50 protein-coding genes (1 of these 50 cut by a window edge) are annotated in these 57,283 nt (G+C 65.7%); 25 read left to right on the forward strand and 25 right to left on the reverse strand.

The features are described 5' to 3' along the window. Both IG178_RS10405 and IG178_RS10410 read right to left on the reverse strand, forming a co-directional pair. On the reverse strand, positions 1–758 hold a 758-nt coding region (locus tag IG178_RS10405; protein ID WP_193212480.1), incomplete at its 3' end, for a fumarate hydratase. Between the two features lie 64 nt (positions 759–822). Then, entirely contained in the window at positions 823–1,599 is a 777-nt protein-coding gene (locus tag IG178_RS10410) for an MYXO-CTERM sorting domain-containing protein (RefSeq protein WP_193212481.1), read from the reverse strand. 214 nt (positions 1,600–1,813) lie between these two features. Between IG178_RS10410 and IG178_RS10415 the strand changes: the two genes are divergently transcribed. Beyond that, positions 1,814–3,265, forward strand: a complete 1,452-nt coding sequence (locus IG178_RS10415) for a type IV pilus twitching motility protein PilT (protein WP_343225961.1) — start codon at positions 1,814–1,816, stop codon at positions 3,263–3,265. Positions 3,266–3,283: 18 nt separating this feature from the next. Here IG178_RS10415 and IG178_RS10420 read toward each other — a convergent pair whose 3' ends face one another. Next, a complete protein-coding gene (locus IG178_RS10420; protein ID WP_343225962.1) occupies positions 3,284–3,709 on the reverse strand; it encodes a DUF5069 domain-containing protein in 426 nt (141 codons plus the stop codon). A gap of 94 nt (positions 3,710–3,803) precedes the next feature. Here IG178_RS10420 and IG178_RS10425 point away from each other — a divergent pair, with 94 nt between their 5' ends. Continuing rightward, positions 3,804–4,751 carry an N-acetylmuramoyl-L-alanine amidase-like domain-containing protein gene (locus tag IG178_RS10425; RefSeq protein WP_193212484.1) on the forward strand — a complete coding sequence of 316 codons (948 nt, stop codon included), beginning with the start codon at positions 3,804–3,806 and terminating at the stop codon, positions 4,749–4,751. A gap of 63 nt (positions 4,752–4,814) precedes the next feature. Here the strand turns inward: IG178_RS10425 and IG178_RS10430 are convergent, their stop codons facing one another. Together IG178_RS10430 and IG178_RS10435 are read right to left on the reverse strand one after the other, a co-directional pair. Beyond that, a complete protein-coding gene (locus tag IG178_RS10430; RefSeq protein WP_193212546.1) occupies positions 4,815–5,804 on the reverse strand; it encodes an SPFH domain-containing protein in 990 nt (329 codons plus the stop codon). A gap of 24 nt (positions 5,805–5,828) precedes the next feature. Continuing rightward, positions 5,829–6,275, reverse strand: a complete 447-nt coding sequence (locus IG178_RS10435; RefSeq protein ID WP_193212485.1) for an NfeD family protein — start codon at positions 6,273–6,275, stop codon at positions 5,829–5,831. Between the two features lie 148 nt (positions 6,276–6,423). Between IG178_RS10435 and IG178_RS10440 the strand changes: the two genes are divergently transcribed. The 3 genes from IG178_RS10440 (at position 6,424) to IG178_RS10450 (ending at position 9,159) form a co-directional block, all read left to right on the forward strand. Further along, on the forward strand, positions 6,424–7,974 hold the full coding sequence (locus tag IG178_RS10440) for a thiamine pyrophosphate-binding protein (protein WP_193212486.1): 1,551 nt from the start codon (positions 6,424–6,426) through the stop codon (positions 7,972–7,974). 184 nt (positions 7,975–8,158) lie between these two features. Then, the gene (locus tag IG178_RS10445) at positions 8,159–8,413 is read left to right on the forward strand and encodes a hypothetical protein (RefSeq protein WP_193212487.1); all 255 of its coding nucleotides are present in this window, start codon (positions 8,159–8,161) and stop codon (positions 8,411–8,413) included. Positions 8,414–8,631: 218 nt separating this feature from the next. Beyond that, entirely contained in the window at positions 8,632–9,159 is a 528-nt protein-coding gene (locus IG178_RS10450; protein ID WP_193212488.1) for a hypothetical protein, read from the forward strand. Between the two features lie 40 nt (positions 9,160–9,199). Here the strand turns inward: IG178_RS10450 and IG178_RS10455 are convergent, their stop codons facing one another. The 3 genes from IG178_RS10455 to IG178_RS10465 all read right to left on the reverse strand — a co-directional run bounded on the left by IG178_RS10455 (position 9,200) and on the right by IG178_RS10465 (position 19,347). Continuing rightward, a complete protein-coding gene (locus IG178_RS10455; RefSeq protein WP_193212489.1) occupies positions 9,200–10,150 on the reverse strand; it encodes a calcium/sodium antiporter in 951 nt (316 codons plus the stop codon). 72 nt (positions 10,151–10,222) lie between these two features. Further along, positions 10,223–10,591 carry a hypothetical protein gene (locus tag IG178_RS10460; RefSeq protein ID WP_193212490.1) on the reverse strand — a complete coding sequence of 123 codons (369 nt, stop codon included), beginning with the start codon at positions 10,589–10,591 and terminating at the stop codon, positions 10,223–10,225. A 41-nt stretch (positions 10,592–10,632) separates the two neighbouring features. After that, positions 10,633–19,347: a Calx-beta domain-containing protein gene (locus IG178_RS10465; protein WP_193212491.1), complete on the reverse strand. Its 8,715-nt coding sequence runs from the start codon at positions 19,345–19,347 to the stop codon at positions 10,633–10,635. A 145-nt stretch (positions 19,348–19,492) separates the two neighbouring features. Between IG178_RS10465 and IG178_RS10470 the strand changes: the two genes are divergently transcribed. From IG178_RS10470 to IG178_RS10510, 9 genes are all read left to right on the forward strand, one after another. Continuing rightward, positions 19,493–20,200, forward strand: a complete 708-nt coding sequence (locus IG178_RS10470) for an alpha/beta fold hydrolase (protein ID WP_193212492.1) — start codon at positions 19,493–19,495, stop codon at positions 20,198–20,200. A gap of 18 nt (positions 20,201–20,218) precedes the next feature. Then, positions 20,219–21,034, forward strand: coding sequence for a 1,4-dihydroxy-2-naphthoyl-CoA synthase (menB, locus tag IG178_RS10475; RefSeq protein ID WP_193212493.1), 816 nt, complete (start codon positions 20,219–20,221; stop codon positions 21,032–21,034). A 110-nt stretch (positions 21,035–21,144) separates the two neighbouring features. After that, positions 21,145–22,308 (forward strand): autotransporter outer membrane beta-barrel domain-containing protein, encoded by a 1,164-nt coding sequence (locus IG178_RS10480; RefSeq protein ID WP_193212494.1) that lies wholly within the window; start codon positions 21,145–21,147, stop codon positions 22,306–22,308. Positions 22,309–22,403: 95 nt separating this feature from the next. Then, positions 22,404–23,279, forward strand: a complete 876-nt coding sequence (gene menA, locus IG178_RS10485) for a 1,4-dihydroxy-2-naphthoate octaprenyltransferase (protein WP_193212495.1) — start codon at positions 22,404–22,406, stop codon at positions 23,277–23,279. A 39-nt stretch (positions 23,280–23,318) separates the two neighbouring features. Further along, positions 23,319–24,281 carry an enolase-like domain-containing protein gene (locus tag IG178_RS10490; protein ID WP_193212496.1) on the forward strand — a complete coding sequence of 321 codons (963 nt, stop codon included), beginning with the start codon at positions 23,319–23,321 and terminating at the stop codon, positions 24,279–24,281. Next, on the forward strand, positions 24,263–25,369 hold the full coding sequence (locus IG178_RS10495; protein ID WP_193212497.1) for an AMP-binding protein: 1,107 nt from the start codon (positions 24,263–24,265) through the stop codon (positions 25,367–25,369). Before IG178_RS10490 ends, IG178_RS10495 begins: the two co-directional genes overlap by 19 nt. 154 nt (positions 25,370–25,523) lie before the next feature. Continuing rightward, on the forward strand, positions 25,524–27,062 hold the full coding sequence (locus IG178_RS10500; RefSeq protein WP_193212498.1) for a PhoH family protein: 1,539 nt from the start codon (positions 25,524–25,526) through the stop codon (positions 27,060–27,062). 73 nt (positions 27,063–27,135) lie between these two features. Continuing rightward, positions 27,136–27,717 carry an RbsD/FucU domain-containing protein gene (locus IG178_RS10505; RefSeq protein WP_193212499.1) on the forward strand — a complete coding sequence of 194 codons (582 nt, stop codon included), beginning with the start codon at positions 27,136–27,138 and terminating at the stop codon, positions 27,715–27,717. Between the two features lie 18 nt (positions 27,718–27,735). Continuing rightward, complete coding sequence (locus IG178_RS10510) at positions 27,736–28,020, forward strand: ribonuclease III domain-containing protein (RefSeq protein ID WP_193212500.1); 285 nt, start codon at positions 27,736–27,738, stop codon at positions 28,018–28,020. A 7-nt stretch (positions 28,021–28,027) separates the two neighbouring features. Here the strand turns inward: IG178_RS10510 and modB are convergent, their stop codons facing one another. Continuing rightward, a complete protein-coding gene (gene modB / locus IG178_RS10515; RefSeq protein ID WP_193212501.1) occupies positions 28,028–28,696 on the reverse strand; it encodes a molybdate ABC transporter permease subunit in 669 nt (222 codons plus the stop codon). Then, positions 28,693–29,433, reverse strand: coding sequence for a molybdate ABC transporter substrate-binding protein (modA, locus tag IG178_RS10520; RefSeq protein ID WP_193212502.1), 741 nt, complete (start codon positions 29,431–29,433; stop codon positions 28,693–28,695). Before modA ends, modB begins: the two co-directional genes overlap by 4 nt. Before the next feature lie 87 nt (positions 29,434–29,520). Here modA and IG178_RS10525 point away from each other — a divergent pair, with 87 nt between their 5' ends. Both IG178_RS10525 and IG178_RS10530 read left to right on the forward strand, forming a co-directional pair. Next, positions 29,521–30,582: a thiamine pyrophosphate-dependent dehydrogenase E1 component subunit alpha gene (locus IG178_RS10525; protein ID WP_343225963.1), complete on the forward strand. Its 1,062-nt coding sequence runs from the start codon at positions 29,521–29,523 to the stop codon at positions 30,580–30,582. 156 nt (positions 30,583–30,738) lie between these two features. Beyond that, the gene (locus IG178_RS10530; RefSeq protein ID WP_193212504.1) at positions 30,739–31,365 is read left to right on the forward strand and encodes a hypothetical protein; all 627 of its coding nucleotides are present in this window, start codon (positions 30,739–30,741) and stop codon (positions 31,363–31,365) included. Between the two features lie 80 nt (positions 31,366–31,445). Here the strand turns inward: IG178_RS10530 and trxA are convergent, their stop codons facing one another. Continuing rightward, a complete protein-coding gene (gene trxA, locus IG178_RS10535; RefSeq protein ID WP_193212505.1) occupies positions 31,446–31,766 on the reverse strand; it encodes a thioredoxin in 321 nt (106 codons plus the stop codon). Positions 31,767–31,969: 203 nt separating this feature from the next. Beyond that, positions 31,970–32,545, reverse strand: a complete 576-nt coding sequence (locus tag IG178_RS26020; protein ID WP_193212506.1) for a hypothetical protein — start codon at positions 32,543–32,545, stop codon at positions 31,970–31,972. Between the two features lie 244 nt (positions 32,546–32,789). On the opposite strand from IG178_RS26020, the gene IG178_RS10545 reads away from it, so the two are divergent. The 4 genes from IG178_RS10545 (at position 32,790) to IG178_RS10560 (ending at position 39,726) form a co-directional block, all read left to right on the forward strand. Further along, positions 32,790–34,148, forward strand: coding sequence for an alkaline phosphatase PhoX (locus tag IG178_RS10545; protein ID WP_193212507.1), 1,359 nt, complete (start codon positions 32,790–32,792; stop codon positions 34,146–34,148). Positions 34,149–34,179: 31 nt separating this feature from the next. Then, entirely contained in the window at positions 34,180–35,223 is a 1,044-nt protein-coding gene (locus IG178_RS10550) for a 3-deoxy-7-phosphoheptulonate synthase (RefSeq protein WP_193212508.1), read from the forward strand. A 224-nt stretch (positions 35,224–35,447) separates the two neighbouring features. Continuing rightward, on the forward strand, positions 35,448–36,965 hold the full coding sequence (proS, locus tag IG178_RS10555; RefSeq protein WP_193212509.1) for a proline--tRNA ligase: 1,518 nt from the start codon (positions 35,448–35,450) through the stop codon (positions 36,963–36,965). Positions 36,966–37,236: 271 nt separating this feature from the next. Continuing rightward, a complete protein-coding gene (locus IG178_RS10560) occupies positions 37,237–39,726 on the forward strand; it encodes a PQQ-dependent sugar dehydrogenase (RefSeq protein WP_193212510.1) in 2,490 nt (829 codons plus the stop codon). 39 nt (positions 39,727–39,765) lie between these two features. Here the strand turns inward: IG178_RS10560 and IG178_RS10565 are convergent, their stop codons facing one another. Further along, positions 39,766–40,332, reverse strand: coding sequence for a hypothetical protein (locus tag IG178_RS10565; RefSeq protein WP_193212511.1), 567 nt, complete (start codon positions 40,330–40,332; stop codon positions 39,766–39,768). 252 nt (positions 40,333–40,584) lie between these two features. On the opposite strand from IG178_RS10565, the gene IG178_RS10570 reads away from it, so the two are divergent. Beyond that, positions 40,585–41,427, forward strand: coding sequence for a transglutaminase-like domain-containing protein (locus IG178_RS10570; protein WP_193212512.1), 843 nt, complete (start codon positions 40,585–40,587; stop codon positions 41,425–41,427). Beyond that, positions 41,424–42,293, forward strand: coding sequence for a transglutaminase family protein (locus IG178_RS10575; RefSeq protein ID WP_193212513.1), 870 nt, complete (start codon positions 41,424–41,426; stop codon positions 42,291–42,293). The genes IG178_RS10570 and IG178_RS10575 overlap by 4 nt, the downstream gene beginning before the upstream one ends. 115 nt (positions 42,294–42,408) lie before the next feature. Here IG178_RS10575 and IG178_RS10580 read toward each other — a convergent pair whose 3' ends face one another. The 6 genes from IG178_RS10580 to IG178_RS10605 form a co-directional block, all read right to left on the reverse strand. Further along, entirely contained in the window at positions 42,409–43,122 is a 714-nt protein-coding gene (locus IG178_RS10580; protein WP_193212514.1) for a hypothetical protein, read from the reverse strand. A gap of 145 nt (positions 43,123–43,267) precedes the next feature. After that, on the reverse strand, positions 43,268–43,912 hold the full coding sequence (locus IG178_RS10585; protein ID WP_193212515.1) for a transposase: 645 nt from the start codon (positions 43,910–43,912) through the stop codon (positions 43,268–43,270). A 189-nt stretch (positions 43,913–44,101) separates the two neighbouring features. Next, complete coding sequence (gene pheT / locus IG178_RS10590; protein WP_193212516.1) at positions 44,102–46,477, reverse strand: phenylalanine--tRNA ligase subunit beta; 2,376 nt, start codon at positions 46,475–46,477, stop codon at positions 44,102–44,104. A gap of 53 nt (positions 46,478–46,530) precedes the next feature. Beyond that, positions 46,531–46,926 carry a four helix bundle protein gene (locus IG178_RS10595; protein WP_193212517.1) on the reverse strand — a complete coding sequence of 132 codons (396 nt, stop codon included), beginning with the start codon at positions 46,924–46,926 and terminating at the stop codon, positions 46,531–46,533. Between the two features lie 40 nt (positions 46,927–46,966). Further along, complete coding sequence (pheS, locus tag IG178_RS10600) at positions 46,967–47,983, reverse strand: phenylalanine--tRNA ligase subunit alpha (RefSeq protein WP_193212518.1); 1,017 nt, start codon at positions 47,981–47,983, stop codon at positions 46,967–46,969. A gap of 62 nt (positions 47,984–48,045) precedes the next feature. After that, positions 48,046–49,029, reverse strand: coding sequence for a nitric oxide synthase oxygenase (locus IG178_RS10605; RefSeq protein WP_193212519.1), 984 nt, complete (start codon positions 49,027–49,029; stop codon positions 48,046–48,048). Between the two features lie 79 nt (positions 49,030–49,108). On the opposite strand from IG178_RS10605, the gene purU reads away from it, so the two are divergent. Then, positions 49,109–50,002, forward strand: a complete 894-nt coding sequence (purU, locus tag IG178_RS10610) for a formyltetrahydrofolate deformylase (RefSeq protein ID WP_193212520.1) — start codon at positions 49,109–49,111, stop codon at positions 50,000–50,002. A gap of 25 nt (positions 50,003–50,027) precedes the next feature. On the opposite strand, the gene IG178_RS10615 is transcribed toward purU, so the two are convergent. After that, a complete protein-coding gene (locus IG178_RS10615; protein WP_193212521.1) occupies positions 50,028–50,672 on the reverse strand; it encodes a PEP-CTERM sorting domain-containing protein in 645 nt (214 codons plus the stop codon). Between the two features lie 226 nt (positions 50,673–50,898). On the opposite strand from IG178_RS10615, the gene IG178_RS10620 reads away from it, so the two are divergent. Then, complete coding sequence (locus IG178_RS10620; protein WP_193212522.1) at positions 50,899–51,771, forward strand: hypothetical protein; 873 nt, start codon at positions 50,899–50,901, stop codon at positions 51,769–51,771. Between the two features lie 62 nt (positions 51,772–51,833). Here the strand turns inward: IG178_RS10620 and rplT are convergent, their stop codons facing one another. Both rplT and rpmI read right to left on the reverse strand, forming a co-directional pair. Next, positions 51,834–52,205, reverse strand: a complete 372-nt coding sequence (gene rplT, locus IG178_RS10625; protein WP_193212523.1) for a 50S ribosomal protein L20 — start codon at positions 52,203–52,205, stop codon at positions 51,834–51,836. A 140-nt stretch (positions 52,206–52,345) separates the two neighbouring features. Then, positions 52,346–52,555: a 50S ribosomal protein L35 gene (rpmI, locus tag IG178_RS10630; RefSeq protein ID WP_193212524.1), complete on the reverse strand. Its 210-nt coding sequence runs from the start codon at positions 52,553–52,555 to the stop codon at positions 52,346–52,348. Positions 52,556–52,760: 205 nt separating this feature from the next. Here rpmI and IG178_RS10635 point away from each other — a divergent pair, with 205 nt between their 5' ends. After that, positions 52,761–53,519 (forward strand): GYF domain-containing protein, encoded by a 759-nt coding sequence (locus IG178_RS10635; protein WP_193212525.1) that lies wholly within the window; start codon positions 52,761–52,763, stop codon positions 53,517–53,519. Between the two features lie 6 nt (positions 53,520–53,525). Here the strand turns inward: IG178_RS10635 and IG178_RS10640 are convergent, their stop codons facing one another. The 3 genes from IG178_RS10640 to IG178_RS10650 all read right to left on the reverse strand — a co-directional run. Beyond that, entirely contained in the window at positions 53,526–55,106 is a 1,581-nt protein-coding gene (locus IG178_RS10640) for a hypothetical protein (protein WP_193212526.1), read from the reverse strand. After that, a complete protein-coding gene (locus IG178_RS10645; RefSeq protein ID WP_193212527.1) occupies positions 55,103–56,971 on the reverse strand; it encodes a hypothetical protein in 1,869 nt (622 codons plus the stop codon). Before IG178_RS10645 ends, IG178_RS10640 begins: the two co-directional genes overlap by 4 nt. Before the next feature lie 62 nt (positions 56,972–57,033). Next, on the reverse strand, positions 57,034–57,283 hold the 3' portion of the coding sequence (locus IG178_RS10650; RefSeq protein WP_193212528.1) for an ABC transporter ATP-binding protein. The gene runs 1,496 nt beyond the window's last position; the window shows 250 of its 1,746 coding nt (coding positions 1,497–1,746); its start codon lies beyond the right edge, outside the window; it ends in the stop codon at positions 57,034–57,036.

The following is a 57,283-nucleotide window of genomic DNA, read 5'->3' on the forward strand; positions in this document are numbered from 1 at the left end:
GCATCGTAGTAGCGGGTGGAGGCCATCTTGACCGTCTTGAGGCAGGTCTCCGCCGAGGTGCCGCCGATGACGATGGCGAGGTGGTAAGGCGGGCACGCGGCGGTGCCCAGCGATCGCATTTTCTCGATGCAGAACTCCTTGAGGCGCTTCGGATTCAGCAGGGCCTTGGTCTCCTGGTAGAGGAAAGTCTTGTTGGCGGACCCGCCGCCCTTGGAGACGAACAGGAACTTGTAGGCGTCGCCTTCGGTGGCGTAGAGGTCGATCTGGGCGGGAAGATTGGTCTTGGTGTTCGCCTCCTCGTACATCGTGAGCGGGGCGGTCTGGGAGTAGCGCAGGTTCTCCTCCTGATAGGTCTTGTGGATGCCCTCCGACAGCCGTTCGGCATCGTCGCAGCCCGTCCAAACCTGCTGGCCCTTTTTCCCGATCACCGTCGCCGTGCCGGTGTCCTGGCAGGCGGGGAGGATGCCCTTGGCCGCGATTTCGGCATTCTTCAGCAGCATCAGGGCGACCATGCGGTCGTTCTCCGTGGCTTCGGGATCGTCCAGAATCGCCGCGACCTGGGCAAGGTGGCTGGGGCGGAGGGTGAAATTGATCGCCTTCATCGCCTCGTTGGCGAGCAGCGTGAGCGCTTCCGGCGCCACCTTGAGAACCGGCGATCCCTCGAATTCCGCGACCGTGACATGGTCGGTGGTCAGGCATTCGTACTCGGTGGTGTCGGGGCCGAGCGGAAAGGGATCCTGGTAGACGAATTCGGACATGGCCGGCAGCTTAGGGGCCGCTCGCGGGTCGTCCAGTCCGGGGCGCGGGCAAATTGCCGTGAAATCAGAAGCGCCGGCGGCGGAAAAGGGCCGCGAATCCGAGGACGCCGAGCAGCGCCGCCGAGGGTTCGGGGATCGTCATCCAGAGCCGGTCCTGTTCTCCGTCGGGGGCATTGGCGAAGTAGTAGACGACGCGGCCCTGGTCGGTCCAGGTGCTGGTGCCGATGTTGGCGAGGAACTGCTCCGCGTAGGCGGCTCCAAGGGCCGCTCTCGTGTCCGGCACGGCATCCACGTCGATGCGGAAACTCCCGTCGGTGGAACCGTTGTCGTCGATCGAGAGGTCGGCGGTTTGCTCGTGAATGAGCTCCCACAGGGCAATCTGCATCCCGGCAGCGTAGCCTTGCAGCTCATCATACTCGCTGGCGTAGATCGCGTTGTAGGCCCAGTCGCCGCCGTTCAGGACGATGTAGTCGTCGAGCAGCGCGTTGAATGCCGGCAAGGCATGGGAGAAAAGGGCCCGCATTTCCGCCTGCCGGGAAGAGCCGAGACCCCCGAGGCCGGGACTGACCAGGAAGCTTGCGTCGTCATTGTTGCCGGTGAAGAAATCGGCGCAGAAATCGTAGACGTAAGTCGATCCGAAGCCATTGACCGTCTGGAGGTTGAATCCGGCCAGTTGCGGTTGGAGGGTCGGCCCGGGGCCGTGGAGAAAAGGAATGTCGGTCGCGTAGAAAGCGTTCTCAAGGAGCCGGTCGCCGGGGGTGATTGACTGGCCGTGCAGGGTCGGCGTGACAGCGACCAGGACCAGGAGCCGTGGCGCGACTTTCCAGAGGGTTCGCTTCATCGTTCGGTGGGGTGCGATGCCACCGGTTCGACCGGCGACATCAAAGATGATGCGTTGATTGTTAATAACTCTAAGAAGTTCATCAAGACGCAATTTCCGGGGCAGAATGCCGCGTCCAGGCACCGGAAGCGGACGCCCGATGCAAGTTCCGGAGACGAACCGGCGCTTGGCCGGCATTTGCAGGACAGCTCGGCAGCGACTCGGCAAAATGGCAGTGATCGACACATTCCTGAAACTCATGCTGGAGAAGCGAGCCGAGCGCCTGGTGCTGGTGTCCGATCAGATCCCCTGTCTGTTCAAAGCGGAAGATGCGATCGAGCTGTCCATGCCGGCGCTGCGGCTGGACATGTTGCAGCGGATTGCCCTCGAAATGACCGGAGAGAGCGGCCGGGAAGCGGTTTCGGATACTCCCCGTGAAGGCGTTTTCAGGGCCGCGGACGGGACGGAGTTTTCCTATCTACTCGATGCGGGTGGCGGGGCCTTTCGGATCGAAGTCCATGCCGGTGGGGCAGGGCGCGATGCGCGCGAAGAACTTGCCGACGATCCCTTGGCCCGGGCCGTCGCGGAATTCACCGGACCGTCCGTCGAGGTGGAAGCGACACCGCCGGCTGAAAACCGGGGCTTGATGGCTTTGATCGATCTCGTTCTCGAGCCGGACGTTTCGGACATTTTCCTTTCGTCGGGGAAAGCACCGCGGGTGCGCAGGAACGGGGTGATCCGTTCCGTGGAATCGGCTTTCACCGACCCGGAGCAGATCCTGCAACTGGTGCCCAAGGGCCTGCCCCGGGAAGATCTGGAAAAGAAGGGCAGCGCGGATTTCGCGGGGAGATGGGAATTGTCCGGAGGAAGCCGGCGTTTCCGGATCAACGTGTTCCGTCACATGGGCGGCTTGGCCGCGGCGATCCGGCCGATCCGGACCCGCATCCCTTCGCTGGCGCAGCTCTCGCTGCCGGCGGATCTACTGGAACTGGCATCCTTTCCCAGCGGCCTGGTGCTGGTTACCGGAGCATCGGGATCGGGAAAATCGACGACACTGGCCGCGCTGGTCGATCACATCAACCGCTCGCGTCCGGCCCATGTGATCACCATCGAGGATCCGGTGGAGTTCGAACACCGGGAGGACCGCTGCCTGATCCACCAGCGCGAGGTGGGAACCAACGTGGAGAGTTTCAGTGCCGGCCTGCACGCCGCCCTGCGGGAGAATCCGGACGTCATCCTGCTCGGCGAACTGCGCGATCTGGCGACGATTTCCGCGGCGCTGACAGCCGCGGAGACCGGCCATCTGGTGCTCGGCACGCTCCATTCGGGCAGCGCGACCTCCGCGGTGAGCCGGATCATCGACGTTTTCCCCGGCCATCAGCAGCCGAACATCCGGGTCCAGCTGGCCTCGTCGTTGCGCGCCGTCGTTTCGCAGCGCCTGGTGCCGGCCCGCTCAAAGAAGCTGGTTCCCGCCATCGAGAAGCTGCTCGTGACCCCGGCCGTCGCCAACGGCATCCGGGAAGGGCACGACCACTACATGCGCAATGCGATGCTGACGGGGGGCGAAGACGGCATGATCACGCTGGAGCGCTCGCTGGCGGGACTGCTCCGCGACCGCATCATCGATCGCGAGACGGCGATGCGGTTTGCCTGGGACCAGAAGGCCCTGCTTCATCTGATCGAATGATCCCGCGCCGGCGGAAGGCTAGAGCCTGCCCTCGTCGGCCTCGATGTAGTCCATGAAAGTCTGGACATCGGCGCGGTCCTGGAAGCCGGACTCGGCCTTGCGCTGGGCGAGGCGCCCGGCGAGGTCGTCGCGGAATCCTCGGGTGCGCATGTAGGCGTTCCACCAGGCGGATTCGTGGGCGGGCCGGGCGGTGCCGTTCCCGCGGGCCCAGGCCAGCGCTTCGCTGTCCGAGGCCCCGGAACGGACCCGCGAGGCGAGTTCCTGGTAATCGATGCCGAGGTACTGGCAGGTCCAAAGGTCCATGCCGGCACCCAGATTGGCGTGATAGCCCGGATCGAGCTTGCCGGCGGCGTGGAGCCGGATCTTGTGGCACAGCCGCGGAAAGTAGATCAGGCCGTCGATTTCGTCCTGCGGGCTGCGGGGGTGTTCGGTGGAAGAGCTCACGGCGGAGACCATGAACGGCACGTGGAGGCGGGCAAGGCGGGACTGGCACGCGAAAGCCCCTTTGCTTTCCGGCAACGGCGGGTAGGATGCCGGAATGAAATTTCCGATCCTCGTTGCCCTCGCCGTGGCAACCCTGTTGCCGGCTTGCGGCCAGCACACGGTCGCCGCCCCGAGCCAGGCGCGGCTGCCGATGTCGACCGTCTTCAAGGGCGAAAAGAAATTCCACGCGATGGTCGCGCAGGCGGAGCAGGAGAACTGGCGCCAGCTGCCGCTGGGACCGCGGACCATCCGCGCGGCCCGTGCGATGGTGGGCACCCCGTATGTGAATTACACCCTGGAGGTCGATGACCGCATCGAATCGCCGGTGGTCAATCTCAACGCGATGGACTGCTGGACCTACTACGAGAACGCCTTGGCGTTCGCCCGGATGCTCCGCTACAAGCCGGGACCGTACAAGCCGGAGGACATGTTGCACATGGTGGAGATCGAACGCTACCGCGACGGTCGCTGCACCGGCGGCTACCTCAGCCGGATGCACCAGCTGGAGGAAGTCTTCTGGGACAACCAGCGCCGCGGTCTGGCCACGAACATCACGCCGAAGCTCCCGGGGGCCCAGCGCTTGAAGCGCGAGATCCGTGAAATGACCGTCCAGTGGAAGAGCTACCGTTACCTGCGCAACAATCCCGGACTATTGCCGGAAATGGGCCGGATCGAGGCGCGGGTGTCGAAACTGCCGGTCTACCACATTCCGAAGAACAAGGTCCGCGGGGTCGAGCAGTACCTCCAGGACGGCGATGTCTGTGCGATCACCGCGAACTGGAAAGACAGTTACACGTCTCACGTCGGGCTGATCGTGAAGCTGAAGGGCCGGGCCTATTTCACCCACGCCACCTCGGATCGCGACAAGGGTCGCATGACCATCATCGACCGCCCGATCACCGACTATCTCACCGGTGGCTCGAAGCATGCCGGGATCATCGTCCTGCGCCCGAAGGATCTGCCTCCGTCGAAATACTGGCAGCGTCCGGTAGCCGGCCGCTGAACGCAAAAAAGGAGGGCACGTTGCCGTGCCCTCCCGGGGAATGGGGTCGCGTGTCGCGGCGGCTTAGCGCAACGGCGGCGGGGTGTTCGGGCCCAGTTGGCGGCCGGTGTCGAGGATCTTGGCCAGACCGGCGACGGCACCGCCTATGTCGCTCAGGTTGTGCGGCAGGATCACCGTGTTGGTTTCTTTCGCGAGGTTGCCGAACTGTTCGACGTACTGCTCGGCGATCCGCAGGTTGACCGCTTCCTTGCCACCGGGTTGGCCGATCGCCGAGGCGATCCGGGTGATGCCTTCGGCAGTCGCGTTGGCCAGAAGTTCGATCTCGCGGGCCTTGCCCTCCGCTTCGTTGATCTGGCTGAGCTTTTTCGCCTCGGACTGCTTGATGACCTCCTGCTTCTGGCCTTCGGCGACGTTGATCTGAGCTTCGCGCTGGCCTTCCGAAAGGGCGATCTGGGCGCGGCGTTCGCGCTCGGCCCGCATTTGCTTTTCGAGGGCATCCTGAACCGACTGCGGCGGCTTGATGTTGGCGATCTCGTAGCGGGTGATCTTCAAACCCCAGGGTTCGGAGGCCTTGTCGAGCGCGGCGATGACCGATGCGTTGATGGTGTCGCGTTCCTCGAAGGTGCGGTCGAGCTCGAGCTTGCCGATCTCAGAACGGAGGGTGGTCTGGGCGAGCTGCGAGGCCGCGTAGTAGTAGTTCTCGATCCCGTAGGACGCCGCTTTCGCGTCGAGCACCTGCATGTAGAGCAGGCCGTCGATCTCGATCGCGATGTTGTCCTTGGTGATGCAGAACTGCGGCGGGACATCCATCGCCACTTCCTTGAGCGAGTGCTTGTAGGCGACGCGGTCGATGAAGGGGATCAGGATGTGGAAGCCGGCTTCGAGCGTCTTGCGGTACTTGCCGAGCCGCTCGACCACGTGGGCCTGGCGCTGGGGCACGATGCGGGCGGTTTTGATCAGGGCGACGACGATGAGCAGGACGATGGCGATCGTCAGGACGACGCCGAATCCGGGGCCGTCGCCGCTGGCGGCGAGGAGGGGGCTTGCGGGCATGGTATTCATGGTTGGGGAAGGAGTTCAGGTGCGCGGGCGGACATGAAAGGTAAGTCCTTCGCGGCGTTCGATCACCGCGATGGCGCCGGCGGGGATAGGAACCTCGCTACGGGCTTTCCAGTTGGCCCCCTTGATCTCGACCATGCCGTCGGCTCCCTGGCCCGGCAGTTCGGTGATCACGCGGGCCTCGCGGCCGGTGAAATCGTCATCGCATTCCGCGGCCAGTGCCTCGGAGTCGCCGACGAACCACTTCTTCACGTAGCGTCGCAGGCCGAAGAGGAAGATCAACGAGCTGACCGCGAACACCGCGGTTTGGGAACCGATCCCGGTGGTCAGTCCGGCCCAGGTGGTGATGGCGGTGAGGATGGCCCCGACCCCGAAAAACACGATGATCACCCCCGGCGCAACGAACTCCGCGAGGACGAGGATGACTCCTGCAATGAGCCAGATGGTTTTCGCGTCGAGATCCATGGTGATGTGGGGTTTCGGGCAGACCTTCTAACACGGGCCCGGCGGGTCCCGAATTACAATCTACGGGCAAAGATGGACAGAGTAGCGGGAGCGTGACCCGGTGAAATCGGGACTTCCGGCGGCAGGGTTCCTTGCTCAGCTTCGCGCCGTGACCACCTGGCAAACCGCTTGTTCCATCATTGACGCCTGCTGCCGCCGCGGGATCCGCGAATTCGTCGTCTGCGCCGGGGCCCGCAATGCCGCCCTGGTCGAGGTGCTGGCCCGCGCGGAAGCCGCCGGTGTCGCCCGGGTGTGGCGGCATTTCGAGGAACGCAGCGCCGGATTCTTCGCACTCGGCCGGACCATGGCGACCGGAGAACCCTGCGCGGTGGTCACCACTAGCGGCACCGCGGTGGCGGAACTGTTGCCGGCGGTGATCGAGGCCTTTTATCAGGGGCGGCCGCTGCTGGCCCTCACAGCCGACCGCCCGGAACGCTTCCGGGGAACCGGGGCACCGCAGGCGATCTCACAGCCGGGCATCTTCGGCGAGCACGCGGGGGCCGGCGACATCGCCGGATGGGACCGGCGCTCGCCGTGGCATTGGAACGTCGAGCTGGAGGAGGATTTCGAGCCGGAGGAGTGGGCGCCGCCGGAGGATCTGGATGCCGATCCGGTCCGGCTGCCGAATTTCTCGGTCGCCACCCTGGCCACCTGGCTGCGCGAGGATCTCTACCGGGGGCTGGTGGTGATGATCGGCGACCTCGAGCCCGAAGACCAGGAAGCCGTCTACCATTTCTGCCTCGACCTCGGCGCGCCGGTGGCCGCGGAGGCGACCAGCGGCCTGCGCGAGGCGCTTGCCGGGATGAGCTTGCCGGATCCCGACCGGATGCTGCGCGAGCACCCGCCGGGTAAGGTCCTCCGACTCGGTGGCGTTCCCAGCGGCCGTTTCTGGCGCGACCTCGAGGACCTTCCCGAAACCGAGGTCTTCAACATCACGCGGACCGGCTTTCCCGGACTCGCCCGGTCCTGCGAAACCATCGTCTCGCCGGTCGGCCGCGCCATCAAGGGACTGGGCGACGTGGAGAAGGCCGGCGACGCGCTGGACTACTTCCGTCGTACTTCGCGGCGCGACGGCGAGATCGAGGATCTCCTGGAGGCTTATCCCGACAGCGAGCCGGGGTTGCTGAGGGTGTTGTCGGCCTATGCCTCGACCGGCTCCTCGCTCTACCTCGGCAACAGCCTGCCGATCCGCGAATGGAACCTTTTCGCCCAGCGCGACAAGCCGCTGACGGATATCCGCGCCAACCGCGGGGCGAACGGGATCGACGGCCAGCTTTCGACCTGGCTCGGCTGGACCGCCGACGTGGAGGATTCGTGGTGCCTGGTGGGCGACCTGACCGCGCTCTACGACCTCGCCGCGCCAGCCTGGTTGGGCCAGATCGAGCGCAAGGGCCGGGTCCTGGTGGTGATCAACAACGGCGGCGGCCAGATTTTTTCCCGCCTGCCGCGGCTGGATGCCATGAGCGACCGCGCGAAAGAACTGATGCTCAACCCTCACGAAGTGCGCCTCGACGGCTGGGCCGCGATGTGGGGGATGAAATACCTGCGGATCGAAAACGACGCCGGCTTTGACGACCTCGAACCGGGCGAGGTGCCGCTGCTGGTCGAGGTGATCCCGGATGCCGGCGAGACGGAGGCGTTCTGGAAGGCGTGGAAGTAGCGCGACTTTTCAAGTTGCGCAAGCGAGCGGCCCGCCAGCGGGATCGGAATGTTGCCTGCGGTTCAGGCTGTCCACCGCCGCAACTTGAAAAGTCGCGCCACTTCCAGGAGCCCGCCCATGTGCATCCCTCCCGTTAGCAACCGCGCGCAAGGGACTCCTTGTGGGAGCGCCGAATTCATTCGGCTTGGACAGACGGCTCGTGGCCCCGCCGGTGCTCGCCTGGCCCGCCGCCGCCAGGATCGGCCAGCTCCGCGCCGAAATGATCTCCCCGACCGGCACCCCGAGCGCTGCCAAGGACCGCACCGATGAGGAACAGCACGACGTCCAGCTCCTGATGCCCGAAGTGCATGCCGCCATCAAAGATCTCTGTGACACCATCGAGTTCGACCTCCGCCACGAACCCACCGCCCCCGGCCTGCGCCGCCGCGCCCGCGAATAGGGCGTCCACTACGCCATGCGCCCCGGCGAAGCTCCCGATCCCGAGGAACCCGTCCCGCCGGCGAACTGAGCTCCTGCCGAAGCCCCATCCTCCAATCCCTGCCGTTCCCGCCCGGAAATCCGGATTGCCCGAAAGGCAGCCCCGAATCAGGGTGGGGGTAGATCATACTCAATATTTGATCAGGCGTGCGCACGTTCACGAAGCCGTTGGTAGGTCTCATGCTCGCCCTGTTCGCGGGGGTTGGGTGTTCTTCATTTTCAAACACCCCGCTTCAGACCGCAGAGGAGACGAGGTACAATGACGCTGGGGACATGAACACCGTTCGGAACGACGTGCAGGTTCTCCTGCGCGCGGCTCTGGCGAGGAACTCTGCCCGAACCACCGCGCTTACGCATCCAAAGGTGATGGAAGTTGCGGGTAGCGCCGAGTACTTCAGGGCCGCGTTGGAGCAGTCGTTTGAGATGTTCTCAGATCAGAATGTCACGATCACCTCGTACGGAATCTCTGGACCTATTTCGCTCTATCGGACCAAAGGCAATCGCTACGCGGTGGTTCCCACTGACATGGAGCTGTCGGTTTCAGGTCGGAGAGTCAAGAGCACCGGGCATCAAATCGGCCACTACGTGGAAGGGCTCGGTTGGCGATACGTCAGCGGCGACGAGCTCGGAGGCAGTAAAGTCCGCACGTTCTTTCCCGATTTCCCGAAGGGCGCCGAGATACCTGAGCCCGGGACGTATCCGCTCTGATCGGGATTTTCTCCCCAGGTTGATGGCGAGCGGAATTTGCTCATCCTTTCGGCCAGAGGACGAAGAGGTAGCCCCCGTAGGTGGCGGCGAGCAGCAGGCCCTCGGCACGGTTGAGCCGCTTGCCGGTGGCAAGCAGCGGGACCAGCAGGGCGGTCACGCCGATCATCATTCCGAGGTCGATCTTGCTCATCGCGGAGGTCTCGACCGGGTGGATCACCGCGCTGCCGCCGAGCACAAACAGGAGGTTGAAGAGGTTGGAGCCGAGGACGTTGCCCAACGCGATGTCCGACTGGCGGCGGAAGGCGGCTACCACCGAGGTGGCGAGCTCGGGCATCGAGGTCCCGGCGGCGATGATGGTCAGGCCGATGACCGCCTCGGAAACACCGAGCGAGCTGGCAACGGTGACGGCGTTGTCCACCAGCAGTTTCGAGCCGAGAACAAGCACGCCGAGGCCGGCGAGGATCTTGAGGATATCACCCGGTAGGCTGCCGGTGGGTTTGACCTCGGGAGTGTCGGCAGCGATCTCGACGCCGGAGTTTTCATCGCGGCGGGCGGCGCGGATGGTCCAGATGGTGAAGGCGACCGCGGCGAGCACGAAGATACATCCCTCGATCCGCGAGACCTGGCCGTCGATGAAGCTCAGCGGAACGAGCAGGGTGACGCCGAGAAGCAAAGGCGCGTCCCAGCGCAGGACCTGGAGGTGGGTCCGGATCGGATAGACCGCCGCCGCGAGACCGAGGATGACGGCAATGTTGAAAATATTGGATCCGACGACATTGCCGATGGCGATGTCCGGTTGACCGGCGAAGGCGGCTTTGAGGGATACGATCAGTTCCGGCATCGAGGTGCCGTAGGCGACCACGGTGAGGCCGACGACCAATGGTGAGAGCCCGAGTTTGAGGGCCATCGCGGCACCCCCGCGGACGAGGAGTTCCGCCCCGATGAAGAGGACGACGAAGCTGGCCAGGATCAGCAGGGACGCGGTGAGCATGGAGCGGAAGTCCAGCGCATTTCCCGGTCGGGCGGCGAGTGAGATTTCGTCCGGTGTTTCCGATTGCCGGAATCACGGTTCGCCCTGATAGGGAAGCGGCGCGTCGTCGGGAAGAGGGTCGTCGGTGCCGGGCAATGGAAGGTATTCGGGTTCCGCCGGGACCAGATTGTCGTCGTCGGGCTTGGCGGCGTCTTTCTGCACGGCGGGCTGCTCCTTCGCTTTCTTTTCCGCCTCCTTGCGGGCTTTCTCCTGCGCCTTCTTCTTTTCCGCTTCCGCTTTCTCTTCAGGTGTCTTTTTGAACGGCTTGGCGGCGGAGTCGTAGGTCATCTTGCCGACCTCCGCGGTGCCTTCCACCACCTGGCCCGCGACCTTGAAAGGCAGCTGGATCAAGCCGCAGGAGGAAAGAAGGGGCGGGAACAGGAGAAACGCGGGGCAACGCATGGCCCGGAGCGTAGGGCTCCGGACCGCGGGCAGCCAGCCGATTAGCGGGTGACCTTCATCCGCCAGAACATGGCCGGAGCGTCCTCGATGGCAGGCAGCAGGTAGTAGCGGCGGGTTTCGGTCAGGCCGTAGTCGATCCGCGGTCCGATCTCGGTGGCGGAGGCGTCGCCGCTGAAGGTGAGGTCTTGCGAGGCCTCGAGATCGACGGTGGTGCCGAGGGTGTCCTTCGGTGTCTCGATCTCGATCACGCGGTAGGTCTTGGCGGGATCGAGCGAGAGCGAGGCCCCCGTCTCGACGCTGCCGGTCGCGAGCGGCGCGGGTGTCGAGTTCTCGCTGCCGGGATCGGTGCCGAAGAGGAACTCGACGAGGTTGGCGAAGCCGTCGAGGTCGGCGTCGTCGTCTTCGCCGCGGAGGTTCGCGGGCAGGCTGGCGACGAAGGTTTCGAAGGGATCGGCGGAACCGGTGCCGAGGCCGTTGAGAACGGCGATGCGCGGAACATCCTCACCCCGGAAGGTGGTGAAGTTGCCGACGATCCAGACGCGGCCCGCGGCGTCGGTGCGGATGCGGGTTGGCGCGCCGTTGAAGCCGTCTCCGGGATCGAAGGATTCAATCATGGTGCCATCCGCCTCGAAGGCCGCGATGCGGTTGCGGGTGAAGCTGGTGACGCCGCTGTAGATGCTGGTGAAATTGCCGCCGAGATAGATGCGGCCGTTTCCAAGGGTGCTGATGGCGCTCGGGCTGGAGACGCCGAGGTAGGTGCCGGGGCCACCCCAGCCGCTGACGATGGCACCGGAGGTCTCGATCTTTTGGATCGCGTAGCTGGCGAGCGACAACACGGTGCCGTCGGGCTGCGGGCTGACGCGATCCGAGCTCAGGTTGCTGGTGTAGCTGAAGCCGGCGGCGATGGCGCCGGTGGCGGTGACACGGACGATGCGTTGCTGGCCGCCGTAGCTGTTCGCGTGGCTGAGCCAGAAAGTGCCGTCGCCGGCCGGGGCGATGTCATTGACGGTGGTGCTGGCCAGCGAGGTGAAGCCGGTGTCGATGGATCCGTTGGAATTCAGCATCGCGACGTAGGCGGTGCCGGCGGCGGAATCGACCGTGCTGAACTGGCCGCCGATCAGGACCTTGCCGTCGGCGAGGGGAAGGATGCACTTGACCGTGGAATTCGGACCGGTGCCGGGGGCGGCGAAACCCGTGTCGAGCGAGAGGTCGCTGTTGAGGCGGGCGATGCGGTTGCGCGTGACGGTCCCGCCGGTGGTGCTGAGCGAGGTGAAGGAACCCCCGACATACACTTTCCCGTCCGGAGCCAGGGCGAGGATTTCAACGGTTCCGCTGCCGTTGACCTGCGGGACGTTGGCGTCGAGCGATCCGTCGGCGTTGAACTTGGCGAGGTAGCGGCGGCTGGCGCTGCCGGTGGTGTGGGAGACCGAGGTGAAACTGCCGCCGATCAGGTAGCTCCCGTCGGCGAAGGGAATCACGTCGTTGATCGTCGTGTTCACGCTGACGGGCAGCACGATCGAGCGGTCGCGCGCGGCGGGGAGTTTCTCGACGAGCAGGGCGACCGGAGTGCTGTCGATGAAGCCGAGCGGGTTGGTGACGCGCACCGCGATGCTGCCGCTGTCGGCGACGGCGAGATCGGAAAGCACCAGCTCGTTGGTGGTCGCGCCGCTGATCCCGGGTCCGTCGGTCAGCGGGGCGCCGCCGCGATACCACTGGTAGCCCAGCGTTTCGACGCCGCGGGCGACGACCCGGAAGGTGGCGGCAAGACCGGTTTCGGTGGTCACCGCCGAGGGGGCGGTAAGGATTTCCGGGGCACCGAGGACGACCAGGCCGGCGGCGGCGGAGGTCAGGGTGGTGGCGTCGCCGTAGTGGGTGAGAACGACGTCGTAGGACGCCTCGTCGGCATCCCCGGCGTCGGCGACCGTGAGGGTGGCGCTGTTCGCTCCCGAGATGTCGCCGCCGTTGGCGAGCGCGACGCCGTTCTTCCGCCACTGGTAGCCGATGGTGTCGGTGGCGGTGGCGACCACGCTGAACTGGGCGGTGGCGCCGGGGTTCACGACCTGGGCGACCGGTTGGATGGCGATGCCGAGGGAAACCGGCGTGCCGTTCAGGCGGGCGTAGCGGCCCCGCTGGAGCGAGCGGTAGTTGTTGAAGTTCCCGCCGATGTGGAGCGCGCCGAGGGCGTCCTGGGCGAGGGTGAGGATTTCACCGTCGGCCCCCGCGCCCTGGGCGAAGGACGCGTCGAAGGAACCGTTCGGCATGAGGCGGCCGATGCGGTTGGTGCTGACGCTGGCCAGGGTGGTGAAATTGCCGCCGATCACGATCCGGCCGTCGCGCTGGACGACGATCGAGCGGATGGTCTGGTTGGCGCTGGCGTTCCAGGAGGAGTCGGTCGAGCCATCGGCCAGGAAGCGCTGGAGGCGACCCGAAGTGCCGCCGGCGAGCCATTTTCCGTCGGGCAGCGCGGCGATGCTGTAGACGGTGGTGCCGAAGGGCATGGTGGAGACGAAGCCGGTGTCGTGGCTGCCGTTGGAGTTCAGGCGGACGATGCCGACCTGGGTGGTGGCGGAAACGGGGTTGGCGACGCTCATCGTGCCGCCGACGAGCACGCCTTCGCCATCGGCTTGCAGGGCGTAGACGGCCCCCAGGGCAGGCGGGGTGAAGGACGGGTCGGGCGAGCCGTCGGGCAGGATGCGGCAGACATTGCCGAGGGCGGTGTTGCCTTGATAGGCGGTGAAGAGGCCGCCGAGGTAGTAGCCGGAAGGAGCCGCCGTGATGGCGGTGACGCGGCTGTTGGCGCCGGTGCCCGGGTTCCAGTCGGGATCCACGGTGAGGTCCGGCTTCAAGCGGGCGAGGCGGGCGCGGGAGACGCCGCCGATGAAGGTGAAATTGCCGCCGACAAGCACGCCACCGTCGGGCATCAGGGCGAGGGCATCGACGCTGCTGCTCGGGTTGAGGTCGAAGCTGGTGACCAGATTGCCGGCGGCATCCAGCAGCGCGAGTTCGCTGATGTTGTAATTGGTCGAGTTAGCGATGACGTTGGTGAAGTAGCCACCGACCAGGGTGCGGCCGTCGGGCAGCGGCAGGATGGCGGCGACGTTGCTACCGAACGTCAGCTGCGGGCTGGTGAAACGGACACCGCCGGCCGGGAGGGTGACGGTGACGGGGATGTCGACCGTGGTGAGGATGCCGTAGGCGTTGCTGATCTCCACCGAGTAGGTGGCGCTGTCGCTTTCCTGAACGGGAGAAATCGAGAAGGTTGCCGCGTTCGCGCCGAAGATCGGGGTGCCGTTGCGGAGCCACTGGTAGCCGAGGCTGCCGGCCCCGCGGGCGCTGACCGAGAGGTTGAGGACGCCGCCGACTTCAAGCGACTGCGCGGGGGAAAGCGCGAGCAGCTCGGGTTCGCGGAGAACGGTCAGGCCGGCGGCGTTCGAAAGGTAGGGGCGGCCGGTGGCGAGGTTGGTGACGATGACGTCGTAGCTGCCTTCGTCGGCGTCCTCGGAATTGGCGATGGCGAGCGAGGCCGTGGTCGCGCCGGAAATGTCGCCGCCATCCGCGAGCGGAATGCCGTTTTTCCGCCACAGGTAGGAAAGCGAGGCTCCTCCGGAAGCGCTGGCGGAGACGGTGAAGGTGCTGGTTTGGCCGGCGTCGACGGTTTTCGGGGCCGGCTGAGCGCTGAAGATGACATCGAGCGGTTCGCCGGCGAGACGGACGACGCCGCGGGCGTTGACGCCGTTGAGGGTGGTAAAGGACCCACCGACCCAGAGCGAGCCGTCTTCCGCGGAGGCGAGGGTGGAGATGGTGGCGTTGAACCCGGAGACTCCGATGTCGAACAGCGGGTCGGGCGAGCCGTCGGGTTTCAGTCGGAACAGGCGCTTGCCATTGTTGTGGGCGACGAGGATCGAGCCGTCCGGTGCGACGAGGATCCGGCTCACCAAGTTGTAGGTGGCATAGGGAAAGTTGAGGGTTTGGAGCAAGGCTCCGTCCGGGGAAAGCCGGAAGACCGGCTGGTCGGCGAAGTCGGGTCGCGGGAGCAGGATGTGGTCGGCGGGATCGAGCTCGAAATACTCGTAGGACGAGCTGCCCGGCAGCGCGGCGAAGACGAAGGTCGGATCCAATGTGCCGGCCGGAAGAAGGCGGGCCATGCCGTTTTGGCCGAGGACGAGAATGTTGCCCCCGGGCAATACCCTGATCTGACGCAGAGTGCTGAGTGAGTTGACGACGGTACCGAAGTTCAGGTGCAGGGTGCCGTCGGTGTTGAGGCGGACCAACAGGCCGTTGAGCCCGCCGACCAGGGCGCGGCCGTCGGCGTCGAAGGCGATGGCGTAGGGGCGGAGGTTGATCGCGTCCAGGGCGGCGGTGGCGTTCGCCGTGTAGGTCGCGTCGAGGGTGCCGTCGGCCGCGGTGCGGGCGACCCGGTAGGGCCCGGAGCCATCGACGTAGAGCTGGTATCCGCCGAGGTAGAGATCGCCGGTGGCGGCGTGGCGGGCGACGACCTGGAGGTTGGTGTTCGGTGCCGAAGTGTGGGGCTCGCGGATGTTGCCGTTGGCGCTGATGCGCTCGAGCACCGCGTTGTAGCTCCCCGACGGGTGGGTGATGCTGGAGAACTCGTGGAAGACGTAGGCGCCGCCGGGCTCGGGGACGATGTGCTGCACCTGCGGGCTGCCGCCGGTGGCCGGGATGTAGCCGGCGGCGAGGGCGGCGGGATCCGGGACGAGGTTCACGACCACCGGTTGGCTGGTGATTTGGCCGAGCGAGTTGGTGATGCGCAGCGTGTAGAGGCCGGAGTCGCCGGCGACGGGCGAGGCGATCGAAAGGGTGGCCGTGTTCTGGCCGGGGACGGGCGTGCCGTTGCGGAACCACTCGAAGGTCGCCGGCTCGAGACCGACCCAGTTCACGGCGAGTTCCAGCGGGCTGCCGAGCAGCAGGGTGCGGTCGGCGGGAGTGACGAGCACCACCGGCAGGTCGCGGACGGTGAGCGTGGCGACCTGCGAGGTCGCCGACAAGCTGCCCGCGGTGATTTCAACCGAGTAGCCGGCGGTGTCAGCGGCCGTGACGTCATCGAGCTGGAGCGACGGCAGGGTTTTCCCGGCAAGGGGCGTGCCGTTTTTCATCCACTGGTAGGCCAGCGGCGTGACCGAGGTGGCGACGACCTGCAGGATAACGTCGGCGCCGGGATCAGCAATCTGGGTGAGCGGCTGGCTGGTGATCGTGATGCCCTGCTTTTGCGCGGTAATCAGGTAGGGTCGCGAGGCGGCGACGCCGTTGAGGGTGGTGAAGGAGCCATGGATCGAGATCGAGCCGTCGGGGAGCGGGGCGATCGAGCTGATGGTGTTGTTCGCGGCGACTTCGCTGCCGCCGTTGAAGGTTGCGTCGAGGGTGCCGTTCGGGAGGTAGCGGCGCAGCCGGGTGTTCGAGCTGCTGCTGAAGGCGGTGTAGATCGACCCGTCGGCGGCGACGCCGAAGGTCTGGTTGTAGACGCTGGAGATCGGGGTGAACGAGGCATCGGTGCCGCCATCGGGCAGCAGGCGGATGAGCTGGCTGCTGGAGGACCCGGGGACGATGAGCTTGCCGTCGGGCTGGATGCCGATGTTGGAGAAAGTGGAGTTGCCGTAGGTGAACTTCCAGGTCGGATCGAGGCTGCCGTCGGGGTTCAGTTTGACGAGGTTGCGGTAGCCGAGGCCGGGAAGCTGCACGCGGCCGGCGAGGTAGAGTTCGCCGCCGGGGCCGAACTCGAGCTTGTTGTAGGTGGCGAAGGGCTCGAAGGGAGCGATGACGTTGGCGCGGAACGCGGCGTCGAAGGTGCCGTCGAAGTTCAAGCGATCGATGCCGTTGGCGTGGGTCAGGTAGATCTTGCCGTCGGGACCGAGATCGAGGTCTCGGAGGTTGCCGATTCCGGAGGGGAGATTCGCGGCAAAGTCGGAGTCGATGTTGCCGTCGGCGAGCACGCGGGTCAGCGGGCCGGGCACGGGCACCACGCCGAGCTGGGTGAAGCCGCCGGCGAGGATGAGCGAGCCGTCGGGCAGCTCGAGGGCGTCGGAAACGGTCGAGCTTGGCGCGAGGTTGAAGGTGGGATCGACCGTGCCGTCGGGCAGGGTGCGGATGAGGCGGCCGATGCTGAGCGTGCTGCCGGAGGTCGGCACGGAGGTGAAGGCTCCGAAGATCAGGTAGGTGCCGTCGGGCCGCTGGCGGATGCCGCTGAACTGGTTGCTCGAGACCGTGAGGTCGAGCGCGACGCGGTCGAGCGGATTGGGCCGCGCGCCGAGTTCGACCGGCCCGGAGGTCACGGTGCCGGCGCTGTTGGTGGCTTCGACCGAGTAGTAGCCGAAGTCCGCCAGCGTGACGGGCGCGAAGCTGAGCGTGGCACCGCTTTCACCGGGAACGAGGACGCCGTCCTTGAACCACTGGTAGGTCACCGCGGTCTGCGACTGCACGCCCACCGTGAAGCCGGCGTTCCAGCCGGTCACCGCGCGGATCGAGGCGAGCGGCGTGGTGATCGCCGGTCCGGAGTCGTCATCGAGCAGGGTGATGGCGACGGACGATGGGGTCCCCGAAATCGCGTCGAGCGAGAAGTTCCCGAGCACCGCCTGGAAGCTTTCCGGCGACTCGACGGCGGTATCGTTGACCAGCGGGATCGAGACGGTCTTGTCGGCGGTGTCGCCATGGGCCCAGGAAACGGTGGTGATACTAGAGGTGTAGTCGGCCGGGCTGTTGGCGGTGCCGTCGACCAGGCTCACGTCGACGGAAACCGCGCCGACGTCCGAGCCGCTGCGGCGCAGCGTGAGCGTGAGCGTGCCATCGCTTTCCACCGCGGTGGCGGTGGGGCTGGTGAATGCCAGGACAGCCGGGTTTTTCACCGTGACCGGGGCGACGGCGGAGGTGGTGGTGCCGTTCGGATTGGTGACCTGGACGGTGTAGTCGCCGTTGTGGAGGGCGGGGTCCGCGGACGCCACGAAAAGCAGCGGCGAGGTCGCGCCGGCGACGGGCGTGCCGTTGCGGAACCACTGGTAGGTCACCGGCGTGGCACCGGGCAGGACGCCGACGGCGAGAACGAAGGAGTTGGTCGGCGGGACGAAGAGCGCCAGCGGCTGGAGGATGATCTGTGGCGGGGAATTCGAATCGAGGATCGTCAGGTAAGCGCTGGTCAGCGTGCCGGCGCCGGCCCCGGTGATGTTGGTGAGCGAAAGATTGGCGACCTCGGGATCCTCGACCAGGGCATCGGCGGTGACCGGGACTTCCACGATTTTCGTCCCGCCGACGCCGGCGGGGAAGGTCACCGTGACGGTGGTCGGGGTGAAGTCGGCGTTGGTGGTGGTGAAATTCGAGGTCGAGAAGGTGGCGGTCGCGACGCCGGTGCTCCCGCCGGTGCGGGTGATGGAAATGCGGGCGACGCCGGATTGCTCGGTCGCCGAGTAGGCGTGGGCGGCGAACTGGAGGGTCCCGGGGGCGTTCGGGACGGTGTCACCTTCGAAGGCGACCAGCTTCTTGGTGCTCACGCCATTGACCGTGTCGAAGAACGAGCCGGCGTAAATTTTCCCGGAGGCGGCGGTGGTGAAGGTGCCGAAGTAGCCGAGTCCCGCGCCCTGAGGCCCGGCGACGAAGGACGAATCGGCGCTGAAGGTCGGATCAAGGGAGCCGTCGTTGTTCAGGCGGAGCAGGCGGTCCTGGCTGCCGGCGTTATTGGTGGCGATGAGGAACTTCCCGTTGGGATCGCGCTGGAGCGGGCGGGAGGTGATGCGGCCGAGCGAGGCATCGAGCGCGAACGACGCGTCGGGCGAGCCGTCCGCGTGGAACCGCGCCATGAAGCTCTGGGTCTGGTAAATGTCGCGGTAGGCGAGCAGGGTGACGCTGCCGGAAGGCTCGACGACGCATCCGGAGTAGCTGGCGACCGTGCCATTGACGGTGGGGTTGAAGGAGGTGTCGCGGGTGCCGTCGGGGAACAGGCGGGCGAACACGGGGAGGGTGGTCCGCGGATAGCTGGTGCCCCAATCGAACTCGCCGACCACATAGAGGTTGCCGGACGCGTCGAGCGCGGCCTGGCGGAAGAAACCGGAAAGGTTCGGAACCCCGGCCGGTACGGCGAAGTCGGCGGGGTTGATGGCGAAGCCGGTGTCGAGGGTGCCGTCGACGTTGAAGCGGGCGATGCCGTGGCGGGTGACCGCGGGCAGCCCGGCTCCGTCGCGGATCCCGCTGAAGCCACCGCAGGCGATCACCTTGTCGTCGGGCTGGACGGTGACGTCCTCGATGAAATTGAAGCCGCCGCCCGCGGTGGTGCCGGCGGTGACGAAGGTGGTATCGAGGGTGCCGTCGGGATTGAGACGGACGATCGAGTTCGATGCCAGCGAGTTCGTCCCGTCGCGCATCCCCTGCAGGACCCCGGCGACGATGATTCTACCGGTCGAGTCCAGCCCGAGCGCGTGGATCTCGGGCCAGCCGGCACCGTCGTAGTAAATGCCAAGGCCGGAGCCGTTCGGGTCGTTGTCGGCGGAGAAGGTGGTATCAAGCGAGCCGTCCGGATTGAAGCGGATCAGCGAAGTATTGAACGATGATCCTCCGGCGGTGCCGGGCATTTCATTGGAGCCGAAGATCACCTTGCCGTCGGACTGGACGATGACCGAGGCGACGCCGCCGTACTGGGTGGCGTCGAAGGCCTGGCCGGCGGAGGCGGCGAAGGCGGTGTCGACCGTGTCGGGCGCGGCGTGGAGGGTGGAAAGGAGGAGGGAAGCGGCGAGGAGTGAACGACTCGTCAGGTGCATGGGGGTGCGCTGTGTTAGAAGAGGGGGTTGTCTTTGGAAACTGGCCCGAGAAATGTCGAGCCTTGAATGAGTTACGTGCATCTTGCATGTCGGGAGACGCTGCTTGTCAGGAACCCGAGACGGTGGAGGATCGGGCACGAAAGGAATGAAAGGAACCATCTGGTGCTTGCACGGGGCGGTCGGCCAGGCGGCCGATTGGCGGGGCTTCGGAATCCCGGGTTGGAGCGTGAAGCGGGTCGACCTGTGGCGCTTTCTCGACTGCTGCCCGATGAGCCTGCCGGAGTTCGGCCGGGCGCTGAACCGCGAGGCCGTGGCGGTGCCGGGGCGCAAAGTGCTGCTCGGCTACTCGATGGGCGGCCGTCTTGCCCTGCACGCGCTGCTCGAAGGCGGCCCGTGGGACGCGGCGGTGCTGGTGGCGCCGCATCCGGGGCTGGAGGCGGAGTCCGAGCGGGCGACCCGCCGCGCGGCGGACGCGGAGTGGGCGAGCAAGGCCTTGTCGGGCGATTGGAGCGAATTTCTCGCCGCATGGAATGCCCAGCCGGTGCTGGCGGATTCAGGGATGTTGCCGCCGCTTTCCGCCCAGCGAAGGCAGGCGGTGGCGCGGAGTTTCATCGACTGGTCGCTCGGCGCGCAGGAACCGCTGGGGCAGCGGCTGGGGGAAATCGGCTGCCCGGTGCTGTGGTGCGCCGGCGAGCGCGACGTGAAATTCAGGGAGCTTGGCGAGCGGGCGGTGGAGCGTTTGTCGGCTGGCGAACTGTGGATCGCTCCGGAATCGGGCCATCGGGTGCCGTGGGACGCGCCGGAAGCATTTCAGTCGAAGGCCGGGGAATTTCTTGAGCGGGTGCTTTCCTGAGCCAAGACTCCCGCCGCCATGTGGAGCCCAGTTTGTGAATTCGAGGACATCCGGTACGAGACGACGGATGAAGGCCAGATCGCCAAGATCACGATCAACCGTCCGGAGGTGCGCAATGCCTTCCGGCCGCAGACGGTGAAGGAATTGCTGGCGGCCTTTGAAATGGCCCATGAGGACCCGCAGGTCGGCGTTGTCATTCTGACCGGCGAGGGGCCGGATGCGTTTTGCTCCGGTGGCGACCAGAAGGTGCGCGGCCATGCCGGCTACATCGGCGGCGACGGGGTGCCGCGGCTCAACGTGCTCGATTTGCAGAAGAAGATCCGGGGCATGCCCAAGCCGGTGGTGGCGATGGTCGCGGGCTACGCGATCGGCGGCGGGCACGTGCTGCACGTGGTCTGCGACCTGACGATCGCGGCCGACAACGCGCGCTTCGGCCAGACCGGTCCGAAGGTCGGGTCCTTCGACGGCGGTCTCGGGTCGAGTTATCTCGCACGGATCGTCGGCCAGAAGAAGGCCCGCGAGATCTGGTATCTGTGCCGCCAGTACGACGCGCAACAAGCCCTCGAGATGGGTTTGGTCAACACCGTGGTGCCACTTGCCGAACTGGAGGCGGAAACCCTGAAGTGGTGCCGCGAGATGCTGGTCCACTCGCCGCTCGCCCTGCGCTGCCTCAAGTCGGCGCTCAATGCCGACTGCGACGGCCAGATGGGTCTCCTCGACCTGGCCGGCAATGCAACCTTGCTTTACTACATGAGCGAAGAAGCAAAGGAGGGCAAACAGGCCTTCATCGAGAAGCGGAAACCCGACTTTTCCAAGTTCCCCCGCGTTCCTTGATGGGGGCGTCTGACAGGTGGAATGGGGGCGTTCGTGTGTCCGGTTTGTTGCTTGCACGAAACCCTGCTGTCTGTTAGGCGAGCGGTTGCCTCTATCCGGGGGCAACCGATATGAACCTAAGTAAAACCAAGAAACGCCAGTTGTGGGTTGCTCTCGCGACCTTATCCGCCATTCCCGCCGCCCAAGCGGGCAAGGGCCAGGAATTTGATGTGATCATTGATTCCGGCTTGTCGGTGAATGCCGGGATCGGTTCCGCGGCGCTTTCCACGGCCCGCGCAACGACCCGCGATGTCGGCGACCGCTTGTTCCGCATGCGGGCCGGCCTGCGGCCGATGACCACCACCGAGGAAACGGTGGTGGACGGGGCGACCGACTCGAAGGGTGGCATGTCCAAGACCCCCATCACCCGCACGGTCACCAGCATGCGCTGCTGGGAAATCTATGGCTCCCTTTTCTACTACACCGAAAACCAGGACCGGCAGGTGCTGGTGGTGAACCAAAATGTCCCCGGCGCCCTCCGTGGCACCCGCGTGCTGGGGAATCCTGGCACGGACGTGGATATCTTCGGCGGCAACGTCGGGATTGAGCGCCACTTCAACGAGAACTGGAGCGCCGGCTTCGCGGTGGGCGGTGCCAGCACCGACGTCGATATGAGCTTCTTCGGCAGCAGCGACATCGATTCCCTCACGCTCACGCCCTACATCTCGTTCTACGAGGCGGACATGCTGGGATCGGCCGATTTCTGGGCCGACCTGATGTATTCGCACGGCTTCCATGACTTCGACCTGCGCCGCGCGAGCTTCGGCGGCTTCGCGTCGGCTTCGCCCGAGGCGGATACGGATCAGGTGGAATTCACCACCGGCCTGAACTTCCAGTCCGGCAGCGTGACCCATGGACCGTTCGCCGGCCTGCGCTGGATCGATGGCTCCATCGACGCCTACACCGAAGTCGGCCCGGGTGCCGGGTTCTTCCCCGAGCAGGACATCGAGTCGCTGGCCAGCATCCTCGGCTACCAGCTGTCGTTCCCGATCCAGCTCACGGGCGGCACGCTCGTCCCGCAGGTTCGCGCTGCCTGGGAGCATGAGTTCGAGGACGACGGCAACGTCTTGTTCGGCTTCCCGCTGGGTGAGCCCGACGAGGACGTGGCGGTGCTCGGCACCGGCATTGGCTTCTACTGCAACAGCGGTTGGAACGCGGTGCTCGACTACGAGGCCCGTCTCAGCAGCCACGTCGAGGGCCACTATGTCGGCCTGAAGGTGGGCAAGGAGTTCTGATTCAAGGTATTCGGATTCGATTCGCCCGTCCCGGTGACCCCGGGACGGGTTTTTGTTTGCTTGGCAGGCCGGGGATAGGCGGGCTTGTTCCGGGCGTGATCGCTCCGCTGTTGCTCGCTACCCGGCCGAAGACGCTGCCCGCTGCCATTGTCCCGGTCTGGGCGGGCTGCGTGCTGGCATGGAAGTTGACCGGGACCTTCGATCTCCTGCTCGCCGTGTGCACCCTCGCGGGGGCGGTTTTCATCCAGATCGCGACAAACTTGTTCAACGACGCCATCGACGCGGCGAAGGGTGCGGACACCGAACGGCGGACCGGGCCGCAGCGAGTCACCGCGAGCGGCTTGGTGTCGCGCCGGGCGGTGATGGTCGCGGGCGGGGTGTTCCTGTTGCTGGCGTTCGCGTGCGGCGTGGTGCTCTACCAAGCGGCGGGCTGGCCGATCCTGGCGATCGGCGTGCCGTCGCTCTACCTGGCCTACGGCTACACCGGCGGACCGTTCCCGCTGGCCTACCGGGGCATGGGCGAACTGTTCGTGGTGCTGTTTTTCGGGCTGGTCGCGGTGGCGGGCACGGTGTTCGTGCAGACCCTGGAGTGGCGGCCGGAAGCGTTCCTGCTGGGAGGGCAGATCGGGCTGCTGTCGGCGGTCTTGATCTCGATCAACAACCTGCGCGACCGCGAGGAGGACGCGACGACCGGCAAGCGCACCCTGGCGGTGCGGCTGGGGCCGAAGCCGGCGCGGATCGTGATCTGGCTGGAAATCAAGCTGGCGGTGTTTCTCGGGCTGGTCTGGTTCGCGTTCGGGCTGCCGTGGCTGGTGCTGGCGACGCTGCCCTTGTGGACGTTGGGCCTGAGGATCCTGTGGGGGGCTTTCACGATGCCGGAGGGCAAGGGGATGAATCGCCTGCTCGCCATGGCCGCCCTGCAGCTGGTGGCCTTTGCCGGGATGTTCCATCTGCTTGCGGCGAAGCTCTGAGGTTGGATTTTTCGCCAAAGCCATGCAACGACTCCGGCCGTGAGCAATCTGATCTGGTACTGGCACTATCGGCTGAAAAGCCGGCGACAGCTGAACGCGCGGACCGCGCGGCGCGAGTTCGAGGGCTTGCTCTTGCGCGATGCCGAGGGCGGTCACGCCTGCATTCATCCTTGGCCCGAACTCGGCGACCCTACTTTGCAAAAGTGTCTCGCCGACCTTGCCGGGGCCCGGCGATGGCCGATCGTCCGGCGCGCGCTGCGGTGCCTGGAAATGGATGGCGCCGCGCGTTCGGTGGAGGACTCGTTGTTCGACGAACTCGAGGTCCCGGAGAGCCATGCCACCCTGGCCGGGTGCGATGAGAACGAAGTCGCGACGGCGGTGGCGGCCGGATTCAAGGTGGCAAAGCTGAAGTGCGGCGCATCGCCGTCGGCCGAGCTGGCCTTCCTCGAGCGGATGGCTGCCACGCATCCCGGTCTGAGGTGGCGATTGGATTTCAATGAAACCGGTGATGCCGGCGATCTGGCGGATCGCATCGGCGGATTGCCGGCCGAAGTCCGGGGAAAGATCGACTTCCTCGAGGACCCCTGCGCCTTTTCCGAGGCGAAGTGGAACGGGCTGCACCGGGCGACCCGCCTGAAGCTGGCGGTCGACCGGGAAGCCGGGCCGCACCGCGAGGCGGCACAGGTGACGGTGATCAAGCCCGCCGTCGACGAGCCCTGGCTGCTCGCTGAAGCCGCGGCGGGCCGCGGCCAGCAGGTAGTGGTGACCGGCTACATGGACCACCCGTTCGGGCAAGCATTCGCGGCGTGGGAGGCGGGGCGCCTCGCCTTGCAGTTCCCCGGCCTGGTCGGGGTGTGCGGGCTGCAGACGCACCACCTGTTCGAGCCGGATGCCTTCACCGAAGCCTTGGGGCCTTGGACCCCGGAGTTCCATGCCCCGGCGGGCAAGGGGCTCGGATTCGACGATCTGCTCAAGGAGCTGCCATGGAAACGCGTGCCCTGACCGGTCCGGAATTCTGGGCCAGCGACGATCCGGTGCTGATGGGCGCGGGCTTTCCCGCCCCGGCCGGGATCCCAGGGCTCATCTACTTCCGGACTTCGGGAAGCACCGGCGTGCCGAAATGGATCGGTCTCAGCCGCCGGGCCCTGTTGTTTTCGGCCATGGCGGTCAACCGGCACCTCGGGGTCGATGCCGCCAGCCGCTGGGCGCTGGCCCTTCCGGTCGATCATGTCGGCGGCTTCGGGGTTTTGGCGAGGGTCCGGCAAGCGGGCTGCGGTTTCGCGCACTTCGACCGGAAGTGGGACGTGGTGCTCTTTTCCCGTTGGCTTGCGGACGAACAACCGAGCCATCTTTCGCTGGTGCCGACCCAAGTCCACGACCTGGTCGCCGCGGGCCTGCGGGCGCCGGCTTCGTTGCGGGCGATCGTGGTGGGCGGCGGGGTGCTCGCGGAGTCGACGGGCCGGGCCGCCCGGGAGCTGGGCTGGCCGGTGCTGGCGAGCTACGGGATGACCGAAGCCGGTTCACAGGTCGCCACCCAGGGGCTCGACTGCCTGGGGCGGCCCTACACCCCGCAGCCGATCGGCGTGTTGCCGGGTTGGGAAGTGAGGATTGAGGCGGACGGCAGGATCGCCATTCGTGGCGAGGCCCTGTATTCTGGAATCCTCACGGCGGGTTGGAGCTACGAGGAACGTCGTGGCGAGTGGCATTTCACCTCGGATGCCGGAAGCCTCGGCGACCACGGACTGACGGTTGCGGGGAGAATCGACACCTTGGTCAAGATCCTCGGCGAGTTGGTGGATCCGGTGTCCGTCGAGGCGCGGTTGCTGGAGCATGCAGCGGGACGCATCGATCCGGGGCAGCTCGTGGTGGTGGCGGTGGATGACAAACGTGCGGGGAAGCGGCTCGTTCTCGTCCACGAGGAATCCGTCCCTTCCGGGCAGCTGACGCAGGTTCTCGAGGCCTACAACGTGTCGTGCCAGGGCTTCCTGCGCATTGGATCTGTCATGGAAGTAGCAGCGATCCCGAAGAGCCCGCTGGGGAAAATCCGGCGCCAGGATCTCACCCGGATGATCCGGGGACGACAGAATTGAGAGTTGCCTTTCGCGGCGCGGTGGTAATAGTTCAGAAGTCTTGATTAAAAGACTTTTCCATTTGCCGCCGCGTGGCGGTTTGCCAGGGCCCGGTGGCGGACCGGTGCCCGGTCCCACTTGATCCGCCGGTTTCCCAAACACCAACCACCCCACCATGATCCACCGTGCCGAGGACGTCCAAGCCCGACTTTTCGAGGAAACTCAACACGGGGGCGGGGTCAGTCGGAAGGCCAATGGACCGGGGAAACGGAGCAACCCTGCCGAGTTCGGATTGAAATCGCCTTCGCAGGTCGCGAAGAACTTCGTGCTGGATACCAACGTGCTGCTCCACGACCCGGCTTGCCTTGGGCGCTTCACCGACAATCACATCTGCATCCCGGTCGACGTGCTCGCCGAGCTGGACCGCTTCAAGACCGAGCAGACGGAACGCGGCGCCAACGCGCGCAAGGTCCACCGCAAGTTGACGGAGGTTTTTTCAAGTTCGAGGAACGTGACCAGCGGGGTTTCGACCGATGGCGGCGGCACGCTGCGGCTGGTGATCTACGATCCGATGCTGTGCCCGAAGAACTCCGAGATGCTGTCGCGCTTCCACCGGATCTTTCCCGACAAGGAACGGGTCGACCACCGGATCCTCGCCTGCACCCTGTTGCTGATGGCCCACAACCAGGCGCCCGTGGTGCTGGTGACCAAGGACATCAACATGCAGCTCAAGGCCCGTTCCGTCGGCATCGACTGCCAGGACTACCTCAATGACAAGGTCGACGCCCGCGAGGTGTCGAGCTACGATGTCCGTCGTATCGAGGTGGACGGATCGGAGATGCAGCGCTTCGCCAGTGCGGGTGAACTCACCATCGAGGAAGACCGGCGGCCGGACATCGTCCAGAACCAGTACGTCCTGCTCGAGGCCGGCGAGAAGCAGACCATGCCGGCGCGGATGACGGTGGAAGGCAAGCTGGTCCGCCTGCAGATCCCGGAAGCGCTGAAGATCCAGGACGGCACCGCCTTGAAGCCGATGAACCTCGGGCAGCGCTGCCTGATCGACGCGCTGCTCAACCCGGACATCTCGCTGGTCACCTGCTATGGCCAGGCCGGGACCGGCAAGACCCTGGTGGCGGTCGCCGCCGGTCTCCACGAGATGTTCAACCGCCGCTACACCGGTCTCACCGTCAGCCGCCCGGTGGTGGCGATGGGTGACCAGCTGGGCTTCCTGCCCGGGACGCTGGACGAAAAGATGCGGCCCTGGCTGCAGCCGATCCACGATGCGCTCGACCTGCTGATGCGGCCGGTCGGCCCGCTCGGCCCGCGCCGCAAGCAGGTGAAGAAAGACGGCGCGGCGGACAACGGTCCCGCCGTCAAGAAACCGTGGGAGATCCTCATGGACCAGGGGGTGATCGAGGTGGAGGCCCTGTGCTATATCCGCGGGCGCTCGATTCCGAACCGCTTCTTCGTGCTCGACGAAGCGCAGCAGCTCACCCCGCAGGAGGCGAAGACCGTGGTGACCCGGATGTCGCGGGGGTCCAAACTGGTGCTGGTGGGGGACCCCGCCCAGATCGACAATCCCTACGTCGACAGCCGCAGCAACGGCTTGGTTTACACCCGCAACCGCCTGAAGGGCCTGCCGTTCGTCGCCCACGTCTCGTTGAGCCGTGGCGAGCGCTCGGAACTGGCGGACGCCGGTGCAAAACTGATGTGATGCCGGAGATAAGGGGCGGGGAGTTACCCCGCCCCCGTTGACAGTCCCGTCCCTCCGTCGTTTACTCGCGCCGATGTTTTCCCGGGTCCGAGCTTGCCTGCTGCTTCTGTTACCGCTGGTGCTGGCGGGTTGCGGCTACATGCAGCCGGAGGATGACTGGCGCGCGGCGCTTGCCTCGCAGACCGGCAAACTGGGATATCGCAACTGGATCGTCGTCGCCGAGGCCTCGTTTCCCGCCCACAGCCGCCCGGGTGTGCGCCAGATGACTTCCAGCGAGGAGATTCCCGCGGTGGTCGACGAGGTGCTGAAAACCCTCGAGCTGACCGAGCACGTGACCCCGCGGGTTTACGTTGCGCGGGAGTTGAGGGCGGTCGAGAACGACTACGCCCCGGGCATCGACGAGTTCCGGCGGCAATTGCAGGCGTCGATGCACGCCCATGAGACCACCGAGCTCGAGCAGCAGTCCTTGCTGACCTTGATCGAGGACGCGACGAGAAGCTTCAACGTGCTGGTGATCCGCACGACCACCGCCTTGCCGTACACCAGCGTTTTCATGGAGCTGCAGCCGGGCTACTGGAACTCCGACTCGGAAGCCCGCCTGCGCGAGCAACTTGACCGCCAGCGGATGGAAAAGCTGGCCCGGCCGATCCCCTGAACCCAGTCTCGCGGCGAGATGAACAAGACCGAGGAAATCCGCATCGAGCGGGAGTTCGCGTGGATCGGCGATGCCGTGCTGGCCCTTTTCGCCCGATCCTGGGTGCTGAAAGAGCGGGGATCGATGGACGGTGCTTGGTTTACCCGGTTGACCTCGAACGACTTCCTGAGCGCCTTCGGGGCACCGACCTCGGTCGAGGCGAAAATCGGACGCATCTACCGCGAACAGGGTCTCGACGCCGCGTTCGCCTGGATCGACGCGGAGTTCATCCCGCTTTTCCGCAAGCAGATGGCGAAGCGCTAGGCGCCACTTACAGCGGGGGACGGCCTTTCATCAGGCGTCCGGCGGTCCACAGGGCGACGAAGGCGATCACCGCCGAGAAGCCGGCCAGCAGCCAGACCCGCGAGTCATCGCCGGCCTGGAAGCCCCGGTAGATGGCCAGCGGCAGGGTTTCGGTGACGCCGGGAATGAGACCGGCGACCATTACGGTGGCCCCGAATTCCCCCAGCGCGCGGGCGAAGCCGAGCACCAGCCCGGCGGCGATGCCGCGGCGGGCAACCGGCAAGCTGACCCGGGTGAAGACCTGCCAGGGGGTCTTGCCCAAGGTCGCCGCGGCTTCCTCGAGGTGTCGCGGCACTTCCTCGAAGGCGGTGCGGACGCTTCGCAGGAGCAGCGGGAACGCCATCACCGCCAGCGCCAGAACCACGGCTTTCCAGGTGAAGATGACCTCGATGCCGATGGACTCCAGCCACCCGCCGATCGGGCCTTTGCGGCCGAACAACTTCAGCAACACCAGCCCGGTGACCACGGGCGGGACGACCAGCGGCAGCATCACCAGGGTCTCGACCAGCGACTTGCCGGGCCAGTCCTTGCGCGCGAGCCACCAGCCGCAAGCCAGCCCGAACGGCAAGGCAGCCAGCACCGCCAGGACGGAAACCCCGAGCGTGAAAAGGATCAGGTGGACGTCCGCGGGATTCATGGCGCCGCCAGTCCGAAGCCGTGTGCTTTGAAGATGTCCGCCACCGCCGGCGATCGGAGGAAGGCGATGAACCGGGCCGCTTCGCCGGGGTCGCCGGTGGTAGCACAGCAGGCGACGGGATAGACGATTTGGGGGGATTCGTCGGCAGGCACGGTCCAGACGATGCGTGATTTTGTCGAAACGGCGGCATCGGTCCGGTAGACGATCGCGGCATCGACGTTGGCCGACTCGACCACCGCCAGCGCGGCGCGGACGTTTTCAGCGCCGATGCATTTCGGCTTCAAGGTTTCCCAGAGTTCCTTCGTCTCGAGCCATTTCCTGGCGTAGATCCCGGCGGGAACCGCCATGGGATCGCCGATGGCAATCCGGCCCAAGTTGGCCAGGTCCGCGGCGCTGCGGATGCTCGCGGTGGAGTCGGTGGGAACGACCACGACCAGGGCATTGGTCAGGAGCGGAGCCACGTCGCGAACCAGTCCGGCCTTCGCCAGGCGGGACATCGTCGCGTTGTCCGCGGAGATGAAGACATCGAGGGGCGCTCCGTTCTCGATCTGACGCGCCAGCACGTTCGACCCGCCGATCACGGGGGTGACCCGGGTGCGATTCGCCTTCTGATAGGTTGTGGCGATTTCAGCGATGGACTCCGCCAGGCTGGCCGCGGCGGCGACGCGGAGCTCCGCGGCGGATGCGTTCGCCAGCAGGACGCCCGCGACCCATGCCCTGATGCAACCCGCTTTCATCGGCGGGGATCATGCCCGATGGCGAGGAAAGGGGAAGTTGAACCGCCGGCATTGACCGGCGGTCGCCGGATTTCGTCTGCTGCAAGGGTGACGGAGACCATCGACTTCAGCGAGCACCCGATAAACCGGGCCTGGGATGCCGCGGGCAAGATCGAGCTTTTCCGGCTGATGGTGCGGATCCGGCGTTTTGAGCAGAAAGCGTTGTGGAGCTATAGTTCCGGGAGAATGGGCGGATGGTTGATTCTCGGGGTCGGGCAGGAGTCCGTCGCCACTGCGGTTCGTTCATTGCTTGGGCCGCTGGATCACAGCATCAGCGGCCCGCGGGGGATTGCCCACGCCCTCGCGGCGGGCATGGAAATGGGGCCGTGCATGGCCGAGCATTTCGGTAGGGTGAATGGCTGCTCGAAGGGCAAGGGCGGGGCGTTTTCCTACTTCGATCCCGGCCGGCATCACTGGGGCTGCCACGGCGTCGCCGCGGCGCAGACCCCGTTGGCCGCCGGATTGGCGTTTGCCCTGAAGCAGCGGGAGATTCCGGGTGCGGTGGTGTGCTTTCTCGGCGACGGCGCGGTGAACCAAGGGGTTTTTCACGAATCGCTCAATCTTGCCGGGCTCTTCGATTTGCCCGTGGTGTATTTGATTGAGAACAATGGCTACGCGATGGGGACTTCGGTGGCCCGTTCGTCCCGCTTCAAGGATTGCCTCGCCCGGCGGGCGGAGACTTACGGGATCGACTGGGACCGCTGTGGGGACCGGGACATCTACCAGCTGCGGGTGAGGGTCTGGACGGCGCTGGAGCGGGCGCGACGTGAGCGGCGTCCAACGGTGTTGGAAGTGGAGACGTACCGCTACTACGGCTTCTCCGTTTCCGATGCCAACCACAAGAGATACCGCAGCGCTGAAGAGATCGAAGTGAGGAAAGCCCGTGATCCCCTGGCTCACTGGCGGGCGCATTTGACGGCGACCGGGCTGATCGACGAAACGTCCGCCGATTGGATCGACGCGGAGGCGAAGGCCGAGGCTGCCGCTGCCCTGGAATTCGCAGAGGCCGGGATCGCGCCCGCTGTTTCGGATATCCTTCGCGACGTGTACTGGGAGGTCGATCACGACACGCCGGCATCCCGGTTCGGCCGTTACTTCTTCGACGACTGAGGGATCCAAAAGTCTGGCATGGGGAGGGAGCGCCGAGGCAGGCATCTCCTTGGCCACCTTCGGGGGGATTCGGGGCTGCTCCTCGATCCGTTGCTGTGTGCGGGCATTAGGAACTCGATTCGGCAGTGCAGGTGGGGAAGGATGGTTTTCCGAAGCATGAAGATCCTGGTCCTGCTCACGATGTTCTCGCTGGGGGCGGTTACCCTGGCCGAGGGGAGCGTCATCAGGTCCCAGATCACCACCGAACTTTCGAATGTCGGGCTGATGCTCAGGGCGTATCAAGTCGAGAAGGAGCGCTTCCCGTCGTCCTGGGAGGAGTTCGACGAGTATGCGCCAGGATTCAGGGAGAAGATGAAAGCAAGTGACCTGACGAGGCGCTTTGTCCTCCTCGAGAAACCGGTGGATCTGCCCCGCCGTTACAAGGCCCCGCAAATCCTGGTGATTTCCCGGGAGCCATTCCGGAGGAAGAAGTTCGGCCCGACGCTGCCATGGGTTGGCCGGACCTGGTCGTTGGATGAACCCGCCTACACCGCGATCGTGTTGGAAGACGGTGGTACCTTCATCCGGCGGCTGCCGGAAGAGGTGGTTCGTGCGGCATTTCAAGATGCCAAGATCGACATGCCCGTCCCGAGTGGCTTGGGGCTGTATCCCCACGAACGGGAGCATCGGAAGCGGCAGGTGGTCTTTCGGATCGTGGGACTCGTGATGTTGGGGGGAATCCTGGTTCGTTTCTGGCGCGCTTGGCGTGGTCGATCCAACAAGACGCCCGATCCCGTCTCGTGAAACCGCGGCCCGTGATCAATAGGGACAAAAAAACGGCCGGGACTTTCATCCCGGCCGTTTTGAGAAGTTTGTGCGGCGGATCAGGCCAAGGCCAGCAGCTTCTGCTTGAGCATGTCCTTGGTGACATTGGCGCCGACGATCTGGTCCTTCACCTCGCCGTCCTTGAAGAACAGCAGCAGCGGAATGCTCCGCACGCCGTATTTCACGGCCAGCTCGCGGGCTTCATCGACGTTGACCTTGCCGACTTTCGCCTGGCCTTCGATTTCGCCGGAAAGCTGGTCGATCACCGGACCGATCATCTTGCAGGGGCCGCACCATTCCGCCCAGAAGTCCACCAGGACCGGCTTGTCGGACTCGATGACTTCGGATTGGAAATTGCTTTCGTTGAATTGCTCAGCCATGCGCGGAACTTGCCGACGGGTCCGGAAAAGTCAAGGACCGCCCTGCCGTGATGGCGGGGCGGTCCCTGGAGAACGAAAAACGCGTGAATGGCGCTCCGCTTCAGCCGAGTGGCGTGGTGTTGGTCATGAAGGCGATGGCCAAAACCGCGGCGGCGAGAAGGAAGGTGATGATGGGATAAATCATGGTGCGATGAAGTTCGGAATTAGAACAGGTCGCCGATCGTGCCCCAGACGTTGACCGTCATGAACTGGATGACCAGCACGGCGGCGGCGCCGAGGAAGCCGAGGATCGACAGGACGTTGGCGGCCATCGAGCCGCTTTCTTCTTCCTCGTCGTCGGCGGTGTGAATGGTGGCGGCTTGGGAGAGCGACGGGCCGGAGGTTCCGATCGGCTGGGTCGGCGGCTGCAACTGCACGGTGGCCTTGGGCAGCGAGACGGTCGGTCCTGCGGCCGGAGCACCGCCGAGCGGAGCGGTCTTGAGCGCGACACCGGGAGCGCCGGCGCCGGTCGGGGTGTTGAGCTTGATGGTCGGCGCCGGAGCGGGAGCGCTCGGGGCACCGGCGGGACGGAGAGCGATGGTCGGCGCCGGAGCCGGGGCCTTCGGGGCGCCGACGGAAGGAGCGGGAGCGCTGGGCGCGGGCGGGGCGGTGGGGGCGAGGGTCGGCTTGGGAACCGAAGGCGCGCCAGGTGCCGCCGGAGGGGCGTCGGAGGCCTTGAGGGTCACCCGCACGGTTTCCTTCTTCAGCGGGATGGTCGAGGTCTGCTTGGAAGCAGGCATCGACGAGGTGGGCCGGGGTGCGGGGACCGACGAGGTCGGCCGGGGCGCTGGGGTTTCGTTTTCGCTCATACGCTGCGGTTTTTAATTGCTAGGTTGAGGAAAAGAACCAGCCGGCTCCGGACCTGTCAAACCTCCATCTCAGGTCCGCGGCGGGCGGACGATGATTTCCCGCCGATTTTTGACGAAACCGCCAGAATCCGCCGCGGCACTTGACCCCGGGGATTTCGGGAATTGACTCGTGGACATGATCAATCGCCGCTCCTTCCTGGGATCCGCCAGCCTCGCCTTCCTCGGCTTGCAGCGCTACTCGCTGGCCGAGTCGACGGGCCGGGTGATCGAACCCTTCGGTCCCTTGGTCGAAGATCCGGCGAAGATCCTCGATTTGCCCGCGGGGTTCACCTGCCGGGTGATCGCGACCCGCGGCGAGACCATGAGCGACGGCTTCAAGGTGCCCGGTGCCCCGGACGGGATGGCCGCCTTCGCGGCGCCCGATGGCAAGCTGGTGCTGGTTTGCAATCACGAGCTTGGCCTGGAGATGACCGGCATGGGGCCTTTCCTCAACAACACCCGGCTGCCCGCTGAGTTGGATGAAGCTTTCCCCCACGATCCGGGCGACAACCGCCTCAACCCGTCGCTCGGCGGGACCACCAACCTGATTTTCGATCCCGTGCGTGGCGAGAAGGTCGCCCATTTCCTGTCCCTGACCGGCACCGACCGCAATTGCGCCGGCGGGGCGATGCCTTGGGGCAGCTGGGTCACCTGCGAGGAGCCGGCCGACTTGACCCAAGGGCGCGGCCAGCGCCACGGCTGGTGCTTCGAGGTGAAAGCAACAGCCGAGCCGGGACTCCAGAGGGCCGTGCCGCTGAAGGCGCTCGGCAGGTTCCGGCACGAGGCGGTCGCACTCGATCCGCGGACCGGGATTCTCTATCTGACCGAAGACCGCGGCGACGGGCTGCTCTATCGCTTCATCCCCGACCGGAAGGAGGATTTGTCGGCCGGCAAGCTGCAGGCGCTGGCGATCGTCGGCAGACCTTCGGCGAGTCTCCAAAACTATGATCCCGACTCAACCTGGCCGCAGTCCGGAGCGCCGATGGAGGCGAGCTGGATCGATCTGGAGAATACCGAGGCTCCCGCCGACGACCTGCGGATCCGCGGACACCAGGCGGGTGCCGCCCGCTTCGCGCGGGGCGAGGGGATCCACTTTGTCGACGGCTCGTTCTACATCTGTTGCACCGACGGCGGGCCTTCGCGCCGCGGGCAGATTTTCCGCCTCGAGCCCTCGCTCGATTCCAAAAAGCCGGACCGTCTCGAATTGTTCCTGCAGCCGGAAATCAGCGACCTGCTGACCAATGGCGACAACCTCTGCGCCGCCCCGTGGGGCGGGGTGGTCGTGTGCGAGGACCTCATCGACCTCAGTTTCGCGCCCGCCGCCCATGTCCGCTGCGTGACGCCGGAGGGCAAGATCTTCACCCTCGCGCGGAATCCGGTCGGCCAGAGTGAATTCGCGGGCTGCTGTTTCTCGCCGGATGGAAAGTGGTTTTTCGTCAACATGCAGTCCCGCGGGCTGACGGTCGCGGTGACCGGGCCGTGGGAAAAAGCCTGACAGTTGGGGTCTGGCGCTTTCAGCTCCCGCCATGAGCTCGCGCGTTTCCGACCTCCACGTCGCCAAGAACATCCCGCTGCCGTCGCCCGCACGCCTGCAGGCGGAGATTCCCCGTGAGGACGAACAGGCCGACTTCGTGGCCGGCTCCCGCAGCCATTTGCGCTCGATCCTCGGCGGCAACGACCCGCGCTTCCTGGTGATCGTCGGGCCCTGCTCGATCCATGACACCGAGGCGGGCATCGAATATGCCCATCGCCTCGCCGCGTTGGCGGAGCGCCTGCGCGACAAGCTCTACATCGTGATGCGGGTCTATTTCGAGAAGCCCCGCACCACCGTCGGCTGGAAGGGGCTGATCATGGACCCGAACCTCGACGGCAGCGACGACATCCCGGAAGGATTGCGCCGGGCCCGGCACTTCCTGCGCGATGTGATCGACCTCGGCTTGCCGACCGCGACCGAGCTGCTCGACCCGATCACCCCGCAGTACATCGCCGACCTGATTTCGTGGTCGGCGATCGGTGCCCGCACCGCGGAAAGCCAGACCCACCGCCAGATGGCGTCGGGTCTGTCGATGCCGATGGGTTTCAAGAACACCACCTCGGGCGACCTCGCGGCGGCGATCAATGCGGTGAAGGCCGCATCGAAGCCGCAGACCTTCCTCGGCGTCTCGGAGGAAGGCATCGCCTCCTCGGTCAGCACCACCGGGAATCCGGATTGCCACGTCATCCTGCGAGGCGGTGACCACGGGCCGAACTACGACGAGGCCAGCATTGCCGCTGCCCGCGCCGCGCTGGAGGCGGCAAACCTGACCCCGGCACTGGTGGTCGATGCATCCCACGCCAACTGCGGCAAGGACCAGGCGAAGATGCCCGCGGTGTTCCGCGAGATCGTCCGCCAACGCGCGGCCGGCGACCGCTCGATCGCCGGGGCGATGCTGGAAAGCAACCTCGTCGCCGGCAACCAGAGCTTCCCGAAGCCGCTCGACCAGCTCGTCCGTGGCCAATCGATCACCGACTCGTGCATCGATTGGAAGACCACCGAAGCGCTGCTCACCGAGGCGGCGGAGATGCTTTGAGGGATTGAACGAACCGCGGAGGCACAGAGGTCGCGGAGAGGGGCGCCGAGTAGATGGGGCGCCGGGTTCTTCCTCTTCTTTGCAATCCCAGACAGCCCTTCGAAGTTCATCAGAAGCCTCCGCGCTTCCCTCCGCGACCTCTGTGCCTCCGCGGTTCGTTCTCTCCCCCCTGCCTCAGATTTCGCGTGCAAAACCCGCCGTCCCCGGTTCCAAATCCGCCCGCCATGTCCGCCGAGAAGACCGCCATCACCCCGACCCGCGCCCAGGATTTCCCCGAGTGGTACCAGCAGGTCATCAAGGCCGCCGACATGGCGGAGAATTCCGAGACCCGCGGCTGCATGGTGATCAAGCCCTGGGGCTACGGCATCTGGGAGCTGATCCAGCAGCAGATGGACCGCAAGTTCAAGGCGACCGGCCACCAGAACGCCTACTTCCCGCTGCTGATCCCGATCTCTTACCTCGAAAAGGAAGCCGAGCACGCCGAGGGCTTCGCCACCGAGTGTGCGGTGGTCACCCACCACCGGCTTGAGGCGCAGAAGGACCCGGAGACTGGCAAGACCAAGATGATCCCCAGCGGTGAGCTTGGTGAACCCTACGTGATCCGCCCGACCTCGGAGACGATCATCGGCGCCGCCTTCGCCCGCTGGGTGCAGAGTTACCGCGACCTGCCGTTGCTGATCAACCAGTGGGCCAACGTGATGCGCTGGGAAATGCGCCCGCGTCTTTTCCTGCGCACCGCCGAGTTCCTCTGGCAGGAAGGCCACACCGCCCACGAGACCAAGGACGAGGCGATCGAGGAGACCCGCCTGATGCACCGCGTTTACGAGGACTTCCTCCGCAACCACCTGGCGATCCCGGTGATCCCCGGCGAGAAGACCGAGAACGAACGCTTCCCCGGCGCCGACATGACGCTGACCGTCGAGGCGATGGTGCAGGACAAGAAGGCCATCCAGGCCGGCACCTCGCACTACCTCGGCCAGAACTTCTCCAAGGCCCAGGACATTTCCTTCACCGGCCGCGACGGCGTGGTCGAGCACGCCTACACCACTTCGTGGGGCGTCTCCACCCGCATGATCGGCACGCTGATCATGGCGCACGCCGACGACGATGGCCTGGTGTTGCCGCCCCGGGTGGCGACCCAGCAGATCGTGATCGTGCCGGTCACGCCGAAGGAAGACACCCGCCAGGCGGTGCTCGATGCCTGCCAGGCGCTGGCCGAGACGCTGCGCGGCAAGTCGTTCCACGGCGATCCGCTGCGCGTCCACGTCGACACCCGCGATCTGCAGGGCGGCGTGAAGAAGTGGGAGTGGGTCAAGAAGGGCGTGCCGATCCGCATCGAGATCGGGCCGCGCGACATCGAGTCCCGCAAGGTTTGCGTGCAGCGTCGCGACCAGGCGAGCAACGAGAAGCAGTTCATGGACAAGGAGGACTTCCTGCGCGAGGCGGTCGACACCTTGCAGGAGATCCACGACACCCTGCTGACCCGCGCGACCGGATTCCGCGACGCCAACATCACGCCCTGCGATTCGCTCGAGGCTTTCCACGCCCACTGGACGCAGGACAACCCGGGTTGGCTGGTCACGCCTTGGGCCGGCTCGCCGGAGGAAGAGGACGCGCTTTCCAAGCAGCACAAGATCACCATCCGTTGCCTGCCGCTTGACCAGCAAGACGGCGCCGAAGCCCCTTGCATCCTCACCGGCAAGGCCACCAAGGTCCGCGCCATCTGGGGTCGCAGCTATTGACCGGGAATCCTTGGAGCGCGCCGGCAGAGTCTTGAAAGGACGGCGACGGCTCTTTTGGGAGGCTCGGCTGCCCGGGCAAGGAAAGATCCGCGGAGGGCGAGCGTCCAACCGCCAGGTCGAGGCGCAAAGCGGTGTCGGCGCTGCGCTCTGCCACCGTACTCCAAAGGTGGCAGGACTTGCCGGGACGTGACGCGTGTCAATCGTCACAAGTCCTTGCCAGCTATCGCTTGCAGTCGGGAGCGACCTGCCTAGGGTCCCTGCGGCTCCCTCCATGACGGTATCCCTCACCCCCCCGAGGCTGGACGCGTTGCGTGCAACGCGTCGTGCCGTTCCGGGTGCCCTGTTTGCCATCGGGGTGGCGGTCTCGCTGCCCTCGGGCGCCGCGGTGGATCCCGTGGTGGCGCAGGTCGAGGATTGGGCGATGATGCCGTTTTCCGGGGATGTTTCGACGGCCTCCGGGAACCCCGGCTACATGGCGCGGGTGAATTTCCTCCGCGAGGAGCCCGGCGGCAGCGGCCGCATGTGGGTCTGCGACCTGAACGGCAACCTGCACATCTTTAGCCTTGGCGGGACCGCGGCAACCCGCAGCGCCCAATTGCTGGACCAGGCGCACCAGCGCACGGCCTATCTCGACTTCAACGGCCAGGCGGCCACGACCAACAACAGCGAGAAAACCAACGTGCCCGATGCCGGCGGCACCTCGACCACGCGCCAGGCCCCCGACGGCTTGTTCCCGCTGTTCACCAAACGGCAGGGCTTTGCCAACGGGCTGGTCACCTTCGAGTTCGATCCCGGCTATCCGGCGAACGGCAGGTTTTACACCGTGCACATCGAAGCGGTCAGTCCGGATGGCGATCCGGGCCGCCTGCCGGTGACGACCAAGTTCCCCGGATTCAATGCGGCGGGCTATGCCAGCACCCCGGTCGTGAACCCGGCCGGGAGCACCACCCGCCAGGCGGTTCTGATCGAGTGGACGGACACCAACACCGCGAACCTGACTTTCGAAGGCACGGCCAGGGAGCTGTTGCGGATCGGCTACAACAGCCACATCCATCCCCTCGGCGACCTGACCTTCGATCCGACCGCCCAGCCGGGCAGCGCGGAATGGGGCGTGATGTACTTGGCCAGCGGCGACGGGGCCGCGGGCGAATCCAATGCGACCGGCGACGACGGCATCGGCGGGCTGACTGCGGGCGACCGGCACTTCAGCCCGCAGCGGCTCGACAGCCTGGTGGGGAAGATCCTGCGGATCATTCCCGACCTGTCGCTGCATCCGGAAACCAGCACGCTGTCCGCCAACGGCCGCTACCGCATCCCCGGCAACAATCCCTTCACGGACCAGGACGAATTCCCGGGCGCCCGCCCGGAGGTCTGGACCGTTGGCCATCGCAATCCCCACCGCTTTGCGTGGCAGGTTCCGGCGGGGCAACCTTCGGCCCGCCGGCTGATGGTCGAGGAGATCGGCCTGAACACCTGGGAGGAGGTCAACATCATCACCCGTGGCGCGAACTACGGCTACGCCGATCGCGAGGGCCCGCAGAAACTGACGATTTCCACCAGCTCGTCGAACCAGACCGTCGGCCCGCTGCCCGTGCCCGACACCTTGCCGTTGCGGATCAACGGCGGACTCACCGGGGATCCGGTCGCTCCGGTTTATCCCGTGGTCACCTACCCGCACTCCGCGGCCTACGGCGACGCGATCTCCAGCGGCTTCATCTACACTGGAAGCGCGATCCCGGCGCTGCAGGAGAAGTATGTCTTCGGCGACATCACCACCGGCCGGCTGTTCTTCTGTGAATTCGAGAAGATGCTCGCCGCCAATGACGGCGATCCGTCGACGACGGCGGCGATCCACGTCCTGCCGTTGCGTTGGGACGATCCCCACGACGCACCCGACGCCGGACCGCAGGGCTACAGCCGGATGTTCGAGATCGTTGAAGCCGGCTACGACTTCCGCGGTGGCGTGGATTCGGATCTTCCCGGCGGTGCGAGCATCTCCGGCAGCGGCCGCGCCGACATCCGGCTCGCGATCGACTCGGCCGGCGAACTCTACGTCACCAGCAAGAGCGACGGGATGATCCGCAAGATCGTCGCCGCGCCCGCGCCGCAATTCACCAGCCAGCCGGCGGACGTCTTCGCGCCGCTGGGCAGTGACGCGGATTTCCATGCCGCGGCCGTCGGCAACGCCGCCTGTACTTATCGCTGGCAGCGCCTGACCGCGGGTGCCGACCAGTGGGAGGATCTCGCCGACAATGCCGTGTTCAGCGGGAGCTCGACCGGTGACCTCCATCTCGACAACCCCGGCTACGAAGTGTCGGGCGACCGCTTCCGCTGTGTGGCGACCAGCGACGAGGTGCCGGCGGTTTCGAGCGCGGCTTCGCTCGAGCTCCGGTCCCTCTCGTCCACCTGGTTGAACAACAACTTCAGCGCGGCGCAACGAGCCGACTACTCGATCAGCGGCGACCTTGCCGATCCGGACCATGACCGGCTCGTGAATCTGGTCGAATACGGCTTCGGGTTCGACCCGTGGAGCGATTCCTCGTCCTCGATCCCGTCCCTGGTCCGGAGCGGAGGAAACGTCAGCGTGACTTTCCCTGCACCGCGCAGTTCGCTGAACTACGCCGTGGAGGTAAGCGGGGACCTCGACGAATGGACGACCGACGGCGTCAGCCTCTCCGGCAGCGGCGGGAACAAGACGGGGACCTACCCGATCTCGTCCGCCAGCGCGGCCTACCTGCGCATCGCGGTGACGCCGAAGTAGCCCGGCTTCGCTTTTTGGAAATGGGCACCGGCCGTCCTTTCACTCCGGCCACTTGATGTCGGGAGTCTTGCCCCGCCAATACGGCTGGCCCGGGTCGAAGAGATTTTTCCCGCCGATCATCACATGGCCGTGCTTGTCGATGGGGTGGCGCATGAGCGTTCCATCGATGGTCAAGACGAAGGCCTCGCCCTGATACGGTTTTGGATCGAACTTCCAGGTTCCCGGGATCACCGGGACCATCGCCAAGGGAGCCTTCGGGTCGCCATGCGAAGACATGCCGGCGACGTAGGTGAAGGCGCACTCCCCCGGCGCCAAGGCGGTCGCGTCTGAATTGGAGACGTCGTCCGGTTTGCGGGGAGTCAGGGCGGACTTCGCCCAGAAAATTTTTTCGCTCTTCACTCCCGTGGCAATGAGCTGGCGGAACATCTGGTTCGAGCTGGTCGTGCCCAAGGTGAGCGTCGTTCCCGTCACTTCTTTGACATCCACCCTCGTGGTCGCGTCGGGAAACGCGCCATACTCCACTTCGAAATCAGACAGGTTCAGGCCGACCTGCTTGAGGTTGCTCATCGCCTCGCCCCGGACCCCGCAGTTCGTATGACGCGTCATCACACGTGGAAGAACGGGAATTGCCGCGCAAAACGCGACCGAGATTCCGCCCAACCATCCGATCCATTTCATTTTCCGCCGGGACGACCGCGCCGCCTCGTTCGGCGGCGGGGCGGGCACATCCGGCGGCGGTTGGGTCGGGTGATCCATGAGCAGGATTCACCCTGTCATCCTGGGAACGGCGGACAAGCTGCGAATCCGCTACCACGCACAAGTTGCCGATCGAGCGATCCCGGGCGAGACTGGCGGCCGATGAGTTTCCAGATCAACGCCGAGTTGCACTACCAGGTGTTCCAGCGCAGCACCCTGTTGCTGAACATCCACGCGCTTTCCACCGACAACCAGAAGCTGAGCAACGAGAAGTTCGAGGTCACGCCCGGGGTCGAGTGGGAGGAGTTCCCGCTGAGGACGGGGGAGAACCGTTACATCCGGCTCGACACCGGCGAGGCGACGGAGCTCGACATCACCTACTCCGTGGAAGCCGAAACGGCGGTGGAAATGGTCAGCCACGACGAGATCCACAAGGTCTCGATCGCCGACCTGCGCCGCACCGCGATCCCGTATCTCTTTCCCAGCCGCTACTGCGAGTCCGACTGCCTGTGGCGGCTGGCGTGGAAGCACTTCGGAGGCATCGACCATCCTTACGACCAGGTCGTCGCCATCACCGACTGGATCTATCACAACATCGACTACCTCTCGGGCGCCACGGACAACGCCACCTCGGCCTTCGACACCGTCACCCAGCGCGCCGGGGTTTGCCGCGACTTCGCCCATCTCGGGATCTCGTTTTGCCGGGCGCTGTCGATCCCCGCCCGCTACTTCACCGGCTATGCCTGCTTCATGCAGCCGCCGGATTTCCACGCCTGCTTCGAGGCCTGCATCGGCAACCGCTGGTTCATCTTCGACCCGACGCGGCTGGCGCCGCTCAACGGGCTGGTGAGGATCGCCACCGGCCGCGATGCCGCAGACGCCTCGGTCGCCACGATCTTCGGCAACATGCAGATGACCGGGATGTCGGTGTCCTGCGTGTCCGATGACTTCCAGCCGCTCGGGCCCGGGGCCCTGTCGGCGCACGCGATCATGATCAAGCCATGAACCAGACCCACCTGCTCCGGATCGTCCACCGCACGCACTACCACTATGCGTCGCCGGTGACCTTCCAGACGCACCGCCTCGTCGTGCGGCCGCGCGAGGGCCACGACCTGCGGGTGGAGAAGCTGGAGCTGTCGATCACCCCGCTGGCCGACGTCGTGTGGACCCGCGACATCTTCGGCAACTCGATCGCCCACGCCCACTTCAAGGACCAGGGCACCGAACTGACCTTCGATGTCGACGTGGTGGTGCGCCGCTTTTTCCCGCTCGACTCGCCGCCGCCGGAGACCCACAGCCCGAGTCCCTATCCGCTGGAATACGACACGCTCGAGCACGGCATCGTCACCGGCTACCTGACGCCGGTCTATGCCGAGGAAACCGCGGCGGTGCAGGAGTTCATCCACACCTTGCCGAATCCGGCCGACTTCCCGAGCGCGGAGGCTTTCGTGGTGCAATTGGCGGGGATCATCCACGGGAAGATCGGCTACCAGCGCCGCGAGCAGAAGGGCGTGCAGACGCCGGCGACCACCTTGTCGCTCGGCACCGGGTCCTGCCGCGACGTCGCCACCCTGATGATGGAAACGCTGCGCCATCTCGGTATCGCGGCCCGCTTCGCAAGCGGCTACCTCGACTGTCCCGCGACCCGCGCCGCGCGGGGATCCACCCATGCATGGACCGAGGCCTATTTCCCGCAACTCGGCTGGCGGGGCTTCGATCCCACCACCGGCAAGCCCTGCGACCACCGCCACATCGTCACCGGCACCAGCCACCACCCGCGCGGCGTGATGCCGGTCAGCGGCCGCTACTTCGGCGCGACCGGAGCCTTCCTGAGCATGACCGTCGGCGTGGAATTCTCCACACCGCTGTAGCGCGGCGACGTCGCGCAACTTTGCAAGTTGCGAGCGTGGGCGGGACCGATGGATCGCGACGATCCGCTTTGGTGGACGAGCTGCCCAGGGACACAACGTGAAACGTTGTGCTACGTCACTCCGGCCATTTGATGTCCGGCGCTTTGCCGCCCCAGAACGGCTGGCGGGGGTCGAAGAGGTCCATGCCGTTGATGAATACCCGGCCGTCCGGTCGGATGGTCTCAGCCCGGACGGACAAGTCAGCTCGCACGACGATGGCCTTGTCGTCGAAGGTCTCCGGGTCGAAGCGGTTGGTGCCGGGGATCATCGGGGAAGTCAAAACGGGTCGCTCAAGGTTGCCTGGCGATGATGCTCCCAAGACGTAGGCGAAGGAACATTCGCCCGGTGCAAGTGCGGTGGTGTCGCTGTTGAAAACGTTGTCGGGCCTGCGGGACCAGATGGAGGTGCGGGCCCAGAAGATCTGCTCGTCGGCCACGCCGGCGGCCAACAGCTGGCGGAGAAGCTGGTTGGAGCTTCGATCCCCCAGCGTGAGCGGGGTTGAGGTGCCAGCCTTGACGTCGGCCGCCGTGTTTGAGTCGGGGAAGCTTCCGTATTTGGCGTCGAAAGCGAAGAGAGCGAGGGCAACTTGCCTGGCGTTCGCGATGGCTTCGCCTTTTTGTTTGGCGTGGTTTCTCCTCGGCGCATGCGTGCGAACGAGGCCGGCTAGCGCTAGAACAAGGCATAGGGCGGCGATCCAGTTGCCTAACGTCCTCAGCGAAGATCGGCGGGCGGTGTCTGGCTCCGGAGCCGGCTTCGGGGTGTCCGATCGAGGCTGCGGGAGGAGTCTCATTCGGGGAATGATGGATCGGCAGCGATGCCGCAGCAAGCGGTGAAGTAGCGCAACTTTGCAAGTTGCGTCTGGGTGTGGCAGGTTGAGGTGGCTGCGGCCCGATTCCAGAGACGGCCCGTCTCCATACACAACTTGGAAAGTTGTGCTACTTCAAGGACCCGCATCCGAGCCGGTATTCTCCGGGGCGGAGCCGGGCCTTTGTCGGATTCTCTCGGATATAGCGGCGGAAGCCTTCAAAGGATCCGGCGTCCCGGACGAGGTGATCGAAGCTCTCATGCTGCCACAAGGTGCCCTCCGATCCCCTCAGCTTGTTGATCTCACGGGCGGTGAATCGTTTCAGGGATCCAACGATGTTCCCGGTCGTGAAGTCGGACATGGGCCTCGCCAACAAGTGGATGTGATTCGGCATCACCACGAAATCCCCGAGCTGATAGCGCTGGCCATCGAAATGCCGCAGAGCGCTTTCCACGATCAACGAGTGATCCGGAATCCTCAACAGACAACTGCCGTGGCCGCTGTCGAGCAGGTCGTGGAATTGTTTGCCGAAGCGCCGGATGTAGTTTCGCCGGTCCACTTCGTTGAGTTGCGATAGAAGTTCGTGCTGGTCGCCCTCCGCGGAGGACAATCGGTGGAGTAGCCAGATCCGGCGTTCGTTTTCCCAGGCCGCGAGTGCGGCTTTGGGGATCGAATCCGCGAGCCGGAACGTCAGGAAGGACAAGGTGCCATCCTGGTGCCAGTGGGGAAGGTTGCGCTGATGATGGTCGACCTTTCTATCCGGGTCGTAGTACATCCCGCGAGGGTGGGGAAGTAGCGCAACTTTGCAAGTTGCGTGTGGGAGCGTGATGAGATTCGGAAGGCTTTCCCTTTGAATGAAGCCACCCTTTTCGGGGCGACGTAGGGTGGTCGCGGATCCGGTAGGGTGAAACCGGACGCCAGAAGCACGCAACTTGCAAAGTTGCGCTACTTCGCCTGCGGCGCCCTATCTCTGCCCCACCGGCAGCGCCTTGGTCAACGCGGCGACGACGGCCTGGTGGGCGGTGTCGATCTCGCCGGTCTTGAGGGTGCGGTCGGCGGCGCGATAACTGAGCCGATAAGCGATCGATTTGCGGTCGGCCGCCAGCTTCTCGCCGCTGGGGTCGCGGAAGACGTCGAAGCACTCGAAGCCGGTCAGCAGCGGTTCCTTCACCTTGGCCAGCACGCGCTCGATCTCGACGTTGGCGAGGGAGGCGGGCGCCTCCAGGGCCAGGTCGCGGGTCGAGCCGGGGAACTGCGGGAGCTCCTCGATGCTGCCGCTGCCGGCGACGAACTTGCGCAGCTTGGTCAGGTCGAGCTCGGCGACGAAGACCGGGCTGTCGATGTCGAGCTCGCGCTGGCGCGAGGGCAACAGCATCGCGAAGCTGCCGAGATTCTGGCCGCCGGCCTGGATGTCGCAGGCCAGGGCGAAGCCGTCGCGGTCGCGCGGGTTGAGCTGGAGCGGCGCGGTCGGGACCAGCGCGGCAATCACGGCCTTGAGGTCGTAGAGGTCGATAGTCGAATCCTTGCGCGCCCAGCCGGAGGGCAGGGCATCGCCGGACAGCAGAAGGCCGAGTGTGTCGGACTCAAGGTCCTTGGCCTTGCCGCCGCCGGCATTGCGGAAAACGCGGCCGAGCTCGAACAGGCGCAGCGCGCCGGCTCCCTGGCGGACGTTCCTTTCCGCCGAAGCGACCAGGCCGGGAATGATGCTGGGACGCATCACCGCGTGGTCCTCGCTGAGCGGCAGGCTGACGCGGATGGTGTCGCCGGGCAGCAGCGGCTTGAGCGGCAGGGCATCGGCGACCTGGGCGTCGGCGATCAGTTTGATCGTCTGGCACTCGTGGAAGCCGAGGCCGGCCAGGCGCTCGCGGACGCGCATGTCGGCGTCGTAGGCGGCGTCGACCGCGCTCGACGGCACGTAGGTCCCGCGCAGGCGCGAGGGGATGGCATCGAGTCCCTTCACACGGACGATCTCCTCGACGAGGTCGATGTGGCGCTGCAGGTCGGCGCGGAAAGCGGGGACGGTCCAGGTGTTGTCGGCGTTGCTCGCCAGGCCGAGGCGGGCGAGGATGGTCGCGGCCTCGTCGTAGGAAATGCTGCCGCCGGTGAGCTGGTCGAGCTTGGCGAGGTCGAGGGTGACCGGCTTGGTCAGCGCCGGCACTTCGCCGGCCAACCGCATGACGGGCTCGGCGCTGCCGCCGGCGATTTCGAGGATCAACTTCACCGCCAGCGCCGAGCCGGCGAGCACGCCCTCGGGGTTGACGCCGCGTTCGAAGCGGTAGGACGAGTCCGAGGAAAGGGCGGTGCGCCGCGAGGTGCGGCGGATGCGCGAGGGGGTGAAGTACGCCGATTCCAGTAGGATATCGGTGGTCTCTCCGGTGACCCCGCTGTCCGCGCCGCCCATCACGCCGCCGAGGGCGAGGGCCTTGCCGGATTCGTCGGAAATCACGCAGTCCTCGGGAAGCAGCGTGTAGGTCTCGTCGTCGAGCGCGAGGAACTCCTCGCCGTCCTTCGCGGCGCGGATCACCAGCGAGCCGGTGACTTTCGCGGCATCGAAGGCATGCAGCGGCTGGCCGAGCTCGTGGAGCACGAAGTTGGAGATGTCGACGACGTTGTTGATCGGCCGCAGGCCGATCGACTCGAGGCGCTCCTTCAGCCAGGCCGGGCTGTCGGCGACTTTCACGCCGGTGATCTTCACCGCGGTGTAGAGCGGGCAGGCATCGGGTGCTTCGATCTTCACGCCATCGGCGGTGAAGCCCTCGTGAAGGGGCAGATCCAGCGGCTTCAGCGGGACTTCCAGCAGGGTCGCCATCTCGCGGGCCATGCCGTAGTGGCAGAGCAGGTCGGGGCGGTTTGGCGTGACCTCGACCTCAAGCAGCACGTCGTTGTCGAACAGCTCTTTCACCGGCGTGCCGATCGGCGAGTCGGCCGGGAGGATCATCAGGCCGTCCTCGACATCGGTGAGCCCGATTTCCGAGGCCGCGGCGAGCATGCCCTTCGACTCGACGCCACGCATCTTCGTTTCCCCGATGGTGAAGCCGCCGAGGTCCGCGCCGGGAAGGCAGCAGGGCACCTTGTCGCCGACCTTGTAGTTCTTCGCGCCGCAGACGATCTGGCGCAGCTGGCCATCCCCGGCATCGACCTGGGTGACCTTCAGCTTGTCGGCATCCGGGTGCTGCACGGCCTCCATGATCTGCGCGACCACGATCTTGTCCGAGGACACGCCCTTCACCTCGATGCCTTCGACCTCGACGCCGGCGAAGGTGAGCAGCTTGTCCAGCTCATCGGGCGTCTTGCCCTTGAGATCCACGTGGGTGGCGAGCCAATTCAGCGAGACGTTCATGATCTTGGATGGTGGATGGTAGATGGTGGATGGAAGATAAAAGGCATCTTGGCTCAGGCCCGGCTGGTGTCGTGGAACTGCTCGACGCTGCGGATGAAAGAAAAGAGAGACTTGGAGAGCTGGTTCAGGCGGTCGTCGAGGGTGGAAAAGAGCTCATCGTCGGCAAGTGATCCGGTCTCGTGGAGCGTTTCCAGATGGTCGATGGTTTCGAGCAGCGAGGCGTAGGCGAAGTCGAGGAAGCGAAGATACTCCTGCTTGTAGCGGCGACGACCGTAGCCTTCGACAATGTTCGACCTCACGGATTTGATGCTGCGCCTGATCTGGCTACCTTCCTCATAGAGTTCGAACTTTGGCAGCTTGTGCATCGTCATGGAATGGACCTCGATCACGAGCTCCCGGGCAAGCTGCCAGACCCTCAGCTTCTTGTATCCGAATGGCGCGTCGTCCATGGCGTCAGCATCTACCATCTCCCATCCACGATCTGCCATCTCAAGCAAACTGCTTCAGGAAGCGCGCGTCGTTTTCGATCAGCAGGCGGATGTCCTTGATGCCCCAGCGGATCATCGCCAGGCGGTCGAGGCCCATGCCGAAGGCGAAGCCGGTGACCTTCTCCGGGTCGTAGGCGGGGTCCTTGCGCGAGCTGCTGATGGCCTCGAACACGGCCGGGTCGACCATGCCGCAGCCAGCGACCTCGATCCACCGCGGGGCCTGGCCCTTGACCTCGAGCTTCACGTCGATCTCGAAGCTCGGCTCGGTGAAGGGGAAGAAGTGCGGGCGGAAGCGGACCTCGGTCTTCGGGCCGTAGAGCTCGTGGAAGAAATACTCGAGCGTGCCCTTGAGGTCGCCGAGCGAGACGTCGGTGTCGACGTAGAGGCCCTCAAGCTGGTTGAAGACGGAGAGGTGGGTGGCGTCGATCTCGTCGCGGCGGTAGGCCGAGCCGGGGGCGATGATGCGCACCGGCGGCGCCTGGCCTTCCATCGTGCGGACCTGCACGGAGGAGGTGTGGGTGCGCAGCAGCTTGCCGGAGTCGAAGTAGAAGGTGTCCTTCTCGTTGCGCGCCGGGTGGTCGGCGGGGGTGTTGAGGGCGTCGAAGCAGTGGAACTCGTCCTCGATCTCCGGGCCCTCGGCGAGGGCGAAGCCCATGCGGCGGAGGATGCGGATGGCATCGTGGCGGATGATCGTCAGCGGGTGCAGCGAGCCGTGGTGGAGGGCGCGGGCCGGCAGGGTGACGTCGATGCCCTCGAGCGCCTGGCGGTCGGCGGCGTCCTGGATCGCCTGCTGTTTCCCCTCGAGCGAGGCGGTGATCGCCTGGCGGGCGGCATTGAGCAGCTGGCCGACGGCGGCTTTCTCTTCCTTCGGCACGTCGCGCATGCCGGCGGAGACTTCGGTGAGCGTGCCTTTTTTGCCGAGGATCGCGACGCGGGCGTCCTCGAGCGAGCGGGCGTCGCCGGCGGTTTCGATCCGGGCGAGCGCCTCGGCCTGAATGGCTTCGATCTGGTCCTTCATGGGAAAGCGGGGCGCAGGGAGTAGCCGACGGGGCGGGGGGAGTCAAAGCCCGTTGCCGGAAATCACCACGCGCGGGGCTGGTCGACGAAGGCCGGGCCCGGCTGCGGGGAATCGTAGTAGCGATGGAAGACGGGGCAGGCGGAACCGGACATCGGGGGGACCAGCCAGGACCAGTCGCCGGGCACCGGGCGGCCGCAAGTTTCCTCGTTCTTGAGATGCTGGACGAACTGGGCGGAGGCGGTGTGGTGGTCGACGATGGCGACCCCGGCTTCGCGGAAGGAATGGAGCACCGCGGTGTTCAGTTCGACCAGGGCGCGATCCTTCCAGAGCATCCGCCGGGCGCGGCGGTCGAGCCCCATCCGGTCGGCCACGAGCGGCAGCACGTTGTAGCGCGACTCGTCGCCGAAGTTCCGCGAAGCGATCTCGGTGCCCATGTAGTGGCCGCTGAAGGGTGCGGCGGGAAAGCGCAACCCGTCCCCGACCAGGGCCATGTCCGAGATGACCGGGACGGCGTGCCATTTCAGGCCCAGCCCGGCGAACCAGGACAGCTCGGGGTGGGAGATCGGCACCTCCAGCACCGCGTCGGACGGCAGCGGGTAGAGGCGCGGCCGGTCGCCGGGGATCTCGATGGCCAGGGGGAGCAGGTCGAACGCGCCGCGGTCGGCGGGGGGCTGCCAGCCGAGTCCGATGAGTTTTTCGGTGAACTCCAGCTGATCGGGATCGCCGAGGACCGATCCGTCCCGCGCGCGATACCCGGCGTAGCGGAGCAGCTGGCGGTTCCAGATCCGGATGCCCCGCTCGTCGCCCTCCGCCGGCGCGAAGACGGTCACCGCCGAGCGGACGCGGCCGCCATTGGTGGAAAACCGGAGGTGGGCCACGCAGGCTTCGAAGACCTCGTCCGCCGAGGTGGCGGTGCGGGCATCGAGTAGCTCGAGGGTGTTCCAGTGCAGTCGCCCGATGCAGCGCGCGTTGTTGCGCCATGCGGTCTTGGCCAGGTCGGAAAGCGTTTCGGCGGAGGGGCGGCCGGGTGGCGGGGTGACGGACATCCGCGGGCAAACTGCGGCATTTCGGCGGAAGCGCCAACCGGAACTGTCCTCATCCCGCAAGCCAGCCTCCATTCTTGCCATGAACCGCCGGGCGCTTCTGAATCCGGCCCGCATGGCCCGTCCCGGATTGATTCTCAAGCTCAGCTGCCCCGACCAGCCGGGGATCGTCGCGAAGATCGCCGGCTACGTTGCCGGCCACGCCGGCAACCTGATCGAGTTCGCGCAATTCACCGACAAGCTGTCGTTGCGCTTCTTCGCGCGGCTGGAGATTGAAACCGGCGACCTCGACGTCGACCCGGAGGACTTCATCGAGGGCTTCGGGACGCTCGGGCGATCGATGAAGGCGGCGTGGCACTTCCGCCGGCTGCCGTACAAGATGCGCACCGCGGTGCTGGTGACCAAGACCGATCACTGCCTCAACGAGATCCTGTGGCGGGCGGAAATCGGCGAGCTGCCGGTGGAAATCACCAGCATCATCGGCAACCGCGACGCCTGCCGCGGCATCGCCGAACGGGCCGGGATTCCTTTCCACCTGATCGAGATGGACGGCGCGGCGAAGGCCGACGGCTTCGCCCGGATCCGGCAGATCCTGGCCGACGAGGAGGTGGAGCTGGCCGTGCTGGCGCGCTTCATGCAGATCATTCCGGACGACTTCTGCCGCGATTTCGCCGGGCGCTTGATCAACATCCACCACAGCTTCCTGCCGGCCTTCATCGGGGCGAATCCCTACAAGCAGGCCTACGAGCGCGGGGTGAAATTGATCGGCGCGACCTGCCACTACGTCACCGCCGACCTCGACGCCGGGCCGATCATCGAACAGGAGGTCGAGCGCGTGCAGCATTTCCACGCGCCGAACGACCTGGTCCGGCTCGGCCGGAACTGCGAGCGGATCGCGCTGGCCAAGGGGATCCGCTTTCACGTCCACGACCGCACCATCATCGACGGTCACCGGGCGATCGTGTTCCCGGATTGAAGGCCGGTCCCGCCGGGCAGCCGGGTCATCTCCTGTGGCGGCGAAGCAGCCCGCCGAACCCCAGGGCGGCTAGTAAGATCGCGGAAGGCTCCGGGACGATCGTGACCTCTCCGAGGCCTCCGCCGGGACCATAAACGTTGAACCAAATCTCGCCGACTCCTTCACTGGTGGTTAAGTTTGGCAAGTCGGGGAAGCCCGCCGTGGTTGGGTTGGTGTTCACCGAGTCCGAGAACCAAACGAGATCTTCGGGGCCGGGCGTGCCGATCTGTGGGACTTCGACCCCCGATGGCCCAACCCAAACCAGATAGATGTATCCCCGACTGAAGGAGGAGCCGGTGCTCTCGGGAATGGCAAACTGAAAATCCATCGTCAGAAGCTCCGGGCTGCTGCCATTCGAGATGCTCAAATACGTTTCGGCCAGCTGACCCGGACTCAAGGATGAATGGACGCCGTTCACGACAAATTCCCCCGAAGTAGGAAAGAATTGCGTGCCAGGGCCAGGCGGGGAGTCGAAGTCGAGCAACATCGTGTAAGAAAAACCGATCCTAGCTTCGTCATTCTCTCCGACGAAATCCGCAGCATGGGGAGACAAGCGAATCGTCACGGCGGAAGCTGCAGGAATGATCAATTGTAATGCTAGAACGAATCCAATGGGGGTGACTCTTCTCATGTGGTTCGAAGATTGGATCTAGATCGCATTTCTGTCGAGATAGATGGTTCACCGGTTGCGATTGGATGACCTTGGCCGCAATTGCGAGCGGATCGCGCTGGCGAAGGGGATCCGCTTCCACGTCCACGACCGCACCATCATCGACGGTCACCGGGCGATCGTGTTCCCGGACTGAGTGGGAACCCGTCGCTTGTTTGGAACCGGAGGTTCCGGTTTGTTGGTCGCCATGGATCTGGCGTGGGCCGACTACTTGAAGCGGATGAAGGAAGCGCCCGACGCGGCGTTGGAGTGGAGCCGCTCGGGGATCGAGTATCTCCGGTCGTCGATCGGTTCGCTGCCTTTCTTTGCCGCGACCTCGGTCGACAGCGGGTCAGCGAATCCCGGTCGCGACGAGACGCATTATTTCCTGGTTCCGGACCCGCGGCAGGACGGCGGCTTCGCGCTGGTCGAGCGGCGTCGCTTGCCGGAGGGGACGGGAGCGGTGAACTCCCTGCCCAAGGTGCGGATTTTCCACGTCCACGACCCGGCGGCGGTCGAGGTGCTGGAAGATCGGCTGATGAAGAGGATGGTCTCGGCGGCAGAGGATGCGCCGGGGCTGGAGCATGACTTGGCGCTGCGGCTCGAGGCGATGGGGGAGGAAATCGACAAGCAAAGCCATTGGGTGACCGGCGGGCTGATCGTGGTCGGGGGCGTGGTGGCCATTGCCAACCCGCTGCTGGGGATCGGCATCGCGGCGAAGTCGCTGCTGCCCGAGCTCGGCGGCAAGCTGGCCAAATTCGGGTTCGGGGCCGCCGCCGAGACGATGCGCCGGTTCAGCGGCTCGATCCGCGAGAGCCAGGCCCGCAAGAAGGCCGAGAGCGAGGTCAAGCGGATGAAACCGGAACTGGTGGTCGATCCGGTCCTCGCCTTCCTCGACCGGACCGTGGCCCGCGGCGCCGACGGGGATCCGGTGGTGGAGGAACTGAACGGCTTGCCCGACTGGTGGCTGGACCGCGACCAGCGGCTGACCATGGGCGTCGTCGCCGAAATCTGGAAAGACGGGCGGTGGGGAGACTGGGCCCGGGGGATTGGCCGACGGCTCGAGGTGTTGCCGGCCTGAGGCACAAAAAAACGCCGCACGGCACTGGGCCGGGCGGCGTTCTTGAAAGGAAGCGGTCGAACTCAGGCGGCAGCCTTGTTTTCGAGGGCGGCCTTGGCCTGGGCGACGATCGCCGAGAAGGCGGCGGCGTCCTTGACGGCGAGGTCGGCGAGGATCTTGCGGTCGGCTTCGATGCCGGCGGCGGCGAGTCCTTCGATGAAGCGGGAGTAGGTCAGGCCTTCGTTGCGGACACCGGCGCTGATGCGCTGGATCCACAGGCGGCGGAACTGGCCTTTCCGCTTCTTGCGGTCGCGGTATTCGTATTGATGGGCCTTACGGACGGCGTCCTTGGCGTAGCGGAACAGCTTCGAGCGGAATCCGCGGAAGCCCTTCGCACGCAGCAAGACACGCTTGCGGCGGGCCCGGGAAGCCGGGCTATTGGTGGCGCGTGGCATGGTTTGGTTTCGGGTCGGACAGGCCGTTGGTTATTCTTTCCTCCCGCAGTCTCGCTTGTCCGGTGGTACCCTTGCGGGTCAGGCTGCGATGGAGGCCGTCCGAGGCGCGGACGGGGGCGCGGTTTGTTGCTTCGCTTCGTTCAGGAGAACGGGAGGTTCTCCTTCACGTTCTTGATGTCGGCGTCGGAGACGAGGGCGGCGCTGGTGAGGCTCCGCTTGCGCTTGCGATTCTTGCATTGCAGCAAGTGGCGGGCGCCCTGCTTCCGGCGGAGAACCTTACCGGTTCCCGTCACCTTGAAACGCTTGGCAACAGCCTTTCGGGTCTTTGCTTTTCCTGAGACACGTGGCATGGGGCGGCGAAACTAGGGGCCGGCCCCGTCTTGGCAAGGCAAAAGTGGGGGATTTCGAGGGTCCGGGGTGCTCCGGGTTTTTTGAAAATGGGTCCGGTGGTGCCCTTTGATTTTGCAAGGCTTGACCGTTTGGGGCTCCGATTCGGGCATTCGGGGGCTTGGTTGATGTTTGACCAAAACGGAAATTTTAGATAAACGAAGCGCCGTGATCGCCCAGCAGCAACAGCAGTGGTTCTTTTCAACGGGAGGGGAGCGCATCGGCCCGGTGGGGTTCGACTACCTCCTGGAGCTGGCCAAAACGGGCAAGCTGGATCCGCGGGCGGACATGGTCTGGAGCTCGAGTCTGAACGACTGGGAGCCGGCCGGCCAGGTGGAGGGTCTTTTCGAGCGGCGATCGTTGGAGAAAGGTGCCAACCCGTTGGAAGCTTCGGACGCTTTCGCGAACACCGGCGTCCATGAGAAAGCGATCATTTCCAAGCCCGTTTCCGCAGGGACGGGCCGCATGGGATACATCATGGGGGCGGGGGTGGTGCCTGCCGTGCTGATGGCGGGGTGGCAGTTCGTGGTGCCGGTCCTGGCCCGCTACACCCCGGAGGACCTGGCGGTTTATTTGCCGATGGTGGTGTTCCCGCTGGCCGGCCTGATGGTGCTGGTGACGCTGGTCAAGCGGTTCCACAATCTCGGCATGACCGGCTGGTGGTTCCTTGGCTTCGCCATCCCGATCCTCAATCTCTGGCTCGGTTACCGCTGCCTGGCCTGTCCGGCCGGCTACGCGGACGTCAAGCGGCTCGATGGCATCGGCAAGTTCGTCGCCTTTCTCTACTGGGGGTCGATCCTCGCGGGTATCGGACTCGCGGTGGCGGCCATGGTCGGAGCCTTCGGGGCGATGAAAGAGTCCGGGTTGATCGAGGATGTGACCCGCCAGCTCGAAGAGCTGCGCAAGACCGCGGTGCCGGAGCGCTGAAGGTTTTCACTCCAGGATCTTCCTGAGGTCGTCTGGAAAAGTCGCGCCGAGCTGGACGTCGAAGTCGGCGGCCGACTTGAGTTTCGCCAGGGCGGCGTCGCGTGCGGGGCCCGGGGGAAGGGTGCCGGCCCATTGGATGGCGGCGTCCTGGTCGCGGCGATACCAGCTTCCCGCGATCGATCCGGCCGCGGAGGGCGGGGCGGTGCCGGATCGCTGGTCGAAGAGTCCTGCCGCGGCGGCGGGGTCCTGCCACGAAAGCTCGCGCAAGGCGAGTTCAGTGAAGCTGCCGCGGCGCTCGGCGGGCAGCGTGTCAACCCACTCCAAGGTGGCGGCGGGTTGTGCCTTCATCCACTCGCGCAGCGCCGGGGTCGCCAGCGACATCGGCAGGGGCGGTTGTTCCGGATCGGCAAGGCGGGCGCGGATCGAATCGGGATCGCTGCCGAACCATTCCAAGCCGAGTTGATAAGCAGGGGAGGAATAACCGGACTTGGCGGCTTCGGCGGGATCGACCGTGCCCAGCCACCAGTTCACGGCGCTCTCGGGATCGCTGGCTGCCCAGAAATTGGCGACATCCATGGCCGCCTGATGGCGGAGGTTGCCGGACGGAAGTTCCTCGACCATCTGCCGCGCGTGGTCAGGTTCGGAGCTGAAGTGCCGGGCCACCAGTTTTCCCATCGCGGTGGCGAGCGGGGCGGCGCTGAGGTTTTCGGTGGCCCAGGAGAAGGCGGGCTTGGAACCAGCCTGGGGATATTCATCCAACATCCAATCCACAAGATCCGGGCCGAGCTTCGCCTTGAGCGCGGGAGGTGCCTCGTTCCGGATCCATGAGGCCGCGAGCGCGCCGGCGGCTCCCTGGCGCCGGATGGCTTGCGGGGAGAATTCGGCCATCACCTTGTTCCGTTGGGCGGGGGAGAGGTTCGCCATCCAGGCTTGGGCGGCCGAAGCATCGCGCGCCAGCCAGTCGATCGCATATTGCTGCACCAGGAGGTCCCTGGACGGCCCCGGCGGGAGGGCGAGCAAGATTTCGCCGCCTTGCTCCCCGGACAAAGGCAAGCCCGATGAACCCAGCCGCAATGCGCCTGCGGCCACGATTTCATCCAGGTGATTCCTCGCCGCGGCCGCGCTGGCGGGGTCGTCGCTGGCGAGAAGCCCGATCAGGTTTCCCGCGATTTGCCAGTCGTTGTAATCCGTCGGGTTCAGCCGCGACAGCAGGCCAACGGGGTCTTGGGGAAACCAGGCCAAGGCGACCGTCTGGCGGAAAAGGCGGCGGTCATTGGTGTTGAGACTCTGCTCCTCAATCCACTGCCAGGTGCCTTCGGGGTCCGATTCGGCGCTGCGCCGGACGACGGCGAGGAGTTCCCAGTCCGAATGGTTTCCCGAGCGGTAGAGGCGTTCCAGTGCCGCGGGACTGCCGGCTTCGAGGTCCGCGAGCCGTCGGGCACGGCGTTCCAGTCCCCGGGGTACGTCGCGGGACATGCTCGCCTCGAACACGGGTGGGGTTGGGGTCGTCAGGGTGCCTGCAGGGCGGAAATGGCGGGCGATGAAGAACGCGGCCACGGCGCAGGCGAGTGGAAGGAGCGGCTTCATTTCGCGGTGTAGCGTCGGGTGAACTCTGCGGCTTGAGCTGGTGGGAGGCTGCCGACGTACGACTGGAAAGCCTCCTGGGCATCCCCGGGGGATTGCCGGCTCCAAGCCCGGAGCGTCTCGACCCTTTGCTCCGATTGCAGGGCCGGTTCGCCGATGGTGGCGGTCCATTCCCAGGCGGCGGCCGGATCGCTGGTGCCGAGCCGGCGGATCAAGGACGCGGTCGCTGCATCGCGGCATGGACCCGCGTCGGCGTTGCCGATCCACGCCGCCGCGGCCATGGGGTCGTGGTAACTCCAACCGTCGATGGCGGCGGAATAAGCCGCGTTGCGGGCTCCGGGATCGGCCAGCGTTCCCGCCCATTCGAGCGCAGCGGAGGGATCGAGTTCGCCCCATTTCAACGCGGCGATCCCCACCGCCCGGTTGAGGTCGGGAGACGCCGGTGCCGCGCTCAGTAGGCTGGCGATCCGGTCGGGAGAAGCCTCGCGATCAACGAACATCCCAGGTCTGCCGCCGGCCACCGGTTGGCCGGAGCGGGTGGCAATCGCGACGTAGGTCCCGGCGAGATACTCCGGCGGGATCATCGCGAAGCGATCGACCTGGCGGTCCGGATCGACTCCGCCGCCGGTGACTTCCCCTATCACCCCGGCAAGCATCTGGCTCCTGGCGCGGCCATCCTCAAGCGAGGCGGCAAAGCCGATAGCAGCGTCGGGATCGCTTTTCATCCAAGCGGCCATAATCCCTCTCAGAGCCGTCCCGCGATGCATGGCATCCGGCTGGGCGGAAATGTCGCGCGCGGCAGTTTCCAACAGGTCCGGACGCGTTCCGAACCAGATCCGGTCGAGCACGTTCAGCGGCAGGATTGAGGCGGTGCCCTTGGCGGAATCAAGAAGACGGTACGCGTCGACCGCGCTCATTTTCCCGCTGGCGACGGCGGGCCCGATGACCGACCGCATGGCATTGATGCCGCTGCGGCTGAGATCGGACGACTTTTCCCGGGCGTCGATGAACGCTTTCATTGCTGCCGCGGGATCCTCCCGGGCGATGCCGGCGAGGATCCGCTCGCCGATTCCTAGATTGTCGAAACGGGACATGTCGAATCCGCCGGGGCCTCTCTCCAACGAGATCAGATGCTGCCATGCAGCACGTGGATCGGTTCCGGCCCACGATTCCATCACGCCCGCGAGGGCGAGCGTCCGGACGGAGGACGGGAGGGTCATCGACCACTCCAGCGTGCCGGCAGGATCTTTCCCGGCACAGAACCGGGCCAGCAATTGATAGAAGGAGGCGCAGCGCGGTCTCGCGGGATTGCTGTCTTGTTCAAGCAGTTCGCCTGCGATCGTGAGCAGCTCGTCGGGGAAGCGCTCCGCGATCTTCAACCAGGCGGGGCTGCCGTCCGGCATCGGCTGGCGCACCCGCCGGAACCATTCCATGAAGATTTCCGGATCCTCGTGGAGCAACAGCGCGGTCACCGCCTGTCGATCGCGGTCGCCCTCCGGACCTTCGGGGATGAAATTCCAAGCCGCCCGGGAATCGAGCAAGGCCCACTCCATCAGCAGCGGGTGGCGGAGGTCCCAACTGAAGTCGGGGTTTTGTTTCGCGATCCACTCGAGGCCGGCGACCGGGTCGAGCTCCGCCAGCCGGGCGCAAATCAGGCGGATCCGCAGTTTCTGCCCGTCGTTCCGTTCCGGGCCGAGGGCTGCTTCGCCCAGCTGGCGCAGCAGCGAGTCGAGGGTCTCGCCAGCCAAGTTCGCGGCCGTTTCCAGCGCGGGAGATGGCGGAGACGGTACGGGGAGGGTGGCTTCACCCTGATCCTTCGCCGGGATGGGCGCACGGTAACCCCACCACGCCGCGAGCGGGACGAGCAACCAGGCGAGATATGAGATGGAGCGGATCGCCGTGGTTAGATCATCCGCCGGAAGTTGTCAGCTCAATTCACGGCAGGCTCGCCTTCCTGGGATAGGAATGACTTGCGGCACAGGTCGGCGTATTTGCCGTCACGGGCGAATAGTTCTTCGTGGGTGCCTTCCTCGATGACCCGGCCCTTTTCCAAGACATAGATCTTGTCGGCGTTGCGGATGGTGGAAAGGCGGTGCGCGATGACGAAAGCGGTGCGGTTCTCCATCAGGCGGTCGAGCGCGTCCTGGATTTGGCGCTCGGTCTCGCTGTCGACCGAAGCG

The organism is Neoluteolibacter marinus (assembly GCF_014904755.1).
GTDB lineage: Bacteria > Verrucomicrobiota > Verrucomicrobiia > Verrucomicrobiales > Akkermansiaceae > Haloferula > Haloferula marina.

Excerpts from the sequence above, each read along its gene's own strand:
- IG178_RS10410 (WP_193212481.1), bottom strand. The coding sequence starts at position 1,599 with ATGAAGCGAACCCTCTGGAAAGTCGCGCCACGGCTCCTGGTCCTGGTC.
- IG178_RS10425 (WP_193212484.1), top strand. The coding sequence starts at position 3,804 with ATGAAATTTCCGATCCTCGTTGCCCTCGCCGTGGCAACCCTGTTGCCG.
- IG178_RS10430 (WP_193212546.1), bottom strand. The coding sequence starts at position 5,804 with ATGCCCGCAAGCCCCCTCCTCGCCGCCAGCGGCGACGGCCCCGGATTC.
- IG178_RS10435 (WP_193212485.1), bottom strand. The coding sequence starts at position 6,275 with ATGGATCTCGACGCGAAAACCATCTGGCTCATTGCAGGAGTCATCCTC.
- IG178_RS10450 (WP_193212488.1), top strand. The coding sequence starts at position 8,632 with ATGCTCGCCCTGTTCGCGGGGGTTGGGTGTTCTTCATTTTCAAACACC.
- IG178_RS10455 (WP_193212489.1), bottom strand. The coding sequence starts at position 10,150 with ATGCTCACCGCGTCCCTGCTGATCCTGGCCAGCTTCGTCGTCCTCTTC.
- IG178_RS10460 (WP_193212490.1), bottom strand. The coding sequence starts at position 10,591 with ATGCGTTGCCCCGCGTTTCTCCTGTTCCCGCCCCTTCTTTCCTCCTGC.
- IG178_RS10465 (WP_193212491.1), bottom strand. The coding sequence starts at position 19,347 with ATGCACCTGACGAGTCGTTCACTCCTCGCCGCTTCCCTCCTCCTTTCC.
- IG178_RS10470 (WP_193212492.1), top strand. The coding sequence starts at position 19,493 with ATGAAAGGAACCATCTGGTGCTTGCACGGGGCGGTCGGCCAGGCGGCC.
- menB (WP_193212493.1), top strand. The coding sequence starts at position 20,219 with ATGTGGAGCCCAGTTTGTGAATTCGAGGACATCCGGTACGAGACGACG.
- IG178_RS10480 (WP_193212494.1), top strand. The coding sequence starts at position 21,145 with ATGAACCTAAGTAAAACCAAGAAACGCCAGTTGTGGGTTGCTCTCGCG.
- IG178_RS10495 (WP_193212497.1), top strand. The coding sequence starts at position 24,263 with ATGGAAACGCGTGCCCTGACCGGTCCGGAATTCTGGGCCAGCGACGAT.
- IG178_RS10500 (WP_193212498.1), top strand. The coding sequence starts at position 25,524 with ATGATCCACCGTGCCGAGGACGTCCAAGCCCGACTTTTCGAGGAAACT.
- IG178_RS10505 (WP_193212499.1), top strand. The coding sequence starts at position 27,136 with ATGTTTTCCCGGGTCCGAGCTTGCCTGCTGCTTCTGTTACCGCTGGTG.
- IG178_RS10510 (WP_193212500.1), top strand. The coding sequence starts at position 27,736 with ATGAACAAGACCGAGGAAATCCGCATCGAGCGGGAGTTCGCGTGGATC.
- modB (WP_193212501.1), bottom strand. The coding sequence starts at position 28,696 with ATGAATCCCGCGGACGTCCACCTGATCCTTTTCACGCTCGGGGTTTCC.
- modA (WP_193212502.1), bottom strand. The coding sequence starts at position 29,433 with ATGAAAGCGGGTTGCATCAGGGCATGGGTCGCGGGCGTCCTGCTGGCG.
- IG178_RS10530 (WP_193212504.1), top strand. The coding sequence starts at position 30,739 with ATGAAGATCCTGGTCCTGCTCACGATGTTCTCGCTGGGGGCGGTTACC.
- trxA (WP_193212505.1), bottom strand. The coding sequence starts at position 31,766 with ATGGCTGAGCAATTCAACGAAAGCAATTTCCAATCCGAAGTCATCGAG.
- IG178_RS26020 (WP_193212506.1), bottom strand. The coding sequence starts at position 32,545 with ATGCCTGCTTCCAAGCAGACCTCGACCATCCCGCTGAAGAAGGAAACC.
- IG178_RS10545 (WP_193212507.1), top strand. The coding sequence starts at position 32,790 with ATGATCAATCGCCGCTCCTTCCTGGGATCCGCCAGCCTCGCCTTCCTC.
- IG178_RS10550 (WP_193212508.1), top strand. The coding sequence starts at position 34,180 with ATGAGCTCGCGCGTTTCCGACCTCCACGTCGCCAAGAACATCCCGCTG.
- proS (WP_193212509.1), top strand. The coding sequence starts at position 35,448 with ATGTCCGCCGAGAAGACCGCCATCACCCCGACCCGCGCCCAGGATTTC.
- IG178_RS10560 (WP_193212510.1), top strand. The coding sequence starts at position 37,237 with ATGACGGTATCCCTCACCCCCCCGAGGCTGGACGCGTTGCGTGCAACG.
- IG178_RS10565 (WP_193212511.1), bottom strand. The coding sequence starts at position 40,332 with ATGACGCGTCATACGAACTGCGGGGTCCGGGGCGAGGCGATGAGCAAC.
- IG178_RS10570 (WP_193212512.1), top strand. The coding sequence starts at position 40,585 with ATGAGTTTCCAGATCAACGCCGAGTTGCACTACCAGGTGTTCCAGCGC.
- IG178_RS10575 (WP_193212513.1), top strand. The coding sequence starts at position 41,424 with ATGAACCAGACCCACCTGCTCCGGATCGTCCACCGCACGCACTACCAC.
- IG178_RS10580 (WP_193212514.1), bottom strand. The coding sequence starts at position 43,122 with ATGAGACTCCTCCCGCAGCCTCGATCGGACACCCCGAAGCCGGCTCCG.
- IG178_RS10585 (WP_193212515.1), bottom strand. The coding sequence starts at position 43,912 with ATGTACTACGACCCGGATAGAAAGGTCGACCATCATCAGCGCAACCTT.
- pheT (WP_193212516.1), bottom strand. The coding sequence starts at position 46,477 with ATGAACGTCTCGCTGAATTGGCTCGCCACCCACGTGGATCTCAAGGGC.
- IG178_RS10595 (WP_193212517.1), bottom strand. The coding sequence starts at position 46,926 with ATGGACGACGCGCCATTCGGATACAAGAAGCTGAGGGTCTGGCAGCTT.
- pheS (WP_193212518.1), bottom strand. The coding sequence starts at position 47,983 with ATGAAGGACCAGATCGAAGCCATTCAGGCCGAGGCGCTCGCCCGGATC.
- IG178_RS10605 (WP_193212519.1), bottom strand. The coding sequence starts at position 49,029 with ATGTCCGTCACCCCGCCACCCGGCCGCCCCTCCGCCGAAACGCTTTCC.
- purU (WP_193212520.1), top strand. The coding sequence starts at position 49,109 with ATGAACCGCCGGGCGCTTCTGAATCCGGCCCGCATGGCCCGTCCCGGA.
- IG178_RS10615 (WP_193212521.1), bottom strand. The coding sequence starts at position 50,672 with ATGAGAAGAGTCACCCCCATTGGATTCGTTCTAGCATTACAATTGATC.
- IG178_RS10620 (WP_193212522.1), top strand. The coding sequence starts at position 50,899 with ATGGATCTGGCGTGGGCCGACTACTTGAAGCGGATGAAGGAAGCGCCC.
- rplT (WP_193212523.1), bottom strand. The coding sequence starts at position 52,205 with ATGCCACGCGCCACCAATAGCCCGGCTTCCCGGGCCCGCCGCAAGCGT.
- rpmI (WP_193212524.1), bottom strand. The coding sequence starts at position 52,555 with ATGCCACGTGTCTCAGGAAAAGCAAAGACCCGAAAGGCTGTTGCCAAG.
- IG178_RS10640 (WP_193212526.1), bottom strand. The coding sequence starts at position 55,106 with ATGAAGCCGCTCCTTCCACTCGCCTGCGCCGTGGCCGCGTTCTTCATC.